The sequence below is a fragment of the Flagellimonas beolgyonensis genome, assembly GCF_003992615.1.
Classification (GTDB): domain Bacteria; phylum Bacteroidota; class Bacteroidia; order Flavobacteriales; family Flavobacteriaceae; genus Flagellimonas; species Flagellimonas beolgyonensis.
The window spans coordinates 226,201-283,871 of sequence record NZ_RZMY01000018.1; the positions used below are offsets into that span (position 1 = coordinate 226,201).

Here is a 57,671-nt window from a genome sequence, read left to right on the forward strand (position 1 = left end):
TCTAGGGGTTAGGACGCCAGGTTTTCATCCTGGTAACAGGGGTTCGATTCCCCTACGGGCTACAAAAAGGAACAAGAAAGAATAATTTAAGATAATGGCAAACCATAAGTCAGCATTAAAGAGAATCAGAAGAAACGAAGCAGTACGTTTGCGTAACAGGTATCAGCACAAAACCGTGCGTAATGCCATTAAAAAATTACGTAACGAGGAGGACAAAAAAGCTGCTGAGGCATTGTTGCCCACTGTGGTTGGTATGATCGATAAGTTGGCCAAGCGCAACATTATCCATACAAACAAGGCATCGAACCTTAAGAGCAAATTGATGAGCAAGGTTGCCGCGATGTAATCTCTTTTCAAACTAAAAACATTGAGACGCCTCCTTTTTAGGGGGCGTTTTTTTTTTCAGAACAATGCTAATTGAAAGCTTTTCTCTTTGAAAGGAGAAATCCGACAAAGAAACTGCCATACATGAACACAATAAAAACCTTCAAAACATTTCTTAACTGAAATTCGGCCCAAATGTGTGGCGCTTCGTAGGCAATTAGAAAAAGAAATGGAAAAACGGCGTGGAATCCGGCCAGGCCAAAACTTATCCAAAACATTAGATTATAACGCCGGGGATATGCCGCCTGGGCTAGCCTCTGTTCCCTAAAGTAAATGGTGATAACGAACAATAGGAGCAGGGATGCCAGTAAATCTGCATAGTACAGGTTCATATGAAAGGGATCTTGGAAAAACAAGCTAACCATATATCCCAATAAACTGGTAGCGGTTACATATTTGATCCAATTTTTATGCTTTTCAATGGTTAAGACCCGCCAATAGATATAATATAAAAATAAGGCAGTCACAACTGAATAGATGTTGTATATGATCACATTGTGCCAGCTGTACTCCTCTTCAGAAAAAAATTGGAACTGGTCATGGTATTTGATGAAATACCCCAACAATTCAGTGAGGAAGGTATACATCAAATAAATAGGGAAATACTTCAAGGGTGTATCAAAATAGCTACGGTATCGTATCACCGCCACCAACCATACCACAAAATAAAGGGGGATATAGAATTGTTCAATTATAAATGTATAGAATCCATCCATAATTACAAGGTGGGGCGGTCTTTTTGGCTTGGTATTATTGGAGTCTAATTTAAGCAATAAAAACACCCCCTCTTAAAGGGGGTGTCAATTACTCTTTTATTTTTTTTTGCTAACGGAATGCTTTTCTTCTGGAGAGAATCAGACCCAGTGTATAGGAACCGTACATAAAGGCAATGAGTACGAACAGTGCTTTTTGTATGGGATACTTGAACCACAATTTATCATCAAAGGAGCCCAATAAAAACATGTAGGGCGTAAATAGATAAAAAATGAAGTTGCCCAAACTTATCCAAAATAGCAAGTTGCGAACAATCGGGTATGCTGATTCTTCTTTGCGTTTTTCCAAGACATAGAGTAGAATACACATTAAGAGTACCCAGGATCCTACCGTTTCGGCAATGTAAAGACCTTTGTAAAACGGATTGTAAAAAAATAAACTGATTGCATAGGTAGTTAGGGTCACGACCAGTCCATAACGTATCATTTTTCTATAACGAACAGATTGTATCACCCTATAGTATACCCAATAAAAGAAAAGATAGGCGACCAACTGGTAAATATTATATATAATGATATTCAGTGAGGAGTAACGATTGTCCGAAAAGAACTGGAAATTATCATTGTACTTGATGAAATAACCCAACAAATCGGTGAAAAAAGTATAGGCGATGAATATGGGAAAGTACTTTAGTGCAGTATCAAAATACTTCCTATACGTCGCAACCGATACAACCCATGTGATGAAATAGGCTATAATAAAAAACTGGTCTTTCAGGTATGTCAAAATCTCTTCAAACACCAAAATCTCTAATAATCGCTGTTAGGTGGCGGTGATGAGTTTCCTTTGTTCATGACCAGGCTTTGATCTTCGGTTTGCATCATAGTTGGGGCAAAACTGGCGTATGACTGATTCTTTTCGCCCGTTGATCCCATTTCTTTGGCTCCAACAGCATCTTTGATCAACTTGGCCTTGCCGTCGGCCCCGATGTAAAAACCGTATTCTTGACCATCCACAATCATGGTGGGAACGATGAACAGGGAATTTTGCCTAGGGTGGACCACTTTTTGGCCATCCGGAAAATCGGGCTTGTCGGGGTAATTGGCAAAATAGATCCGTAAAGAGGAAATGGTCACATTGGCGGCCTTGGCCTCTTGTTCTATAAATGCAATGTATTGTTTGATATCATCAAAAGCGAATGAAGTGAACCGGGCCGGAATAAATTCAACTTCGCTTCTTTCGGCCTCATATTGCTTAATCAAATCCAATCGATGACGGGTATAATTGTCATACAGTGATTTGGATTCCGCCAACGAAATAATTCCAGAGGGTGGTTCTACATTCGTTTCCTGTGTTGTGTTGGGTGTTTCAGAATCTGTGGAACCTTCTTTTTTAGGACCTTGCTGGCAAGACCCCAGCAACAATAGAATTGACCCCAAAAAAGCAATGATTGCTTTACTGTTGTTTTTCATGGTATAAGTATTTAAAGTTCAGTTTGAGGAAACCATTTTAAAGATATGCCTTTTCTGTATTATGGGTCAATAAAAAACCCTCCAATATTTTTTGAAGGGTTTTTAAACTATTGATATGTAGTATTTTAAATTTTTACTCGTTCATGGTGAGCAAAAACTCCTCGTTGTTTCGGGTCTGCTTGATGCGTTGTTCCATAAACTCCATGGCTTCCACCGGATTCATGTCTGCCAAATACTTGCGCAAGATCCACATACGTTGAATGGTATTTTCGTCCAAAAGCAGATCGTCGCGACGGGTAGAAGAAGAAATAAGGTCGATGGCAGGGAATATCCTTCTGTTGGAAATTCTACGATCCAATTGAAGTTCCATGTTACCGGTACCCTTGAATTCCTCAAAGATCACCTCGTCCATTTTAGATCCGGTTTCCGTCAATGCGGTGGCAATAATGGAAAGCGAACCGCCATTCTCAATGTTACGGGCAGCTCCAAAGAAACGTTTCGGTTTGTGCAGAGCATTCGCATCCACACCACCACTCAATACTTTTCCGGATGCAGGCTGTACGGTATTGTAGGCGCGTGCCAATCGGGTAATGGAATCCAAAAGGATCACCACATCATGACCGCATTCCACCAATCTTTTCGCTTTGTCCAGAACAATATTGGCCACGCGAACGTGCTCGGATGCTTCTTTATCAAACGTAGAGGCGACAACCTCTCCGCGAACATTGCGCTGCATATCGGTAACCTCTTCAGGGCGTTCATCAATCAGCAAAATGATTTGGTACACTTCGGGATGGTTGGCAGCAATGGCATTGGCGATATCCTTCAACAACATCGTTTTACCGGTTTTCGGCTGGGAAACGATCATGCCCCGCTGTCCTTTACCAATTGGAGAGAAAAGGTCCATGATCCTTGTGGAAATGGTACTCTGTTTTTCGGCCAATTTGAATTTTTCTTTTGGGAACAATGGGGTCAAATGCTCAAAGGAAACCCTATCGCGAACCACTTGCGGGTCCAAACCATTGATTTTGTTCACCTTGATCAACGGGAAATATTTTTCGCCCTCTTTTGGGGGTCGAATATTCCCAAGGACCGTATCTCCCGATTTCAATCCAAAAAGACGAATCTGGGATTGGGATACATATATATCATCCGGGGACGACAAATAGTTGTAATCCGAAGATCTTAGAAAACCGTAGCCATCCTGCATAATATCCAGGACACCTTCACTTTCAATAATGCTGTCGAACTCAAATTCTGGCTCTTTGTACCTGTTTTTTAGGTCTTTGTCAAAATTGCTGCTCTTTTTGTCGTGGTGCTGGTTGTTTTTCTTGTCGTGGTGTGGATTGTTCCTTCTGTTGGCATTGCTGTTGCCCTGGGTTTTTTGGACGTTGTTGGGTTTGTTCTCCTTTTTGTGCATTGGCTTTTTGCCATCATCTTGGGAGCTGCCCTTGTCTTCCGTTTCCGTACTTTTTTCAGCAGCTTTCTCCACCGGTTTTTGGGTGTCCGCTGGTTTGTTGGTATCCGCGTTTTTGGGACGGGGACTTCTCGCACGTTTCTGTTTTGGGGCGGGTTTTTCTTCGGTGCTGGCGCCAACAGTTTCGGCCACAGCCTTGGGGTTGGAAGCTTGAACATCGAGTATTTGGTAAACCAAGTCCAGTTTTTTCAACGTTTTGAACTTAGGAACGTTGAGGTCCTTAGCAATTTCTTGTAGCTCAGGAAGCTTCTTAGCTTTTAGATCTGAAATCTCGAACATTAAGTAATGAATAAGTTAAACTTGTGTAAATCTGAATATGAAGTAAAGTTATTTGGGTGCTACTGGTGGAAAGAATTCCAAGGTAGGTGCATTTGCAATAACGACACAATGATACGAATAATTTTTGAAGAATTAATCCTTATTTCTCAAAAAGACGCCTATTTTTGCAAATTGAAATCCATTGGTACAATGATTCAAAGAATTCAGACGTTATTTTTGTTGGTAGTTGCCCTGTTGGTGGGCGTACTTCCCTTTTTTCTGAATCTTTGGGTCGAAGTCGGTGGCAAAGAGGTGTATGCCCAGGACCAAGTACTGGTAAGCATTGTTTTTTATGTTTCGGCAGTATTGGCCGTTGCTACGATTTTGATGTACAAAAACAGACAAAATCAATTTGTGATGAACAGATTGAATATGATATTGAATCTTTTTTTACTAGGATTTTTCGTTTATCGATCGCTAAGCTTATCCGGAGAGACGGTCGTCTCAGAGAAGGGTATTGGGATGCTGATTCCTGTATTTTCTATCGTTTTTCTGGTCCTGGCCAACAGGGCTATCAAAAAGGATGAGGATCTTGTAAAATCTGTTGATCGCTTGCGTTGAACCTAACATCTTAGTAGTATTAGTGCGAGAAGGCCCCGATTTAGTTCGGGGCTTTTTTATTGAAACTTTTTTGGACTTCTTATTCCATTATGTTCTCCAACGTAAAATTGTTGTCGAAGGTAATATCCGTTAACGTCTGCACTAGATTCGGTTCCTCGGAATAACCATTTTCACTGGGCATAAAATAAGTACGCTTGGTTGAAATCATCAGACCTTTGACATTCTCATAATAATAATTGGCAATGATCACTGGTTCGTTAACTCCTAAGAATGGCAAGGAAAAGTAGAACCTATCTATCAATTTTGTTTCAGGGTTCACATAAATAATATACATGTCATTTTGCTCTTTTCCGGTAATGGCTGGATCATAAGATACTTCAACCTTGTCATATTGGATACCATTATATTCTTCCTGACCGAGGTATTTGGCAATAACGGCCTTACTGTCCAATTTATAGGGCATGGTAAACCAATAGTAATTGGCCTTGCGTAAAAAATCACTTGCGCCGATAAGGTCTGGCGCGTCCATTTTTTTTCCATCCACTTCAACAATGGTTTCATTTCCATTGAAATACTGGATTACGATGCCTTCTTGGTCCGGCATTACATTGATTTCATGTTTTTGATACTTCCCATAAGAAGCTTCGGAATCAAAAATGTAACGCTCAGTGGAAATGTCCGCTTTTCCATCGGCATAGCGATAATCATAAGTGTATTGTACATCCTTCTTCTTCCATAGATTGTTCCATCCTCCGGAAGCCTTGGCAACGGCCGTCAATATGGTTTTGGGGTGGTTTACATCATACGTGGGATTAGAAGATGGGATTTCCTTTTGTGCACCTGCCGTTTCTTGTTTTTTCTCTCTTTTTTCGGCACATGACATCAAAAGAAATAAACTGGTGGCAAATAGCAAGGTTGAATTGAATACTTTCATAGTTAGATTTTTGGTAATTGTTGTTCGAATGCTTAGACGAAGTCTTTGGAAAATACTTACCAACCCATTTGGTCTTTGGGCAGAACCATCTGTCATCACGTAAAGTATTGTAAATAAATACTATCGTTTTCCCAGTTCAATTACTTCCAAATCGGTGATCTTTTCCCCATGGATCACAAAACGCAACATGGTCCGCACTTGGTGAAACCCCTGTTTTCCACAGGCACCGGGATTCATGTGCAACAAACCCAATTTTTTGTCGTACATCACCTTTAAAATGTGCGAATGTCCGCAGATAAACAATTTGGGTGGATTTCTTTTGATTTCTTCCCGGACCCGCACATTGTAACGATCGGGATAGCCGCCAATGTGTGTGATCCAAACATCCACATCTTCGCATTGGAACCGATTGTGTTCCGGAAACTCCATTTGGATCGTATGGTCGTCAATATTGCCATGCACCCCACGCACCGGTTTCAGTGCATTCAGTTTGTCGGTCACATCAAGATCGCCGATATCGCCGGCATGCCAAATTTCATCGGCTTGGGCAGCATATTTTAAAATGGCTTCGTCCATATGTCCGTGGGTGTCGGAAAGCAACAGAATCTTGGTCATAACGCTAAAAATATGCTAAAAAAATAAGGGCGGATTTTTGTTGGAAGGGATTGAATTATCTTTATCGACTTAAAAGTAAGGGATTCCATTGAGATATTTCATCCAATTTTCTTATTTCGGCAAGGCATACCATGGGTGGCAAAACCAACCCAATGCCATCACGGTACAGGAGGTTTTGGAGGGAGCCCTATCCACTTTGTTGCGCCAAAAAATGGAAGTGGTGGGAGCTGGCAGAACCGACACAGGGGTGCACGCCAAGCAGATGTTTGCCCATTTTGATTTTGATGCCGAGCTTGACAAGGACGAATTGGTTTTTCGATTGAATTCCTTTTTGCCGGAGGACATTGCGGTACAGCATATTTTTAAAATGGTGCCCGATGCCCACGCCCGTTTCCATGCCGTGGAACGGTCCTACGAATATTGGGTGGTGAGGGAAAAGAGCCCTTTTTACTCGGATTTTGCGCATTATGTGCACCAACTCTTGAATTTGGAAGCCATGAACCAAGCGGCCAGCCTGCTCTTGGAACATACCGATTTTGAGTGCTTTTCCAAATCCAATACGGATGTAAATACCTACAACTGTGATGTTCGGAAAGCGATTTGGGAGGTGCGGGACGATAAATGGGTGTTCACCATTTCCGCTGATCGATTTTTACGGAACATGGTCCGCGCGGTGGTCGGCACCCTTCTGGATATAGGAATGGGTAAAATGGAGCCCGAAGACATCCATACCATCATCGAAAGTAAGGATAGGGGAAAAGCAGGCGTATCCGTCCCTGCAAAAGGATTATATTTGACACAGGTTATATACCCAAAAGAACTATTTGATGAGTAAGAGCGACGATTCCGGAAAAGCGTTTGATTATAGACTGTTCAAACGGGTATTTGCACATACCAGGCCCTATCGGAGCATTTTTTGGCTGGTCGCCATTGTGGCCATTTTATCGGCAGCCTTTGCGATAGGAATCCCCATTTTGGTTAAAAACATCATCAATCAATCCTTGGAAAACAAGGATGGGCAACAATTGTTGAATGCTGTGATCTTGATGCTGGTCTTTTTGATGGGCCAGGTGACCACGCAGCTGCTCTTCAACTATTATGCAAACTTGTTGGGTGAATCGGTCATTCGGGATATTCGCATTCGATTGTTCGAAAAGATGACCGGTTTTAAAATGACCTATTTCGACAATTCTTCCATTGGGGTATTGGTCACTCGCTCTGTGGCAGATATGCAGCGTATTGGGGAGATTTTCAGCCAGGGATTTTTTATGATCGTGGCCGATGTGCTCAAAATGATTTCTGCCGCCATCATCATGATCGTGATCAATTGGAAATTGGCCGTGATCGTATTTGCCATTTTGCCGGTAATTTTGATTGCTACCCGATTGTTCCAAAAAGCCATGAAAGTGGCCTTTATAGAGGTGCGTGCCCAAGTGGCCAATCTCAATTCCTTTGTGCAGGAACGTATTGCAGGGATGAAGATCGTACAATTGTTCAATCGGGAGGAAATTGAAAAGGAAAAGTTCCGTGTGATCAATGAAAAACACCAAAATGCCTGGTTGAAAACGGTTTGGTACAACTCCATTTTCTTTCCCGTGGCAGAAATTTCCAATTCCATAGGGATTGGTTTGGTGGTATATTTTGGCGTGATCCAAAATATTGAGAATGTTGGTCTGGACAACAAAGGGGCCATCGTGGCCTTCTTTTTCCTGATGGATCTCCTGTTCCGTCCGTTGCGCCAGATTGCCGATAAGTTCAACACCCTGCAAATGGGTATGGTGGCCGCCAATAGGGTATTTAAAATTTTGGACACCGACAGCCATATTGCCGACGATGGAAATCTTGACAAAGCCGATGTTAAGGGTGATATCGAGTTTAAGGATGTCCATTTTGGCTATGTGAAGGATGAAGAGGTGCTACATGGCATTTCCTTCAATGTTAAGGCTGGGGAAACAGTCGCCATTGTGGGGGCCACAGGGGCAGGAAAATCCACCATCATTAATTTGCTCAACCGTTTTTACGAGATCAATTCCGGGCAAATTTTAGTGGATGGTATCAATATTAAGGATTACACGCTCCGTTCGTTACGATCGCATATTGCCATTGTTTTGCAGGATGTATTCCTCTTCGCGGATACCATTGAACACAATATTTCGCTGAAGGATGACAACATCACCACGGAAGAGATTGAAGCGGCCGCCAAGCAGATAGGCGTGCACGAGTTTATCTCGAGCCTTCCTGGCGGGTATCAATACAATGTAAAGGAAAGGGGTACTATGCTTTCCAGTGGTCAGCGTCAATTGATTGCTTTTCTTCGGGCCTATGTGAGCAATCCGAGCATTTTGATCTTGGACGAGGCCACATCTTCCGTGGACACCTATTCCGAACAATTGATCCAACAAGCGACCGATAAGATCACGGAAGGCCGAACCTCTATCATTATTGCACACCGCTTGGCCACCATTAAAAAGGCCAGTAAGATCATTGTGATGGATGAAGGCAAGATCATTGAAGTGGGCACCCATAAGGAACTGCTGAAAAAAGGTGGGTATTACAACGACTTGTACAATGCCCAGTTTTTGGCTGAAGAAGTGGCCTAAGGCTATTTAGGGGCAAAGTCCTCCAAATTCAACTTACCGGTCATAAGGCCAATGATGGCAAAAAGAATGCCTATGCCGATCATCAGGATGAAAGTCATGATCAAATAGGCCAATCCCCTCAGTATGGTTCCGGAGATTCCTAAATTGAATAACTTTTTGAACACATAAAATTGGTAAATGACCGATGCGATCAAAAAGAACCAATTGAACACATCGTACCGGATATCGAACAAACCAAAAATCGGTAGACTGATGATGAGTTGTAACATCGAAATCTGCCCGAAAATGTAGGCATTGGCCACTAGGTGTTCCGTATAGTTGAGCTGTTTTTTATCCATAAAGAGCAACCAGGTGAACAAGGCATACAATGGAATGATGAGATAGGACAGAATGCCTTGATAGTCAAAAACGAAATCCATATTGGCTGCCACTTGGGTGTTGGTATCAGAAAAACTATTTTCTGTCAAGCTCACTTCGTAAACTTTCCGGAGAATATAGAACATGATTCCGGATAGGGTCACCCCAATGGCAAAATAACTGATCGGGTTCATGTACCTTTTTCGGATTCCGGTAATATAACTGTTGATGACATTCTGCGGTTGCGAAAACATATGCCTGAAGGTCTTCAGCAATGTATTGTCCAAGTTGAAGAGTTGAAAGCTCACATCTTCCCAAACATTTTTCAATGTCAATCTGGTGCGGACCACTTTTGCACCGCAGGTTGGGCAATAACCAAAATCCGATCGCAGGCTGGCTTCGCAATTGGCACAGTTCATAACTCCAGGTCTTTTTTGATGAGCTGGGTCAATTCCTCAGTTCCTTTAAAAGGAACAAATTCCCCATTTTTGATGTAGGAAATGGAACCCGTTTCCTCGCTGACCACCAAGCATACTGCATCAGTTTTTTCAGTGATGCCTACTGCGGCCCTATGCCTCAATCCAAAACGCAGCGGAATATTTCGGTCGTTGGAAACTGGTAAGATCACCCTTGTCGCCGTGATAAAATTATCCTGTATCACAATGGCCCCATCGTGCAATGGACTGTTTTTGAAAAAAATACTTTCCAAAATGGGTTGGGTCACCTGAATGTTCATGGCATCCCCGGTCGATTTTACAAAATCAAGGGAATTGTTGCGCTCAATCACAATGATCGCACCTGTTTTGGTAATGCCCATGCGTTCGCAGGCGCCAATAATGGCATCCACGTCGGTAGTGGCCGAAATAGCATCTTGCTTCAAAAACTTAAAGTGCTTTAAAAAGTTGCGTTTGGTAGCGAAATTGGTGGAACCGATCATCAATAAAAACTTCCGGATCTCTTGTTGGAAGACAATGATTAAGGCGATCAATCCAATGTTCATGAACCCTCCGACCATACTGCTGATCATTTTCATTTGGAGCAGTTCGGTCAATTTCCATAGTGCCCAAACGATAACGATGCCTATAAAAATATTGATGGCCACCGTTCCCTTGACCAATTTGTAGATGTAGTAGAGCAACGCAGCCACGAGGACAATGTCGATGATATCCGTAATCTTGAACTCGAGAAAATTTAGAAAATCCAACGGCAGCGTTTTTGTAAAATTAACAAAATTCGGATAACAAAAAATCAGGAGGCATTGGCTTTCAGCGCCTCCACAAGTTTAACACATTCCATGGCTTCTTTCACATCATGGGCCCGAATTATGTTGGCACCTTTTAAAAGTGCCACGGTATGCATGGCGGTGGTGCCGTTCAAAGCCTCTTGTGGTGTGGTTCCCAGGGTTTTGTAAATCATCGATTTTCGACTCAATCCGATCAACAAAGGCAAACCAAAGGTTTGGAAGAGGTCCAAATGGTTCAACAGGTTAAAATTTTGGCTGACGGTCTTGGCAAAACCAAAACCCGGATCAATGATGATATCGTTGATCTTATAGGTGGTGGCTTCATCAATTTTTTCTGAAAAATAATAACGGAGGTCTTTGATAAGGTCATCATACGTAGCCTCTTTTTGCATGGATTGGGGAGTGCCCTTCATGTGCATCATGATGTACGGCACCTGATATTTAGCAACTGTTGCCATCATGGCATCGTCCAAATTGCCAGCGGCAATGTCGTTGATGATGGCCGCACCATGTTCAATACATTCCGAGGCTACTTTGCTCCGAAACGTGTCAATGGAAATTAAGGTATCGGGAAAATTTTTCAATACCAAATCGATTACCGGCAACATCCGGGCCAGTTCCTCATCCTCTGGCACATGTTCTGCGCCGGGCCGGGAACTGTAGGCTCCCATATCGATGAAGGTGGCACCTTCCTGCAACATAGTCGCAACCCGATGTAGAATGGAGTCAGCATCCTTGTACTTTCCGCCATCGTAAAACGAATCGGGAGTGAGGTTCAAAATGCCCATCACTTTCGGAGTGGTGAGATCTACCAAGGTTCCTTTACAGTTTATGGTCATAAAAAATACCAGCTTTGTTGGGTTTCATTATCTTTGGCATGCTCGGCCTCAAGGGCTGTGCAAGAAGACGAAATTTACGCAAATTAGCAAAACTACATGCAGCAGACTTCCCAACAGTACGATGCAGTGATACAAACCTGCCGGGACTTGTTTTTGAAAAAGGCGAAGGATTATGGTACCGCGTGGCGTATTTTACGGTTACCATCCTTAACGGACCAAATCTTCATTAAGGCCCAACGCATTCGGAGTTTACAGCAAAATGAAGTCCGTAAAGTGGATGAGGGTGAACAATCTGAATTTATTGGAATTATCAACTATGCGATCATGGCTTTGATCCAAATCCAAAAAGGGGTGGTGGAACAGCCAGATCTTACTGCGGAACAAGCGGTGGCCCTTTATGATGAACAAGTGGCCCTCACCAAAAAGTTGATGGAGGACAAAAATCACGATTATGGGGAGGCATGGCGCGATATGCGGGTAAGTTCCCTAACCGATCTGATCTTACAAAAATTACTACGGGTAAAACAGATAGAGGACAACCAGGGCTCGACCTTGGTGAGCGAGGGAGTGGATGCCAATTATCAGGATATTGTCAATTATGCGGTTTTTGCATTGATACATTTAAGTGAAACAGAATGAAATATATCGTTTGGATTTCTAGGATCATCGTTGGGGTACTGTTCATCATCAGTGGTTTGATCAAATTGAACGACCCTTTGGGCTTCTCCTTCAAATTGGAAGAATATTTTAGCCCTGGGGTTTTGGATCTGCCCTTTTTAGTGCCCATGGCCTTGGGTATTTCCATTTTTGTGGTCATTGTTGAGGTGCTATTGGGGGTAATGCTTTTGATGGGGTTTAAACCCAAACTAACCGTTTGGAGCTTGCTGGCAATGATTGTATTTTTCACCTTTCTCACTTTTTATTCGGCCTATTTCAACAAGGTGACGGATTGTGGGTGCTTTGGTGACGCCGTTAAGTTGACACCCTGGGAGTCGTTCACCAAGGACGTGATCCTGTTGGTGTTCATTTTGGTGCTTTTCTATGGTAGAAAATATATCACGCCACTCTTCAAGGACAAGTTAAATTGGATTATTGGGGGGATAGCTTTGGTGGCTTGTGGATGGTTTGCCTACCACGTACTTAACCATTTACCTTCGGTGGATTTCAGACCGTACAAAATTGGAGCGAACATTGAGGAAGGCATGTCCGTTCCAGAGGGTGCGCCACAACCTGTTTACGAATATGCATGGCGATTCAAGGTCAACGGTGCCGATCAAATCGTGGTCACCAATGGCGACTACCCATCGGTGGATGGCGAATTTGTGGATGTGGAAACGACTCTTTTGCAGGAAGGCTACGAACCGCCGATCCACGATTTTACCATTGAGCAAGAAGGACAGGATTATGCAGCCGATTTGTTGGAAGAGGATAAATTGGTGATGGTCATTGCCTATGATTTGACCAAAAGCCATCATAATGCATTTGCAGGAGTTGCCGAAATGGCCAAAAAAGCCATGGCAAAAGGTTATCGGGTGATTGGGATGTCAGCATCCAGCAATCAAATGGCCAATGAACTGAAAAAACAGTACGGTTTGGATTTTGAGTTCTATTTTACGGATGAAACTACCTTAAAGACCATAGTGCGTTCCAATCCTGGGATCCTTGTGCTGCAACGGGGAACCATCCAACAAAAAGTACATTACAACGATATTGATAAGCTAACCTTCTAAACAGAACACATAAGAAAATAAAATAGTATGAGAGCAAAAATAGTGGCCGGTAACTGGAAGATGAACAAGACATTGCAAGAAACCGAAGCTTTATTGGCCGAACTTTCCGCCATGTTGCCCGATAGTCAGGCCGAAGTGATCGTGGCACCGACATTTGTAAATCTACAGGCAGCCCAAGCCGCATTACAGGGATCGACCATTCAAGTGGCGGCACAGAACATGCATTTTGCGGAAAACGGAGCCTACACCGGCGAAATTTCCGCCGATATGTTGTTGAGCCTTGGAGTGGACATTGTTATTTTGGGTCACTCGGAAAGACGCGCTTATTTTGGTGAGGATGATGCCCTGTTGGCCAAAAAAGTAAAGACCGCCATAGCCAAAGGCATGAAAACCATTTTCTGCTTTGGTGAAGAGTTGGAGGAGCGTAAGTCTGACAAGCATTTTGAGGTAGTGGAAAGCCAATTGAAGAACGCTTTGTCCGATTTGGATGCCGATGCATGGAAACAGGTCATTCTTGCCTACGAGCCCGTTTGGGCAATCGGTACTGGGGAGACCGCTTCACCGGAGCAGGCTCAGGAAATGCATGCATTTATCCGAAAAACAATCGCTGGGGCCTATAATTCCACAGTTGCCGACAATGTTTCCATTTTATACGGAGGTAGTGTAAAACCGGGAAATGCGGCCGAAATATTTTCCAAACCCGACGTGGATGGCGGATTGATCGGTGGGGCATCCTTGGTAGCCTCCGATTTTGTGGAAATCATTAAAGGGATCTAAACAGATATGTCCTTAATTTATCTGGAGTTTGATTTTAAAGTGAAGCCTGTGGAACCTGCCTCCGATATTTTGATGGCGGAATTGGGCGAGCTTGGCTTTGAAAGTTTTGTGGAAAACGAAGAAGGCCTGTTGGCCTATATATTGAAATCGGAATGGAAGGAGCAAACCCTTGATGACCTTTTTGTGTTGCAACAACCCGATTTTGAAATCACTTGGACCAGCAAGGAAATTGAGCAACAAAACTGGAATGCCGAATGGGAAAAGAATTTCCATCCGATTCGAGTGGGCGATGGGTGCATGGTCCGTGCGCCGTTCCATGCCAAGGAAGAGGTTACGTTTGACATTGTGATCGAGCCTAAAATGAGTTTTGGTACCGGGCATCATGAAACCACGTATATGATGCTCCAACATATCTTAAACACCGACTTCGAAGGAAAATCGGTTTTGGATATGGGCTGCGGGACCGGCGTTTTGGCTATCTTGGCCAAAATGAAAGGGGCAAGATCTGCAGACGCCATCGATATTGATGAATGGTGCTATTTGAATTCCCTTGAAAATGTGGAACGAAACAATTGCGCCGATATCCAAGTTTTTCAAGGGGACAGTAGTCTGCTTAAAGGCAAGAAGTACGATATCATCTTGGCCAATATCAACCGAAATATTCTGCTGGAGGACATTCCCATTTACGCCAACAGTTTGAACAAGGGAGGTGCTTTATTTTTGAGTGGCTTTTATTTGGAGGACTTGGATGCCATTTCTTCAAAATGTGCTGCCCATGGTTTGGAATTTGAAAAAAATCTGGAGAAGAATCGCTGGGTTTCAGCAAAATATGTAAATTAGAAAAGCATAAACTCCAGAGAATATGGGCACTAGAGAAAAAGAAAGTGAAGATGTCCTTCTTGAGGAAGAGACGGTCAAGCAAAATGAGATTGTACTTTTTAATGATGATGTCAACACGTTCGACCACGTGATAGAAACGTTGATCAGTGTATGTGAGCATACCCCTGAGCAGGCCGAACAGTGTTCATTGATTGTTCACTATAATGGCAAATGCACGGTGAAAACGGGTGAATACGATTTCCTTAAACCTAAGTGTACCCAGTTATTGCAGGCCGGGTTGAGTGCCGAAATCGTGTAGTGCTCTCTAATAAGTCAATTACTGAAATTTTTTGGATTCAATAAGGAATCATTCCTTATTTGCCCCATATCCTTAAACATAAAATTTCCGGCACCTCCACACCTGAGGTTTGAAAATTTGTAGAATCAAAAAGAATAAAACGACCAACAACAACCCATACCAACCAATCTTTTATCATACGCTATGAGCGAGTTTTTTAAGGCAGAACTAAAAGATCGTTTTCTGGAATATGCCTTGGAACGAAGCGATTACTTTGAGATCCAAACCCTTTACGATGAGTTTTTAAGACCCAATTATAGTCTTCAGTTTGTTGAAAAATTGGTAAAGGAAATCCAGGAGTACGATCCTGAGCTGCTGGATGTGATGAGTGGGAATGGTATGGAAATTTTTATGGTGGCCTCCACTACCAGCACGGAAGATTTTTTGGAAGAGGGCGGTTTTATGGACATGTATGTCAAAGAGGAGGAGAAATGGGATGTTTTTTTGGATCAATTATCTGGCAATAAGAAACTGACCAAGGATGAGCAAAATCTCTTGAAACGAACTCCGGCCCACAAAAGGGAAAAAAATCTATTGCTCCTATTGATTTCTGCGATCAGCATCAGTTTTTTGTTCACTTTGGTAAGTATTATCAAGGAGGCTTGGTTGGAACCCGATTATGTTCCCGCCGATGAGTTTAAGCGAAAAATGGAACAGTTACAGGAGCAGTACCTTCAAGAAAATCAATTACTTCGAAATCAATTGCAGGCAGCCCAAAAGCAATTGGATTCCCTAAAAAATTAGCCTTCCAATTTAAACCAAAAAAAGCAGCAATCATTTGATTGCTGCCGTGTTTACATAAGGTAGAAATGTTATTCTCCTTTCATGCCAGGTTGCACTATTTCATAATTTGCATCCGCTTTTGCCTTTTCCACAATGCGTTTTACATCTTCCAATAATTTTTTGGCATCGTAGATGATACCGTCCTTTATGGTATACTTAACACCACCAACTCTGGCCACAGTGTTGTCTTCCATCAATTTAATGGCTCCTGTGCCATAAAGTACTTTCAGATTGACCAAGGGATTCTCCTCGACGATTACAAAATCGGCGAATTTGCCCACTTTTACGGTCCCAATTTCATCGGCCATGCCCAAAGCTTCAGCGCCGTTCAACGTGGCTGCTTTGATCACTTCCAACGGATGAAATCCAGCTTCTCGCAACAATTCCATCTCGCGGGGATAGGCAAAACCATAAAGTTGATAAATAAACCCGGCATCGGTGCCCACAGTAACCCTTCCACCGCGGTTTTTGTATTCGTTCAAGAAGGTCATCCAAAGTTGGTAGTTCTGTTTCCAATCGATTTCCTGTTCCGTGCCCCAAAAATGCCAGTAGGAACCATGGGATTGCTTGCTTGGCGCATAGAAATCCCACAAGGAGGGCAAGGTATAGGATTCGTGCCATTCGGCTCGACGTGCCCTTTGCAGATCCCGGTTGGCCTCATAGATTACCATGGTAGGCGAAATGGAAAAATCGAGGGACAGGAGTTCATTCATTACTGAATTCCATTTTTCGGAATAGGGTTTTGCTGCCTGTGCCCATAATTGGCCGGCTTCCCCAAAACGATCTTGTTCGTTCTGGTAGTTATAGTCAAGGGAATAGTTCTGAACTGTTCTGTCGTCGAATAGGGCCTCAGGTAGTCCGTACCAGTGTTCCATGGAAGTCAGTCCGGCCCTAGCACTGTTCAGAACGTTCCAGCGCCCCACATACAGCTGGGCGTGATGGGTTTTGGAGCGAAGCCCCAATTTTTTGTTTTCATCGAGTGCAGCTGTCATTACTTCGGGTAAACCACCGCCAAATTTAATGCCGTCGGCACCTTTTTTTGCATTGGCACGAACCCATTCGCGAGCTGCTTCGGGTGTGGTGATGTCACCTCGACCACGTTCCCCGTTCAAGCTGTTGCCGAACCAATTATAGGCTTTGATTCTTGGCGCTGTAATCTCATTGTTGGCACTCTTTTTCTTTTGGTCCACCACCCAATCGATACCATTGCCACAGCCAGGATCGCAAATGGTGGTAATGCCATGTGCCATCCAAAGTTTAAAAACGTATTCTGCGGTTGTGCCTTGCGAAGTACCGCCAATATGGGCGTGGGTATCCACAAAACCGGGCAAAAGATACATGCCTTCGGCATTGAGCTCCTTGCCGCCGGGTTTTAGTTTGGGTCTTCGGTTCGGATTGATGTCCAAACCGGGGAAGCCAACTACTTCCACCGAGGCTATACGATTGTTTTCCACCACAATGTCCACGGGGCCAATAGGAGGCGAAAGTGTTCCATCAATAACGGTGACCCCCCGAATGATCAGTTGTGACCATGGTCCTTCGCCTTCCTCACGAGGTGGGGCTTTTTCGATTTGTGCATGTCCAAGATGAATGCCGATGAAACAAATTAGGAGTGTAGCTTTAAAATGGAGAGTTTTCATTTGGGTTGGTTATAGTTGGTGTTAGTTTATAATTATTATGTGTAGTTAGTGAAAATCATCCAATTATAAAAGAAATCTTGTTTTTTCTTCCCTTTAATACGATTTGATTTAGAAAAAAATAAAGGATATTTGTTGGGTATGCCTACCAAAGGCAGGTAACCAACAAATTTTATCCTTATGAAAACAATGATCCGAACACTAATTTTTATTGGCTTTTTTGTAGGGGTGACCTATGATACTTTTGGACAAGATCAATTGGATGCCGAAATTGTTTCCGATCTTCAAGCAACCAAACAGTATGCCTTTGGGGTTAGCCAAGAACTCCATTTTAGAGGCGTGTTGGGAATGTATGATAGACTTGTGGACAGTGGAGTTGAGGTAACCGATTACGAAATCGTGGTTAAGGGTAAAGTAGTAAAACAACTGGTTAAAGGGTCGGAGTTGGAAACTTTATTTAAAAAATACAAAGGTAATGTACGGGTGAGTGTATGCAGTGTGGCCATGGGCAAATTGGGCGTTACCGAAGACCAATTGATAGATGGTATGAATCCTGTGGTAACGTACTCCATTAGATTGCTGCAACTTCAGGCCAATGGGTACAATACACTTACGTATTGATGAGTTGTTGACCTTTGCCATTACAACTAAAAAAACCTGTGAGAAATCGCAGGTTTTTTATGTGACTTCAATTGGATCCTCCGAAATTTTCAAAGGAGCTGCGGCTACAATTGGAAAGGATTCTTACATTCTAGACACACGCTTTTCAAAATGGAAAAGTCTCTTAAAAAAAGGTGTTTGTGTTAGGTATTTCATCAAAATGATACTAAGCAATCAATAAGAATTGCTAAAATCGGAATCACTTATGGGAGATGAATTTACCTCGGATATTGCTTTTTCTCCGGCAGTAAAGGAACTGCAGCGGAAATATGGGTCTAGAAAGAGTTATGAGAGCATGGAGCGCCAAAGAGGCTGGCTCAATGAACTAACCCCTCCCTTAACAGCTTTTATTGAAGGTAGGGATTCCTTTTACATGGGGACGGCCAATACACAGGGGCAACCATACATCCAACACCGGGGTGGAGCCCCAGGCTTTTTAAAGGTAATCGACAACAAGACCTTGGCATTCGCCGATTTTTCCGGAAACCGCCAATATATCAGTATGGGGAATCTTTCTGAGAACCCGAGTATTTTTTTGTTCTTGATGGATTACCCCTCAAGGACACGGGTAAAGATATGGGGCGAGGCAAAAGTGGAGTATGATGACAAACAGTTGATGCAATCCTTGGCCATAAGGGGGTACACGGCCGAAGTGGAACGTGCGGTTATCTTTTCGATCAAGGCATTGGATGTCAATTGTCCACAACATATAGTACAACGCTTTACATCGGAAGAAATGAACCAAATTGTTCAGCCTTTGAAGGCTCGTATAACCGAATTGGAAAATGAATTAAAAAAGAAATAAAAATGAAAAAAATTGCAATAAATGGAATGGGCCGTATTGGACGTGCCTCGCTTAAACTGATTTTGGAAACAGAGGATTTGACCCTTGTTGCGGTCAATGATATTTTGCCGATTGAAAACTTGGCCTACCTACTGAAGTATGATTCCACCTATGGGAAATTTGGTAAGGAAGTGTCGGTGGTGGATAATGCTTTGCACGTGGATGGGAAGATGATTCCCTATTTCAGTGAAAGAGATCCGGAAAACCTTCCCTGGAAAACGCTCGATGTTGATGTGGTTATTGAAAGCACAGGTATTTTTACCCAATTGGAAGATGCCAACAAACATATTAAGGCTGGAGCGAAAACCGTTGTGATTTCGGCTCCGACCAAAAGTGAAAATGTCCCTACAGTGGTGCATGGTGTGAATACGCCACATGGCCAGACTTCTGTTTTTTCATGCGCCAGCTGTACCACAAATAACATTAGTCCTATCGTTGAAATTCTTGGTCGTACAGTAGGTATTCATAAAGCCATCATGACCACCATTCACGCCTATACCGCATCCCAAAGTTTAATGGACAGCGCATCTCCAAAGAATCTGCGCATGGGTAGGGCAGCTGCAGATAATTTGGTGCCCACCAGCACAGGGGCAGCAATCGCCACAACAAAGGCCCTCCCCGAGTTCATGGGTAAGTTCGATGGTGTGGCTGTTAGGGTCCCGGTCAAAGTAGGATCCATTTCAGACATGACCTTCGTGACCAAAAAAGAGGTGACCGCCGAAGAAATAAACGAAATTTTGGAGCAAGAGGCTTTATCGGAACGGTACATTGAAGTATTGTCGACCACCAGGGAGGCTCTGGTATCGTCCGATATCGTTGGCAGTCCTTATGCTTCCATTGTGGATTTGAATATGACAAGGGTCGTGGATGGTGATCTTTTAAAGATCATGGCCTGGTACGATAACGAGTGGGGGTTTACCAATCAAATGATTCGACTGATTAAAGGCCTGTGATCACAGGCTTTTTTTATGCGTTACATATTAAAATTAGCTATGAATTTTTGATGTCGTTTTAATGGAAACATCTTTTGACGTTTCCGACCTTTGGAACTTTCCTGCTTTGAAATATAGGACAGGTATGATGGCTTTCAGGTAAATCATTAAAAATAAATAAGCCGCTAACACCAACCCATGGCATGAAGAGTGTGGTTTGTCGGTGCAGCGGCTTTTGCAGCATTTTTGTGAATAGGAAACTATCCTTGCATACGGTTAAAAGGTTTTGAATTTCCCCATACTTTTCCAATTCTGGTCGGCCTGTGCAATATGTTTATCCTTTCCTTCCTTTTCCCAAGCTTTTACAAAATCACCTTCCAAATTGACAGTGAACAGATACAATTTGCCATCCACTACGCGGAAACTTTTTGGATTTGGCCGGAATTTTCCACCAAGGGAAACTGCATAGGCGCACCAGCCACCATATTGGGGTTGGTATTTTTTCGGGTTGGACTGAAACTGTTTTTGTTGTTCAGGATTCACAAAATAATAGGTGATGCCATCATAGGTTGTTTTAAAGGCTTTTTTCCCCATTTGCGCCTTACCTTGTTCGATATAGGATACAGGACTATAGCCTTCAAGGGCAATCATGCTATCGTCTGTGCTATAGCTGTGGGATTGGGCCAAAATTGAGCCCGTGCCGATCAAGAGTAGGCCCAAAGCAAGGGCTAACCATTTTTTGGGATTGGAAGTCTTCATTGTTTTCATATTGTTTTTGTTTTAAAGTTTGATGCCAAATTAGGTGGCATGTAGTCGTGAAACTTTTGGGATTTGGGCATTGTATTCCATTATTGCTTTTTAGTTGCCTTTTGATTTGTATGATGTCTAGGGCCAATTTGGAAATGGTCCGGCCGGTTTATAAAATTCGACGTTCATGCTCTTCAATGAAGGCATCGTTGATGCTTGCATAGCGTTTACGCATAAGTCCGTTTTCATCAAATTCCCAGTTTTCGTTGCCGTAAGCGCGATACCATTGTCCGTTCCGGTCCCGATATTCGTACTCAAATCGCACAGCAATGCGATTATCGGTATGGGCCCAATAGGTTTTTTTGAGTTTGTAATCCAATTCGTTTTTCCATTTGTCAGCCAAAAACTCTTGAATTTCAGCACGCCCATTGATGAACTGTGATCGATTGCGCCATTCGCTGTCCAAGGTATAGGCCATTGAAACTTTTACGGGATCTTGGCTGTTCCAAGCATCTTCGGCCAATTGAATTTTCGTTTTTGCCGAGGCCTCCGTAAAAGGGGGCAGGGGTAATTTCTTTTCCATTATTTCTTCTTATTTTGTTTTTTCTGATTTCTAGATCTATGTTGGTGGTACGCATCGACCAGACTTATCCCCAATCGAAAAAGTGCCAGTTGTATGTTGAACCATAGATTTTGCATACATGAATTTTAAGCGGATTACCAGTTTTCGGCTAAGTAACTCTTCATTTTTTTACGTGCGCGACTCAGGGCAACCCAGGCATTCACCTTGTTGATATCCAGTGTCTGACAGATGGCCTCTGTGCTATAGCCCTTTATTTTCATTCGCAGCACTTGTTGTTCCCTAGTGCCCAATTGATCTATTCCCGAATCGAGAACCATGTGCAATTCGTTGGCACTTAAATAATCGGTGACGTCTGCATGGTTGAGTCCGTTGGAAGGGTTTTCCCATTCGTGCCAGGTAGGATATTCCGATACCCGGATCGCCGTATGTAGGACCTTGCCTTTTTTGGAATAGGCCATGCGGTAATGGTCCATGATCTTGTGGTTTAAAATAGAGGTAAGCCAAACTCGTTCACTGGAATGGCCTCTAAAACCCGAAGCAGAATTTAAGGCCGCAAGAAAGGTGTCCTGAACAATGTCTTCCACCTTATCCTCGGGAAGCTTTCTTCTGGCCATGGCGAACAGGTAATCTTTGTGCCGGATCAACCATAGATCCGGATTGAGTTCAATTTTGTTTTCAGTTATGGTCTCCATTAGTATGTTTTTTTTAATTGGTAGTAACTTTTTTTATAGGTTGGGTTGAGGTGTTTTTTGTGGCAAGGGAATAGCTGCCGTAGCAACTAATTTTTGGTATTCTGGTCGTTTTTTTAGAAATGATTGCACCTCCAAGCTTGTATCTATCACCTTAAAATCAGCTCTTTCGGCATATTCCATGACCCGTTCCATGAGGGCATTGCCAACCTCTGTCCGATTAAGGTATTTGTCTATTTCAAGTGCTAACAGTTCGATGTGTTGGTCCCAACCATGGTGTATTGCAACGAAGCCAATTGTCCATTGATATGGAACTCGAAGTAGTTTTTGCCGCAATTGGTTTTAAAAACCAATGGAAGGCGGTTAATGTTGGTATCTAGGTACATGGCTGTTTTTATTTCTTTCAGGTGTTATTGGCTTCCATCTATTGTTCTTCGTAGGATCGTTTTTTAAAAGAGGAGGCGAATGGATTTCACCTCCTCTTCCCCTTAACTAAATCAAACACTACTCAGATAACATTTTTTAATGGGATTCAATTTTTTATTCCTCGGCGAGAATTTGTCGTGCTTCCAAAATCTCCTCCAACTCATTGGTGGTATAGACCTCACTTGCCATCATTGCATAGTTGGTCTGTGCTGCTTGGTCCCCATCGAGGTGTGGTAGCTTCGCGGATGCCGTGGCATCCCCAACAACGGCAACCTCAAACCCACATTCCAAAAGTTCGCGCATGTGGGATTCCACACAAAGATTTCCGGACATGCCACCCAAGATCACCTTGTCAATTTTCTGTTTGCGCAGTTGGAGGACCAAATCATTGTTCTCGGGTCCAAAAACTTTATGGGGGCTGCAGATGGTCACTTTATCGGTGTTCATGATGTAGGGCTTATATTGGTTGAGCCAATCGGCCCCCGATCCTTCAAAACCATCTAGGTTCAACTGATCTTCCCTGTCGAACATGTTGATGTTGTGCATCAGTTTTTCCAAAGTGCCCTCAAACTGCCAACTATGATCATGTTTATAGTAATAATGGGCGATACGAATACGTGAATGCCGTTTTCGGAGCCCAAACGGAATAAGGTCTCTATATTGTTTATGGTGTTGTTTTCCATGACGCTTTGACCCACCGCGCCCCAAGCAACCCCGTCAGGACTCAGAAAATCATTTTGGGGGTCCACGATTACAATGGCTGTGTGTCGATCGATCTCAAAACCCGTTATCGGAAGTTGGGCGGATTTCTTTCCTTGTTTTGCGTGAGTTGTCGAATTCATAGTGGTGATTTTTTCTAAATTTTAAATACACCCTAAAATTCCTTTAAAGCATCAACCTGTTTTATCCAAAATTTGCCGAAATGTTGTGAGGTTGCGGTTTTGTTTTCAAATGCATTAAAATTGAAGGTTACCACTTTTGGATGACTGAAATGGAGTATGCTCGTTTGTTCGGCTGGTGGAGAGTGAACAAAACCATATAGAAAATACAGGTCGATTGCCCATTATTGGACAACAAGTAATGCCTAGTTAGGCCACAAATCCAAACTTATAAAACCTTTTGGTTGATGGAAAGCAACTATTATTTGGAGGGATCTTTTGAAAATTGAAGGTAAGGTGCCCCTTGAACGCGACGATCAGGAAATTTGTGATCGGCCTGATCTTTGGGCATTTGGGGATCTACAATAACATCTTCCTGTGGTTTCCAATTGGCGGGGGTCAGAACCTGATGGTTGGCATGTAATTGCAATGCATCAATGGCACGTAAGATCTCATCAAAATTTCTTCCAATGGATGTAGGGTAGGTAAGAAGGAGCTGTATGGTTTTGTTGGAATCGATGATGAAGACGGAACGAACCGTTTTTTTGTCCGTGGTCCCTTTTTGGATCATGCCGTACAACTGGGCAATCTCCCCATCAGTATCGGCAATGATTGGAAACCGCACATCAACGTCCATCGATTTTTCGATATCTGTTTTCCAATCCATATGGGCATCCAGCGAATCTACGCTCAGGGCAATGGCTTTTACGTTGCGTTTGGAAAATTCTTGCTCCAATTGCGCTACCATCCCTAGCTCCGTCGTACAAACGGGAGTATAGTCTTCGGGATGCGAAAAAAGAAGGCCCCAAGAGTCCCCAAGCCAATGATGGAAACTTAATTTTCCTTCAGTGGTTGTAGCCATAAAGTCCGGTGCAATACTACCTATTCCCAATATCATTTACAATTCCTTGATTATGAATACAAAATAGAAATATTTCTATAAATTCCGCTATATTTAAGCGGTTTATTCAAACATTGCCAGCCATGACCCTCCAAATTCGTTCGATTCTGGTTGATGACGAACAAAGGCACCACGATATCTTGGGGAAAATGCTCTCGACCTTCTGTCCAGAAATCGAATTGATCGGTCATGCATATTCCGTAAGCGAGGCCGTTTCTTTGATAAAAACCGAACAACCACAATTGGTCTTTTTGGATATCGAAATGCCGGATGGCAATGGTTTCAATGTGTTCGATCATTTCGAGGAACCGCCATTTGAGGTAATCTTTACCACGGCCCATGATCTTTATGCCATAAACGCTATCAAATACGCAGCTTTGGATTATCTTTTAAAACCCATCAATATCCAAGAGCTTAAGCAAGCGGTTGCTAGGGCGGCAAAAATATTGACAAAGCAGGCCCCCTCAAGGGAAGAGGAATATCAGGTACTTCGGGAGAACATCCATCTTCAGGACAAGAACCAGACCAAGATTGCACTTCGGTCTTCGGAAGGTATCGACTTTGTGGAAGCGAATCGGTTGATACGTGTGGAGGCGAACCATGTATATTCCAACTTTTACCTGGACAATGGAAAGATGATCATGGTATCCAAGCCACTTGGTGATTTTGAACCTATATTGGAATCCTTTAATTTTTTTCGGGTGCACAAGTCACATATGGTCAATCTCGGCCATGTAGAAAAATATGTGAAAGGAAAGGGGGGCTACCTTATTCTTAAGGATGGCTCACATGTTGATGTTTCGGTCAGGAAAAAGGAAGCACTGCTGAAAAAGTTAATGTAAGTCGTTGGGCAAACAAAGGGTGACCAGCGTGCCCGTGGGTTCGTTGCCCTGCTTCAGATCTTCAATGGCCACACTGAATACATCCACACCAAACTCCATGTTCAACAATTCCATCCGAGCTTCAATATTCGACATGGCCATAGATCGGTGTCCGTTTTTTGGAATGGCCAATGACGCTTCGCGCCCCACACCATTATCCATGATCGAACACTTAAGGGACTCCTCCGTTTCCTGGATTTCCAAAACCAATTTACCCGGGCGTGGCGACTTGCGCAAACCATGAATAATCGCGTTTTCCAGAAAGGGCTGAATGAGCATGGGGGGAATCATAATGGTTTCAGGTGCAGCTACCCTAATGCGAAGTTCATAATCGAATACATTGTTGAAGCGTGTACGTTCCAATGTTAGGTAGGTCCTCAAAAATTGGATTTCATTGGAAAGTGTGATGTGGGGCAGCATCGAATTCTCCAAATTTTGACGCATGAGCCCAGCGAATTCCGAAAGGTAGTCCAAGACTTTGTCCGTTTCGTTCGCCAGCACAAACTCTTGTATGGAGGACAGGGAATTAAAAATGAAATGTGGGTTCATTTGGGACGAAAGCATTTTCATGCGTGCACGTAATGCTTCTTGTTTTTGTGCTTGTATTGCACTTTGATGAAATCGGGAGGCCGAGATTACCGATCGCACCCTCGCCTTGAGGATTTCATGATGGATTGGCTTTTTTATGTAATCGCTGGCACCCAGGTCAAAGCATTTGGCCAAGGTTTCGTCCTCTTCTTCCGCACTGATGATGATCACCGGGAGCATTTTATAGGTGGGGTCGGATTTCATCGCTGCCAACAGTTCAAACCCGCTGATGCCCGGAAGGTTTATATCCAAAAGTACCAGATCGAAATGCTGCGCTGCCAACCGTTTAAAAAGGAATTGCCCCTTTGGGATAAAGGAAATATCATACCCCTCCTCACCCAAAACATGTTTGACCAATTCAAGGATTTGCCGGTTGTCGTCAACAATGAGAATGGAGGTGCCTCTAAGCATGCAAGGAAGTACTTAAAAATTCGTTCAATGCCTTTTCATCCCCAGTATAAATGGCATCTTCCAATCTGCTCAAGGATTCCGGTGGAAGAACTTCGTTGAGCGATGCTGCCACTTCCGCCAATTTTTCGGTCTCAAAAATGGGAAGGTTCCGAATGGTTTCCAATGCCCGTAGTTTGTGGTTTAATTGCACTTCATCCAAAGCTGGGTTATTTTTTGGCAGCTTCTCGTTCTGGTCGGGTAAAAACGACCTCAACAAGCCCACAATTTTGGCAATTTGTATCGGTTTGGTCAGGTAGGCTGAAAATCCGGCCTGCAATGCAGCATCTTGATGTTCCTTAAAGGCATCGGCCGACAATCCGATCACAGGGGTTTCCGAATTGAATTTCCGTATTAATTTCAAGGTTTCAAAACCGTCCATTTCCGGCATGTGGATGTCCATAAAAATGATGTCGGGACCAAATTTTTTCGTCATGGAAATACTTTCTTTTCCATTGCTGGCCAGTAAGATTTCCGATCCCAGTTCAGCGAACAGGGCGCGGATCATTTCTTGGTTCATGGGATTGTCCTCCACCACCAAAATTTTACTGTGCTTTGGAATCTTATAATTGGCGAGCAGTGTTTCTGGAAAATCGGATTGTAAGGGAGCTGCCAGTTCATATGGAATTTGAATGGTGAAACAGGTGCCCGATCCCTCTTCGCTTTCTACTGTAAGTTGACCGCCCAGAATATCGACCAGGCTTTTCGTGATGGTCAGTCCGAGTCCGGTGCCGCCATATTTTCGGTCCATGCCTGCATCCGATTGTGTAAAAGGCTCAAAAATGCGCTCCAGATCCGATGCTGGAATGCCAATGCCTTCATCGGCAACCGTAAAGATCAAACAGGTATCGGTGCTGCTTAGCCCAAGCTTCACATTGTTTTGGGCAGGGGTGAACTTTACGGCATTGCCAATAATGTTCATCAAGATCTGTTTTATTTTACCCCGGTCCGATCGAATATAACGAGGGGTGCCAGGGGCAAGATTGTACACCACTTTTACCCCTTTGGATTTGGCCAGACTGTTTTGAATTCGATAGACCGAAAAGAACAGTTGCCGCAAATCCATATCCTCAACAACAAGCGCGGTTTTTCCCGCCTCAATTTTGGAAAGGTCCAAAATGTCCCTAATAATTTCCGAAAGCGATTCCGCACTCTGGTAAATATTGCTCAAATATCTTCGGAAGGAGTTGGTAAGGTCCAAGGACTTGCTCTGATTGGAAAGAATTTGGGAGAACCCAACAATGGCGTTCAGGGGCGTACGGATTTCGTGGCTCATATTTGCCAAAAATTGCGATTTTGCCCTATTGGCACTGTCCGCATCGTTCTTTGCGAAAATAAGATCTCTTTCCGCCTCTTTTCTCATCTCAATTTCTTGGCGAAGGTGTTGGGTTCGATCCTTTATTTTTTCTTCCAGGGCCTGGTTGAGCTTGGCAAGTTTTTTTTCTGAGGAAGCCAGTTCCTGGTTCAATGTTATCGCTTTTTCATAAAGGATCGAATTGGTTATGGAAATGGCAGCCTGGGACGCAATGATCCTAAGGACTTCCAGTCCGCCCTCGGTGAACATGCCCGTAATTTGGCTGTTGGCAACATAAAGTACACCCACAAGATCTCCCTGCTTGATCAGTGGCATGAGCAGCATGGAACCCGAATTGTCCGTGGTATCGTTTTCTACTTTGTGGCCGTAATCGGAAAGATTTTCAATGCACAACTCTTTTTTGTTTATCACAACGTGCTCAATCAAACCAGTGGGCAAGGAATAGCACTCATCCAGAGGGCATTCGGTGAAAGGTTGGGGTGTTGGCCTGGTCAGATCAATGAAGGCGGCAACAGATAGGCTTGCATTGTCCGATAAGATCAATGCGCCCTTATCGGCTCCTGCATTTTCCATCACAATCTTGAGCAGGTTTTGAACCAGTCGATCCTTATTGACCTCGGCCGAAATGGTTTGGGTGGCTTTGATCAGACTTTGAAAGTCAAAACTGGATTTTTTGGGATTATTCTCAACCGTTGACCTTTGGATTTCCAGTACGGAAGATTGTCCATCCCGGTAAACACCCCAAAAGGCAAAGGTTCGATCGGCTTCATCTTTAAGGGCCTGTTTCAAGAAGGTAAAATTGTTCTTGGGCAAGGCTGAATGCAATACGCTGGTCAAAAGGGCCCTTACAGCTATCAAATTTCCCTTCTCGGTCTGTTTTAGGGTTGCTTCAACCGTATCGACCAAGTTTTTAAATTTACCCGATTTACAAGCGAGCAAAAGTTCGATTGTTTGAAATTCAGCTTTAAAATTGTCTGGCATGATTTCAGCCCACTCCAATAAACGCTCCTGTCTTGAAGTTACCCGATCCAGAATATTTTTATCGGGTTTTTCCATTGACATTAGATCGCAAACAGACAATACAATTTGATAGCGGAAATATTGTGGTTCCGAGGTGGCATATTGTAAAATAGGCTCATGAAGTTTATAATATTGCAAAGCTTTATCAAATTTCCCATTAAGGCAATGTGCCCAGCCCATGAGGATATGAAAGGTAGCCTCTGCCGACTTGCAATGACACTTTGCCAACAATTCCATGGTTTTTGCATAGGCTTTGGCCGCTGCTTTTGAGTCAAAACCTTTCAACGTGAGCGCAATTGTCTTGAAAAGTTGCAATTGTGCGGTGTAGACATCGCTATTGTATATATTTCCTGATTCCAGTGATCCATTGCAAAATTGAAGGATGTCTCCAAGATTATCTCCCCTTAATAGTTGATTACGGATTTTGGCATATTGAAGATGCTGCGCGCCATGAATATCGCCCCGGTCAATACAATAAGCAATTTCAGGCTCCAAACGTTGATCAAGCGATGCATAGTCAAATTGCAAGGGTCCCAAAGCGCTATGATGTACAGCAAGGGTTTTTGAATAATATTTGTCCGAATCGCCTTTGTACAAAAGTTGTAATCCAAGACTTCCCAGTTGTACGCCCATGCGATTGGGACCAAATCGGTAACAAAACAAAGACCCAAGGTGGGATAGCACGAAGGGAGTTGCTTCATCGCAGCCAAACTCGAGCAATCGATTACCCAATTGAAGAAGAATCAGGGAATAGCTATTTTGATCGTTGCGTTGGGCAGAGGTGCACATGTTTACCAGTACATCGGTAACATATCGGTTTCTTGTGGTTGAAGTAAAACGTTCACCTATAATTTTTTGGACATTGTTAGGCAATGCCGCTGAGAATCTCCGGTATTCCTCTTCAATATCAGTAACACTGGGTGAAGTTTTTAAAGGCGCACCCAAAGCTTTGAGGGCCTTAACACCTTCTAAATAATTCTCTTTATATAAGGAATAGGCTTCCTGGAACTTAAGGTTTAGCAGATATACTTCGGCCCGTTGTTCCAAATTGGATGCGTTCTTAAGTGCAATGTCTGCAAAAGATTGGGCATCATCCAATTTTTTCAACAAATAGGAGGCTTTGGCCAGCCCAAAATGGAGTTCGTAAGTGTAGGTCTGCACGTTGAACCGGTTCTGTAGTTTGTTTGCAAATCCCAAATATTGAATTGCGGCAGTGGGGGAGTTCGAATCATTCGCGAGTTGGCCGGCTTGAAGAATGTAACCAAGCGCTTTGTTCACCGTTTCAAGGTCCAACAGTTTTTGTGAATGCATCAAATGCTCCACCAGTTGATTTAAGTGAATGGCACTTTGCAAGTTCCCATGTTCAAGATGGTATTGGGCCACAGCAAGATGTAAGCCTTCATTGGAAACATCAAAACCGGGGATTTTCAGTTGGAACGCCGCTTGCTGAATACGATTATGGCCAAACGTATAGGAAGTTTGTTCGGAATCCACCCTCATAAGTTGCCCTGCTTCGGTCAACAACTCCAAAAGAAGAAGAACAATTTCTTTTGGAAAATCGCAAACTGAAGCTAATAACGGGATATTGAATTTCCCATCATCATAGGCTGCAACCTTTAGCAAAACTTGGGCCTGATAGGATTGAAGCAGCAATTGTTTTTCATGGATGGCCAAAACATTGTCCGCCATTTCCTGAATTTGTACCCTTTTGAGGTCAAATTGCCATTGGTGTGCGGCCATGTCGTAAGTAAGCACATCATCCTCTTGGAGTGATTTTAAAAAGTGCTTGATGTAATGTGGGTTTCCATGTGTTTTATTAAACACCAAACGAGAAAGATTCCGAATGGTCTGTCCTTGCTCCGATAGCGCTTCGGCGACCATTTGGTAGGTAGCCTCTTCTCCCAAAGCGTTCAATTTGATCACAGGTGCCACTTTGTTGGCCCGTACCAACGATTGTTGGAAATGAATTAATGGATGGTCCGGTGCCAGGCCTTCAGGATTGTAGGATAGTACAAACATAACCCTGGAGATGGGCGCCCAAGCCATATATTCTATCAGCTTTAGGGAAGAAAGATCGCACCATTGCACATCATCAATGAAAACCACTCGTTTCAAACCTATGCCATCAAGCGTACGACAGTATCTTGCAAAAAGGTTGACGAAACGATCGCCGGTCTCCAGTGGATCCAGTGGTTCTGGCTGTGGCAGGTTTCCCGTTAGTTCCTTTAGATCTGGAATGACTTGGAAAAGTGCTGATAGGTCTGGGCCAAGACCCGACATGAAAATGTTTCGAACCTCCGCATGACTTTTCCCCGACTTCAACAAAATACGTTGCGCAATATTTTGAAATGCCTGTTGAAAGGCTTTGTAGGGAGTTGATTGCCCTTCATCGAATCCACCAAGTGAAAAAAGGGTATTTGCATCGGCTATTTTCGATTCGAAAGCCCTTCCCAAAGCGGTTTTTCCCATTCCCGATGCCCCTTCCAAAAAAACAACTGCCGACGCCCCATTACATACTTCATTGAATGTATTGGCCAATGTATTAAGGGCATCGGCCCTTTCGAAGAGGGTTTCCGTAAAACGGATTGTTCCTGGATTGAATTGTAGGCTCAATTGGTCGAACAAGAGTGGTTCGCTAAAGTCCAATTGTGATTTTAACTGCTGTAGGTCTTTTAAAACGCCATGGGCGGACTGGTATCGTTCATCTGGATTTTTTTCAACCAATCCCTTTATGATGTTATAGATGCCAGTAGCTCTCCAAGGGTATTCAAAATCATCAATGTTATAGGTTTCCGTAAGGTGTTTGTGCAGAACCTCCTGTTTGTCGAAAGCCTTGATAAAATGTGATCCGGTGAGCCAAAAATGAAGTAGGGAGCCCAAGCCATAAAGGTCCGATCTTTTATCTGGTAATTTGTTGCTTCGTCTACTGAATTCGGGAGCAAGAAAATAGAAATCACTTTCTTGGTAAAGGGTCAGGTCGCTTTTTGAATAGGACTGTTGCAACAGGGCAAGACCCAATATGATCAGCTCGTTGTTGGGGCCGATCAAAATGCGATCGTTTCGCAGTATGCCGAAGCAACAATTGGCCTGGTGCACCTCCATGATGGCCTCCGTTAGTTTTATGGATCGATCGATAAATGCTTCAAATTCAATATCGGTAGTGGGTGGGCTTGGAAAATCAGTATGTGGGCAGGGCACTTCGTAAAGTGTTTTTTTGGGGCCCAAGGAATTTACGATTTGGATCGACATGCTTTTCAAAAAGGGGGACTTTATGAAATTGGGCCAATGATCCAAATCAATTTTTCCTCCGGTTGCTTCTTCGACAATGCCCTTGTTTTTGTGTATTTGGATCCTTAGGTCCACATCTTTGATTCGTAGCTGTGTCATGAGGTGCGTATTGGATTACAATTTACTCATTTATACGTGATTGACCGGCACGTTAAGAAACGAAACAGGTACGTTAAGAAGATTCTTTTGTTCCCTTTGATCACTTAATGGATTCATTTTGGGGTGTATTTGGTCAAAATGGTGCATTGGTAAGAAAACTGCCCCCCTTAAGAAATTCTGACTGGTCGGCGACCGATTCGACAACTACTTTTGGCTTGAGTCTGATGGGGAAATCTGCAGGTCAATCATCAAGAATCAATTGAACCAATGACATTTACGGCAATCATCAAGCTAATTAAAAGTATAGTCTGCCATTAATGAAGAATAGGGATTTCCAAAGGGAATCATTCCAATGACTAACCACAAAAAAAGTGAGCAATGAAATACGTGACCCAAATAGAACAATGCAATATTAAAAGACACCAGGTTAAGGGCCATCTTAATAAAAGTTCTATCCTTTTATTTTTAATGCGCGACAATGAAGGTGCCAATGAAAAGAACGTGATGCACCAAGAATATGAGTTCATCTTTTCCCTACGTCCAACTCCGGATCTTAAAATGAAAAAACCGTTGATATTGGGTATTTACAACGGTGCATTTGGCACTTTGGAACCAAGTATGCGAAGTGCAACCTTTCGTGCCAAACCAATTTTGGATACCCCACTGAGCAATCAATTGGCACTTTATGTAATTCAGGAACTGTTGCTTTGTGGAGAGGGGGACATGGCATATCTCGGAAATATGATTGTATCCATGGGAGACTATCTGGTTAAAAGGCACAACATGCAACAGGAAATCGACACCAAATTGAAAATGGGCTTGAGTCCGTTTCAGGTGCAAAGGATCCAAAGGTATATACTTCAGCATATCGATCGTCCTGTCCAAACATCTGAGTTGGCCATGGTGGTCGACTTGAGTGTGCACCATTTTATAAGGGTCTTCAAAAAAACCACTGGTGAGACACCGCATCAATTTGTAACCAGGCTAAAATTGGAGGAAGCCAAGAAGTTGCTGTTATCAACGGATGAAAGTGTGATTCAAGTGGGAATGGGCGTCGGATGTGACAATCCAAGCCACTTCTCCCAACTGTTCAAGTCCAATTTTGGCATCCCGCCATTGCAGTTTAGAAAGGCCTTTCAAGCCAGTTTGCAGTTTGCTTCCTAATTCCTAAAAAACCATCAATGAAACTAATGAACAAGTACATAGGTGCTTTGGCACATTTACAGGTATTTGCCTGGTTCACCACTGGGAGGCGACACCTTTTAAACACATCAGAAGTTGAAGATTCAGAGTATTTGGATTTCACCAATGACGATAAGGGTCTGTTTATTTAGATTTTAGGCAAAAGCACCTTCATTCAGAATGTAATGGGTTGGTTGCCAAACCTTTTCCAGTTTCATTGACCAAAAGTAAAATCAATTCATCAGTAATCCATTCATCTAATTCTTTTATATTATGAAAACCACATCTTTCAAATTTTTCTCTTTAATGGCGTTGTTGTGCTTAGGAGCACCTAGCCTTCATGCCCAAATACCGGACCCTGGATTTCAGGTCGATGGTACCACGGCAATCGTTATTACCGACCCCCAAAATGATTTCTTGAGCCCCGATGGGGTTACTTGGGGTGTTATTGGAGAGAGCGTTATCAAAAACAAAACGGTTGAAAACTTGGAAACACTCTTCAAATTGGCAGAGGCCAACGGAATAAAAGTATTTATTTCACCCCATTATTATTATGAGCACGACCATCGCTGGAAATTTGAGGGAGCCCTCGAAAAATTGATGCACGATATCGGCATGTTCGATCGCCGTGATCAGCTCAATAAAAAAGGTTTTGAGGGATCTGGCGCTGATTGGTTGCCCAGGTACAAAAAATACATTGAAAAGGATTTTGTCACCGTTGTTGGCCCACATAAAGTATACGGTCCTGAGCAGAATGATCTTAGCCTTCAATTGAGAAAGCAAAAAATCGATAAGGTTGTTTTGGCAGGGATGTCCGGAAACCTATGTGTGGAATCCCATTTAAGGGAACTGCTTGAGGACGGTTTTGAGGTTGCCGTGGTGGTCGATGCCACAGCTTCCGCAGTAGTGCCGGGTTATGATGGAAACGTGGCGGCTGAGATCAACTATCGTTTTGTTGCCAGCCATGTGTACACCACTCAGGAGTTTAAGCAATCCCTACAAGAATAATGGCTCTTTAGGTTTGCACACAGATTAAAATAATCTGATGGCAGGGCTCTATCCCTGCCATTTTTTTTGGCCGGATCATGGAGTACGGATTAAAAAAATGCCGACCAATTTTTTGATCGACATTTTTTAATGGGCATACAATTGACCTGTCTTTGGATCAATTTAAAAGGGAATCCAATTTTTCCCTTAAAACAGTTTCGGGCTGCACGCCAATGGCTTTATCCACTATTTCAGCGTCTTTGATAAAAAATAGGGCAGGAATATTTCTTACCCCAAATTTTGAGGCCAGTTCCTGATTATTGTCCACGTTCACCTTTTGGATCTCGATGTTGCCCTCATACTCTTTGGATAATTTTTCCACCGTTGGCAATAATGCCTGACATGGACCACACCAGTCTGCATAAAAATCCAATAGTATGGGCTTTCCTTGGGCTATCAAAGCTTCGTAATCCTTGTTGTTTTCAACTGTTTTCATCATCTTCTATTTAACTGTTATTTGATGGTACAAAGTTCCGTCAAGAAGGATGATGCCATATAGGTTAGCTTTCCTAGATCCTTGAAAGGATTTCCCGAGCCGTTGTCATGAAATTATTTGGTATAGAATGAAGTTTTATTGCAATTATCAATCCTCCAAAAAGCGGTTTGCACATAGGATAAGTCATGGTCGTTAGTTATTCGCCGGAATTTAGAAAAATTTCCCTTTTAGCTACAAACCAAACATTTCAAAAAACAAAAAAGCAAGCGCTATACAAACGCTTGCTTTTTGATTTATTCGTGACCGCGGCAGGATTCAAACCTGCAACCTTCTGAGCCGTAATCAGATGCGCTATTCAGTTGCGCCACGCGGCCATGTTTTAAGGGCTGCAAATATATTTCTTTTTACCTTTATCACAAAACCTTAGTGTACAAAAAAATGGATTTTACCTCCTACATTCGTGACATCAACGACTTTCCCAAGCCAGGGGTGGTCTTCAAAGACATCACACCGTTGCTCAGCGACCCCTATGCCCTGCAAAAAGCCTCGGAAGCACTCTTGGGATTTACCGCCCAAATGCAGATAGACAAAGTGGTAGGTGTAGATAGTAGGGGATTCATTTTTGCACCCATGTTGGCAGCCAAAATGGGTGCCGGTTTCGTCCCTGTGCGCAAAAGGGGAAAATTGCCCTATGAGACCATTTCTGCCGCATATGCCTTGGAGTATGGGGAAGCTATCGTGGAAATCCATAAGGATGCCATCAGCAAGGGCGAAAGGGTCCTTATACATGATGATGTGCTTGCTACCGGAGGTACGGCCAGTGCCGTTTGTAAATTGGTGGAGGAGTTGGGCGGACAGGTAGTCCAGTGCAACTTTTTGATCGAACTTACCTTTTTAAAGGGTGCGGAAAAACTGAATGGGTATCCAATTGAGGCTTTGTTGCGCTACTGATTAGCGTCCAGTGCCTTTGTGGTAACGAAATACCGCCAGCCAATAATGGCCAATTGTAACTTGGACGCCTTGGAAAGGTCCAAGCCCTTTTTGGTGTAGGAGGGAAGTACAGCCTTGTTGATCTTTGCCAGAATCCTATAAAACATGTTGGGTAGTTGTGTCCGACAAATATACTCATGTAATTCCTAAATGCAGCTAACCGGTTCCAAGTTCCAAAAAGGGCAGGGTATTTTTCCGATGAAGTCCATTACTTTCCTTAAAGAAAAATAGTAGCTATCAAGTGTACCAAAAGCATAACGAAAAACTTAACTATTGCGATCATTGTGTGATTGATTTTAGGTTCAAAAAACTGTTGTAAAACCGGTTATGGATTTGAATATAGAATGATAAAAGTCATGCTTCCAAACTTTTAGGGAAGAATCTATACAATTGAATACAAGATTGTAGTTAAAAAAACGAGATGCTCCTAGAGTAGTAATTGAGTGCCTAGAAAAAAGTTATAAAATGTAATTATAAAACAACGTTATGATTAATTAATGTAAGATTTGTAGGGGTATTTTTGGCTTGATTTTGAAAACCAAGGGGCGTTTCGTTTAAAAATAGGCCTTTTTTGACCTTTTCGTTTATTTGGATCCATAAAAAAAGGCCGTAAAATGGTTTTACGGCCTTCGGATAAAATATATAGTCTTTGGTTTAGTTCCCACTTTTTTTGATGGTGATTTCTACCACGCCGTCCTTGCCTTTTTTGCCGTATTTTTTGATGGCTTGATCCCCTTTTAGGACTTGCATGCTTTCGATAGAGCTTGGATCTAATTTTTTAATGTCTTCCTTTTTCACTTTTTTGCCATCCACATAAAACAATGGCTCTTTATTACCATCGGTATCGATATAGAAAAAACTATCATCGTCACCAATAACCTCAATGTCTTTATCATTGTCAGAGTCTTTAATGATCATAACGTGCCCGTCATCTTTGTGAACACGTTTTACCTTGATTTTTTTTGTAATCTTATCTTCATCATCATCGTCACCGGAACTGATGAAGATGGTTGAACCTTTTTCCATTTCCATTTCCTCTACTTCTTCATCGGTTAACCTTTTGCCATTAACGATCACTACTTTATTGGCATTTTCCTTTCGAATAACGATTTCGGTTTCATCATCGGTCTCCCAATGGATTTTATCTCCATCTGTCTTATGGATTCGATACTTAAATTGTTTTGCATTTCCAAAAGACACCGTATTGGCTTCGTCATCATAGAAAACTTGGATGGGATCGATGGGTCCTTCAGAATTGGAGCTGTAATTGCCGCTGAATTTAGCACCGGTTGAACTTTTTCCACTTAGGTTTAGGGAGATGTCGATAATTTCCCTGGCATCATTACGGATCGTGGTGTAGCTAAAATCGATGCCATCCTTGACCAAATCTTTTTTGATTTTGTCCAGTTCGGTATCCGTGGTATTCTTGTCAATGGTGAATTCCACGGTCTTGTCTGCAAGGGTATCCAAAGCGTCTTCGGACTTTTTGTATAGGTACACATTTTCCACACTGAAACTGACAAGAAATAGGCCCAATAAGGGCAATACCAGCAGCGTTTTAAACACACTTGTTCTTTTGGATTGATTTTGATTTAACATGACTATTCGTTTTTTGATTAATGAATTATAAAATGAATTTGTAACTGCATATTCGGGTTTGTTCACTACCTGCTTGAGCATTAGGTACTGATAACTTTTAATGTTCTCCATACCCTCCACAGCATACCTATCGGCTAAATATTCCAAATTTTGTTTGATCGCCGTCTTGTAGAACCAAAGTATGGGGTTAAACCAGAACACGATTCTAATGAGCTCCAATAAGACAATATCGAGCGTATGTAACTGCCGTGCATGTACTTTTTCGTGTGCCAGCATAATGCCCAGTTCTTTTGAGTTAAAAAGGGAAGGGTTGTAAAAAATATGGTTGAAAAAGGAAAAGGGAGCTATCCTTTTAGCTGTCTCCACATGCAGATAGGGGTGTTCTTTCCAAGTTTTGGCGTCTCTTTCCAATCGTTTTAAGGCGGACAATTGTAAAATAAAGCGAACCAGGAAAAATAGGGTCACCAATACATAAATGGTAATCAATATGTTTTCCAGGGTGAAAAGGTTGGGACTTGCTACAGCTACAACTGTTGTTGCTGTGTTGCCTCGGGTTGCAACAACCATCGGCTGGTCCACAATAATGGTATTTTGGAATTTGATCAACGGGAAAACTAAAGAGAGCAATAAACCGGCCACAAGGAACAAGCGGTTCTCGGTGAAAAAGGTGTCGCGTTTTAAAAATAGATGGTAAACCGCCAGAAATCCCCCTAAAATAAGGGCCGATTTAAATAGGTATGCTAAAATAGGTTCCATTATTTTTTCTTTTCAATTAGGTTGATGATTTCCTTGAGTTCATCGATGGAAATTTTCTCCTCTTGTGCAAAATGGGATACCAAACTCTTAAAAGAATCCTCATAGTAATCCGCAATGGCAGCATTTACATACTTTTTACGGTATTGGTCCTTGCTGATGGTAGGAAAGTATCTGTGGGTATTGCCAAAGGCTTCATGATCCACAAACCCTTTTTCCTGTAAATTCCGTACAATGGTGGAAAGGGTATTGTAATGGGGCTTTTCACCTTCCATTTCTTCCAGGATCTCCTTTACAAAGGCTTTTTTCAGTTTCCAGAGGATTTTCATCACTTCCTCTTCCTTATTGGTCAATTTTTGCATGGCATATTACTTATGGAACAAACATAGTACGAAAAAAATAGTTAAACAACTATATTTGTAGTTTATTAACTATTTTTTTAGTTTTTTCTTTTTGGTTTTGGAAGCGCTATCCGTAAATCTTCCGTTATCTTTACCCGAAATTCTTCGAATTGGGAAATCTGCTTTTTATTGTCTTGGGGCTTGTACTGTTAATCGCAGGAGGTAATTGGTTGTTGAAATCCGCAGTAGCCCTTTCTTTGCGTTTGTTCATTCCCAAAATAATCGTGGGAATGACAGTGGTATCCTTTGCCACTTCGGCACCGGAGCTTATCGTTAGCATAAACGCTGCATTGGAAGGTTTTCCCGATTTGGCACTGGGCAATGTGATCGGTTCCAATATTGCGAATTTGGGATTGGTACTCGCCATTACCGTGATCATGGGGAGTATCGATGTGCGTAAAAGTTTTTATACCACCGATTGGCCGGTTATGATGATCGCGTCCCTGTTGTTTTGTGGTTTTATCTATTTTGATGGTGTGCTCCAGCGTTACGAAGGCATCATTCTGGTGTCCATGTTATTTGTGTTTTTGGTGTATTTACTTCGTTTTCAGAAGACCGCCGTAGTGGATGAAATGCCAGAGGATGACGTGCCATTGCCTTGGCATATGATCGTTTTGTTTTTGGGTCTGGGAGGTACAGCGCTCTGGGGCGGTTCCGAACTGTTGATCAAAGGTGCTGTAGGTATGGCCACTTCATTGGGGGTCAGTGAACGGGTCATCGGTATTACCATAGTTTCGGTAGGCACCAGTATTCCCGAATTGGCAGCTTCGGTGATCGCTGTTTTGAAAAAGGAAAAGGCCATATCGCTGGGGAACCTGATCGGATCTAACATTTTTAATTTATTGGCGGTGCTGGGAATAACTTCCATCATAAAACCCATTACGGTTGTAGATCCTGGGCTGTTGTCCAATGATATTTTCTGGATGTTGGGAATTGCTTTTTTGATTTTTCCTTTGGTGTTTTTCCCAAAAGGGCTCCGATTGGGGTGGAGGGACGGTCTGGTGCTATTGGCCTTTTACACCGTGTTCGTGTATCTGACCATCAAATAAAAAAAACCGCCCCCAAAAATAGGGACGGTTCTTATCTATAATCAACAACTAATTTATTGGCTTCCTAAACGTCTGCGGATTTAACCGTTTTGATAATTCTGGACGCTACTTTGTATGGATCGGCATTGGAGGCAGGTCTCCTGTCTTCCAACCAACCTTTCCATCCTTTTTCAACGGTCATGATAGGAATCCTAATGGAAGCACCCCTATCGGATACACCGTAGCTAAAGTCATGGATGGAAGCTGTTTCGTGCTTACCGGTCAAACGTTGGTCGTTGAACTCACCGTAAACGGCAATGTGCTCATCAGTAACTGGACGGAAAGCTTCACAGATTTTCTCGTATACTTCTTTGGAACCACAGGTTCTCAATGTGGTGTTGGAGAAGTTGGCGTGCATACCGGAACCATTCCAATCCCCTTTGATGGGTTTTGGGTGGTATTCAATATAATAACCGTAATCCTCGGTCAAACGATCCAAAAGGTAACGGGCCACCCAAACTTGGTCACCGGCCGTTTTACCACCTTTCGCGAAGATTTGGAATTCCCACTGGCCACAAGCCACTTCTTGGTTGATTCCTTCAAAATTGATGCCTGCTTCAAGACAAAGGTCGGCATGGCGTTCCACCAATTCCCTGCCGTGGGTGTTTTTACCACCAACAGAGCAATAGTATAGACCTTGAGGGCCTGGATATCCGTTTATTGGGAAACCAAGAGGCAATTGCGTTCTGGTGTCCATAATGAAATATTCTTGTTCAAACCCGAACCAGAAATCATCATTTTCATCGTCGATTGTTGCCCTAGAGTTGGTTTCGTGAGGTGTTCCATCTGGATTCAAAACCTCGGACATTACCAAATACCCGTTGATTCGTGCAGGATCTGGAAAAATGGCCACTGGTTTCAACAGACAATCCGAAGAACCGCCTTCTGCTTGTTGTGTAGAACTTCCATCAAAAGACCAAATGGGGCAATCTTCCAATTTCCCGCTAAAATTGTCTTCGATCTTTGTTTTACTCCTCATATTGGCGGTAGGTGAATAACCGTCCAACCAGATATACTCTAATTTAGCTTTGCTCATAATGCTGGTAGTTAATTGTTCTCAATAATTTGAAGGACAAAAATAACTTTTTCATTTAATTGCCTATGTTTTGAGGGGGTAAAATCACAAAATATCCGACAAAATTTATATTACCCCTGTTTTAATTGGGGAGGAATGAAAAAAAAGTAATTTTTTCAGCTTATATTATTAAATTGTTAATCGTAGATTTGAAAATTAAATTCGATTGAAATGCCAAAAATGAGATTCCAGGCCTTGGCCGAAAGCCGTAAAAGGAAGCCCACCCCGATCAGTGAAACAGGAAAGCGCTCCGAACTCTTTGCCAAGAATGTCTTCGATGAAGAAAAGATGCTGCAATTTTTAACCAGGGAGGCTTTTGACAATGTAAAATCCGCCATTTTTCAAGGCAGTAAGATCGATCGCAAAATAGCAGATCAGGTTGCCGAAGGAATGAAGGCATGGGCCCTCTCCATGGGCGCGACACACTATACCCACTGGTTTCAGCCCCTAACCGGTGCCACGGCCGAAAAGCACGATGCTTTTTTCGACATCCTTTCCGATGGCAGGGCCATGGAAAAATTCGGCGGTGCCCAATTGGTACAACAGGAACCGGATGCTTCCAGTTTTCCAAGTGGGGGTATACGAAATACTTTTGAGGCACGTGGCTATACCGCTTGGGATCCCACTTCGCCGGCATTCATCTATAAAACTACCTTGTGTATCCCCACCATATTTGTGGCGTACACGGGAGAGGCCTTGGACAATAAAGCCCCATTGCTGAGAGCACTCAATGCAGTGGACCAAGCCGCTACCGATGTGGCCCAATATTTCGATAAAAATGTGCGAAAAGTACATGCAACTCTGGGGTGGGAGCAGGAATACTTTTTGGTGGACAAAGCCTTGGCCAAATCCCGATTTGACCTTACTACCACGGGAAGGACCTTGGTCGGTAGTTTTTCCGCCAAAGGCCAACAGTTGGACGACCATTATTTTGGTGTGATTCCCCCCAGGGTGCTTAGTTTTATGAGCGACCTGGAAAAGGAATGTACCAAACTGGGCATTCCGGTAAAGACCCGACATAACGAGGTGGCCCCCAACCAATTTGAATTGGCGCCTGTTTTTGAGGAAGCCAATCTATCCGTGGACCATAATTTGTTGTTGATGGATGTAATGGAAGAAATTGCCGACCGTCACCAATTTTCCGTGTTGTTTCACGAAAAACCCTTTGCGGGCATCAACGGGTCGGGTAAGCACAACAACTGGTCCTTGGCTACCGATACAGGGGTCAATCTGCTCAGTCCGGGAACAACACCCATGAAAAACCTACAGTTCCTTGCCTTTTTTGTGAATACGATCAAAGCGGTGGATACCTATGAGGAACTCTTGAGGTCTTCCATTGCATCGGCAAGCAACGACCATCGCTTGGGCGCCAATGAGGCCCCGCCGCCCATCATTTCCATTTTCATCGGTAAACAATTGAACAATGTATTGGATGAGTTGGAAGGCGTTTCCAAAGGAAAATTGTCTCCCGAGGAAAAAACAGAATTGAAGTTGAACGTGGTCGGCAAGATACCCGAGATCTTGTTGGACAATACAGACCGTAACCGTACTTCGCCATTTGCCTTCACGGGGAATAAATTTGAGATGCGGGGCGTAGGTTCCAAAATGAACTGCGCCAAACCCATGACCATCCTCAACACCATTGTGGCCAAACAGCTCACCGACTTTAAGAAGGAGGTGGATGCGTTGATCGATAAGAAAAAATTGAAGAAGGACGAGGCCGTGTTCAACGTGTTACGGGAATACATCAAAACCTCCAAGCGCATCCGTTTTGAAGGAGATGGTTATGGCATGGAATGGCAAGAAGAGGCCCGAAGACGCAAGTTGAGTATCAATAAAAACACCCCTGAAGCCTTGCAGGTGCTTACCAATAAGGAAAGTATCGATTTGTTCAAGGAGATGGGCGTTATGAGTGAAGTAGAGCTCAAGGCACACCAAGAAGTGGAATTGGGAGCCTATATCTTCCATATCCAGATTGAAGGCAGGGTGTTGGGCGAAATGGTCTACAACCACATCATACCTGCTGCACTACAATACCAAAATATGTTATTGACCAACATAAATGGACTTAAAGAGGTGTACGGAGCGGCCCATAAGAAAGTAGCCGACCCTCAGTTGACTATTTTGGAGCAGATAGCTGAGCATGTGTTGCAGCTCAAAAAACTCACCGATGAGATGACTGATGCCCGGCAAAGGGCCAACGGTATGTCCAATTCAAATAAAAAGGCGCAGGCCTACTGCAACAATGTGAAACCCTTTTTCGAAAGTATTCGGGAACATTCCGATGCCTTGGAAAAATTGATAGCCGATGAGCTTTGGCCTTTCACCAAATATCGGGAAATGTTGTTCTCCAAGTAACCCCTTGGGTGTAAAAGGATAAAACCATGCCTGTAAATTGAAGGCTTTCCTTTATTTTTGCGCAAACCAATTTTATGTCATCCGACGCAAGTAAACGTTACGCCCAACGCGGGGTCTCGGCCTCCAAGGAAGATGTGCACAATGCCATCAGGAATATTGATAAGGGACTTTTTCCGAAGGCTTTTTGCAAGATTGTTCCAGATTATCTCACCGGTAGTGAAGACCATTGCTTGGTCATGCATGCCGATGGTGCCGGTACCAAATCCTCCCTGGCCTACATGTATTGGAAGGAAACCGGTGATATTTCCGTTTGGAAGGGCATCGCACAAGATGCGTTGATCATGAACGTGGATGACCTTATTTGCGTGGGGGCAACCGATAATATCATGTTGTCCTCAACCATTGGAAGAAACAAGAACCTGATTCCCGGAGAAGTCATTTCAGCCATTATTAACGGAACAGAGGAACTGATCAACGATCTTGGAAAACATGGCATTACCATTCATTCCACAGGTGGGGAAACAGCCGATGTGGGTGATTTGGTCCGTACCATCATCGTGGATTCGACGGTTACGGCCCGTATGGAGCGCAAAAATGTGATTGACAACGCCAACATCAAAGCAGGTGATGTGATTGTTGGTTTAGCTTCCTATGGACAGGCCACCTACGAATCCGAGTATAACGGAGGTATGGGCAGCAATGGCCTAACCTCGGCCCGCCACGACGTGTTTGCCAAATACTTGGCTGAAAAATATCCGGAAAGTTTTGACGCTGCGGTACCAGACGAATTGGTCTATTCCGGGGGCACCAAATTGACCGATAAAGTGCCTGGTGCGCCATTGGATGCTGGAAAACTGGTTTTGTCCCCAACTCGTACCTATGCGCCGATCATCAAAAGGATATTGTCAAAATACACCACCGATACCCTACACGGTATGGTGCATTGCAGCGGTGGGGCGCAGACCAAGATTTTGCATTTTGTGGATGACCTTCACATCATTAAGGATAACATGTTGCCCGTGCCACCCTTGTTCAAACTGATCCAGGAACAGTCCGGTACCGATTGGAAGGAAATGTACCAGGTTTTCAATTGTGGACACCGCATGGAGCTTTATGTAAATGAGGAAATTGCAGAAGACCTGATTGCCATATCCAAAAGTTTTGGTGTAGAAGCCCAGATCATAGGTCGGGTGGAGGCTTCAGAAAGTAAACAATTGACCATCCAAAGCGAGTACGGCACTTTTCAATACTAGCATACGATTCGCTGCCGAAATTCGTTCTTACTAATAAACCTCATGCTATGGAAAGAAAGGAATTTCTGCGAAGTTTGGGAGCAGGTGCTGCCTTTGCCCTAACATTTCCCTGTTTGCAAGGCTGTTCAAAAGACGAGCCGGCAGGTAACATTGTCGAGGAGCCGACCGGCGTGGATTTTACAGTGGACCTTACTTCACAAGAAGCGCAGCCTCTAGCTACAAACGGCGGTTTTATTCTTAAAAATTTGGTGGTCATTGTCAAAAACCTGGAAGGGGAATACATTGCTGCCAGTCAGGTATGCAGCCATCAAGCCTATGATCAAGTACGGTTCGTGAACCAAAATGGTGGTATTTTTTATTGTGATGTGCACGGTTCCCGATTTGCCCAGAATGGGTCTCCCTTAAACCAAGTGGATAACTCTCCGGCAAAACCTATTAAAGTGTACAATACGGAACTCAATGGTTCCATACTTCGAATTTTCGAATAGTTTAAGCAACACAACATGAAGAAATTAGTTACCCTTATTTTACTCGTTTTAGCCGTATCGATGCACGCTCAAGAGTGGCAGAACAGTTTTTCGGAAGCCATTGCCAAAGCGAATACAGAAGATAAACCAATTGTATTGGTGTTTTCCGGTTCCGATTGGTGTGCACCTTGCATTAAATTGAAGAAACACATATTCGATAGCGCTGAGTTCAAGGACTATGCCAACGACCATTACGTATTGTACAATGCGGATTTTCCACGGAAAAAACAAAATCAATTGCCCAAGGATAAAATGTCCGTGAACAAATTACTCATTGAAAAATACAATCCGAAGGGCTATTTTCCCATGGTTGTGGTGTTGGATAAAAATGAACATGTGTTGGGCGAGACCGGTTTTGTTGCCCGAACAACCCCTGAAAAATACCTGAAAAAGCTGAACAGTTTCCTCAAATGAAATCATTCGTTGCCCTCTTATTCAGCTTATTTTTTTTGATGGCAAATGGGCAAATGCGTCAAAAGGACATTACCGTTCAAAAGGTGCTCAAATTGATGGGTACAAGGTTCGAGATCACGGTGGTGGCCCCAAATGAGGAAATTGGCTATATCAATATCGATGAGGCGGTTTCGGAAATCCAGCGCATCGAAAAAATTATTTCCTCTTGGGACGAGTCGTCCGAAACATCCCTGATCAATAAAAATGCCGGTATTAAGCCAGTTAAGGTAAGTCCCGAGCTTTTTGGGTTGATTGAAAGAAGTATCAGGATTTCAGCACTTACCGATGGTGCTTTCGATATTACCTATGCTTCCATGGACCAGATCTGGAAATTTGATGGCAGCATGAAAGCAATGCCCAACGAATCCGACATAAAAAAATCAATTGCAAAGATTGGGTATCAAAAAATAATCCTTGATGCAGAAAAAAGTACAGTTTATTTACCTGAACCAGGCATGAAGATCGGATTTGGAGCCATAGGGAAAGGGTATGCCGCTGACAGGGCAAAAAAATTGTTGGTGTCCAAAGGCGTGAAAGGAGGAATCATCAATGCCTCTGGAGATTTGACTACGTGGGGGACCAAGGTCACTGGTGAAAAATGGCTGGTGGGCATAACCAACCCCCTCAACAAGGAAAGGGTCTTTGGTTGGCTTCCCATTGTGGAATCCGCTGTGGCCACATCGGGCAATTATGAAAAATACATTACTCTGAACGATAAAAAGTATTCTCATATCATCGACCCCAGAACGGGCTACCCAACATCGGGAATTAGCAGTGTGTCCATTTTTGCCAAACAGGCCGAAGTGTGTGATGCATTGGCAACTGCCGTTTTCATATTGGGAAGGGATGTGGGTCTGCACTTGATCAACCAAATCAATGGGGTGGAAGCGATCATTGTGGATGCTGAAAATAAAATTCACAAAAGCTCAGGTATTATGTTCAATACGAATCCTTAACTTTAAACTATGGCCAAACCAATTTTCTTTTTGTTGCTGTTGATTTTCAGCAGTTCGTGTGTCGCAGTTCGGGAGTACGATAAGGTCTACCTGAACGATGTGGAAATGCAATTGGGGGCGAGGGCCAGTGAACGTTTCGAGACCAATTTCCATATTTATCGGGAAGCATCGTCCGGGGCCAATGGTGGAAAGACCGGAGGCGGTTGTGGTTGTAATTGATATGGGAACAGTGACGACAAAAAGAAAAAACAACGTAACCCTCTCCATGAACAAAAAACTGCCTATTCTATTGTTTATTTTTGGTTTGACCTTAAGTACGGCTTGGGCCCAACAAGATGATACCTCCTACAAAAGACGCGTTTTGGAGACCAGTGAGGTCGATTTATTGTTCAGTTACTACAATCAAGATGGGGTACATGCGGCCGTTACCGGTGGCGAGGGTACGGAGGAACTCACCGATGCTACCTCCACCATTGTATTGCGTATGCCCATGAACGAGGATGATGTGTTGACCGTTGATGTTGGACTTTCGGCTTATACTTCTGCATCTTCCAGTAATGTGAACCCATTGGATGGGGGTATTACCGTTTCGCCCTTTGATGCCTCATCTGGGGAATCACGAAAAGATTTGTTGGCGTACATCAACCCTACATATACCCATAACTCAGAGGACCGAAACAAAATTTGGAGCGCCAATGCCTATCTATCTTCGGAATACGATTATTTCTCCATTGGATTTGGGGGCAGTTACACGCGCTTGTTCAATGAAAAAAATACCGAGATTACCCTGAGTGGACGGGTTTTCTTGGATAAATGGAACCCGGTTTACCCCATTGAGCTCCGAGATGGATTTTTTGATGATCGAATTACGGGAACGGGTACCTACAATCCCATTTTCACGGAATTTGATACCGAAACCCGAAATTCCTATTCCCTTTCCTTGAGCTTCTCACAAGTGTTGACCAAAAAGCTACAGGGAGCACTATTTCTGGACCTGGTATCCCAAAACGGTTTGTTGAGTACACCATTTCAACGGGTCTATTTTTCGGATTTTGCCGATTTTTTCATTGACGATTTTCAGTTGGCCGACAACGTGGAGCAATTGCCCAATAATCGGTTCAAAGTCCCATTTGGTGGTCGATTGAACTATTACCTAAACGATTTGATAGTGCTGCGGAGCTATTATCGCTATTACTGGGACGATTGGGGTATTACCTCACACACGGCAAGTCTGGAGGCTCCTTTTAAGTTATCGGACAAGTTTACGTTATATCCCACTTACCGCTATTATACCCAAACAGCGGCCGATTACTTTTATCCCAAGGAACAGTCACTTTCCACCAACGAGTTCTACACTTCGGATTACGACCTCTCCAATTATAATGCCCATCAATATGGCATGGGAGTACAGTACCGGGATATCTTCACGTCTGCAAGCATCTTGAACTTTGGTCTAAAGACCATCGACCTGCGATTTAGCAAATACGATCGGAGCGATGGCCTCAATGCATACATCATTACTTTAGGGACTACTTTTATTGGGAATTGAACTGTACAAGTTCAAAAATAATCCAAGTAAAAAATCGTAAATTCGCAATCCTAAGGAGGATAGGTATATGCTAGATAAACTGAATATCGTAAAACAACGTTTTGATGAGGTTTCCGACCTGATCATTCAGCCGGATGTAATTGCCGATCAACAGCGGTACATCAAGTTGAACAAGGAGTACAAAGACCTGAAGGTGCTGGCCGAAAAACGTGATGAATACATTGGCTTGACCAACAACATAAAAGAAGCAGAGGAAATTATTTCTGATGGCAGTGATGCCGAGATGCTCGAAATGGCCAAAATGCAACTGGATGAGGCCAAGAGTGCCTTGCCCAAGTTGGAAGAGGAAATCAAGTTCTTGTTGATTCCAAAAGACCCCGAAGATGCCAAGGATGTGGTGATGGAAATCCGGGCCGGAACAGGAGGGGACGAGGCCAGTATTTTTGCCGGCGACCTTTTTCGAATGTACACCAAATACTGTGAGTCCAAAGGTTGGCGGACCAATGTGATAGATTTGAGTGAAGGCACCAGCGGGGGCTACAAGGAAATCCATTTTGAAGTTTCGGGGGAAGATGTTTATGGCACCCTCAAGTTTGAAGCAGGGGTGCACCGTGTACAACGTGTGCCGCAGACAGAGACCCAAGGTAGGGTCCACACCAGTGCTGCCACCGTTATGGTAATTCCGGAAGCTGAGGAATTTGACGTACAGATCGATCCCAAGGATGTCCGTATCGATTATTTCTGTTCATCCGGACCGGGAGGACAGTCGGTGAACACCACCTATTCCGCAGTCCGATTGACGCACGTTCCCACTGGAATTGTGGCTCAGTGCCAAGACGAAAAATCACAGCACAAGAACAAGGATAAGGCCTTTAGAGTGTTACGTGCCCGTTTGTACGATATGGAATTGGCCAAAAAACAAGCCGAGGATGCGGCAAAACGGAATTCCCAGGTTAGCAGCGGGGACCGTTCGGCCAAAATCCGTACCTACAACTATCCCCAGGGAAGGGTTACCGATCACCGAATCGGACTAACGCTCTACGATTTGCAGAACATAATGAACGGCGATATCCAGAAAATCATCGATGAGCTTATGTTGGTCGAGAATACCGAAAAACTGAAAGAGGCTTCGGAAATTTTCTAAGTGCTCGAAATTCAATTGTTGTCAGTTCGAGCGCAGTCGAGAACCACTTGATATGAAAATAGAACAGTTAATAGCTCAGATCCAAAAGAAAAAATCATTTCTCTGTGTGGGTCTGGATACCGATCTGGAAAAGATTCCTCAACATCTTTTAGCCGAGGAAGATCCCATTTTCGCATTCAACAAGGCTATTATCGATGCCACCCACTACTATTGTGTGGCCTACAAACCCAATATTGCCTTTTATGAGGCGTATGGATTGAAGGGTTGGCAGTCTCTTGAGCGTACTATGGCCTATTTGAACACCCATCATCCGGAAATGTTTACCATTGCCGATGCCAAAAGGGGAGACATTGGGAATACCTCCACACGGTATGCCAAGGCGTTTTTCGAGACCATGGATTTTGATTCCATTACCATTGCGCCGTATATGGGAAAAGACTCCGTAGAACCTTTTTTAGAATTTGAGGACAGGCACACCATCTTATTGGCATTGACCTCCAACCAGGGGGCGTTCGATTTTCAAACCAAAAAAGTAGGGGAAACGGAACTGTACAAAGAAGTGCTTAAAACTTCCAAAACCTATAAAGGAGCGGAACGGTTAATGTATGTGGTAGGGGCAACAAAGGCCACCTATTTACAGGAAATTCGTGAAATTGTACCGGAAAGCTTTTTATTGGTCCCTGGCGTTGGGGCACAAGGGGGTAGTTTGCAAGAAGTTTGCAAATACGGTATCACCAAAAATGTGGGGCTACTGGTAAATTCATCAAGAGGAATACTCTATGCTTCCAATGGACTGGATTTTGCAGAAATGGCAGCGATGCAGGCAAAGGAAATACAAGAGGAAATGGCAGTGGAGCTTAGTAAGTTATAAACTACTTACCCCAAACTTTCCAAAACCTTTTTAATATTTTGGGCCTTTCTTTTAAAGAATTCCGCCAATCGTGTGTCGGCATGGGAAACATCCGCAGCTTTTTCGATAAAATTCCTGTACATGACCTCCAAAACGGAAATGGCCTCACTTCCACTGGTGATTGGGGTCACTGTTCCTACTCTACAATTTTGACTGTTCATGATGACAAGATTTGTTATTATCAAAGATACGTTGAAAACCTGCTGATGGACTATGGGTGTATGGGGTATACGTCTAGAAATCAGGTGTTTTTATCTAAAATTTAACGATTGGCCCCCTATTCGGCACATTCGTTCACATTGGGTTGGCATAAAATTAACTTACCTTTAAAACAACAGGTTCTAAAATTCAAAAGCCATGAAGAGAATTGTTTTTCTGTTGTTCATTTTGATAACGACGGTCACATTCGCGCAAAAATCCGATTGCAATTGTTGTTCAGCAAATCAGACCGCTTTTGATTTTTGGGTAGGCAATTGGACAGTGACCCACTACAACAATGGTAGCCCTGCAGGCAGTAGCGTTATCCGAAAGGAGGAAAATGGCTGCGTAATCCATGAAAATTGGACCAGTACCCAAACAGGGTATACGGGTACCAGTCTTAATTTCTTTAATGCTACCACCCAACAATGGGAACAATTATGGGTGGACAATGCAGGGGCACATCTTAAACTGAAAGGCAACAGGATTGGAAACCAAATGATATTGACTTCGGATGAATTTGCCAAAAAGGATGGGAAAATGTACCAAAACAGGATAACATGGACCCATTTGGAGGATGGAAAGGTGCGGCAATTATGGGAGGTGCTGTCTGACGGAGAAGTGGTATCTGTTGCGTTCGACGGGCTCTATTCCCCCATGGAACAATAAAAAAAGCCGGTGTGAAGACCGGCTTTTAAACTAACTAACTCAAAAAAATGCTAACTCAGATAACTCGTTGCAAAAATCATTTTTAACCTTCAGCTCAAGGTTAATTTAACTTTAGGATTTTGTTATAATAATTTCATTTTATTGAGTTAATAACGGAAATTTTTTTGACTTATTGCGTTATTCTGAAAAAATTAAACTTAATCTTGCAAAGCAAACACCTTTTTTAACAAATCTGTTGTGCGGGACGAAACTTTTGTCCTAATTTCCTTTTCTTCCAGGGCAATCATGGTATAAACCCCTTTCAAGGCTTCATTGGTGGTGTAATCGGTAAGGTCGGGGTTTACATCATTGGTCAACGGCAAACTATTGTATTTGGTAATGATGTTCGTCCAAATCTTATCCGCACCCACTTTTTGGAAAGAATTTTGGATAATGGGGTTGAACTTATTGTACAATTGGGTCTGGGTGGTTCTTTCCAGATATTGCGTCGCCGCATTGTCGGCCCCCAACAGAATCTGTCTGGCATCATTAAAGGTAATGCCCTTTACGGCATCCACAAATATGGGAGTTGCCTCGCCAATCGCGTCTTCTGCCGCACGGTTCAATATTCTAAGACCTTCATCCGCCAAACTGGAAAGTCCAATGTCGCGCAAGGTTTTGTCAACCTTCTGTAATTCTTGCGGCAATAAGATTTTGACCAGTTCATTTTTGAAAAAACCATTCTCCAAGGCCAGTTTGTTCACTTGTTTTTCGATGCCCATGTTCAAGGCCTCTCGCAGTCCCTGTGCAATTTCGGCGTTTCCGATTCCCGTTCCTTGGGGCAATTGGTTCACTACTTGTTGCAATTCGGCACAACCAACAAGTTGAAATACCAATACGCATAGCAAAATTCGTTTCATGTTTATTTTTTTATAGTTGCTGTTAAAGTACGGCGAAACCACCAAATGTATTGCCCAACCTTTGGTTTTTGGACCAAATGCAAATTATGGTCATAGCGATTTATAAGTCCAATTCGATCACCATCGCAGTTTTAGGTGCAATTTGCAACGGCTGGGTTAAATCCACCTTCCGTTCTGAAATGACCTCTGTTCCCGAGGTATGTTCCTTCAAACCTTCAGCAAATCGGTCTAATGAAACCGACTGCATTTCCCGTGAATTGTTCAATACCACCATCACAAGTTCATTTGGATTTTCCGGTAGGTAGCGGAAGTACACATACATATTATTTTGGGGAGCAAAATGTAATGTTTTGCCCCTGTGTATGGCTGGTTGGTCCCTGCGCCAATTGAGCAATTTTTTGGTGTAATCAAAATAGGCCTTTTGGGATTCGGTCCGGTTATCGGCATTAAAGGCGTTTTGCGGATCTCCGGGCCAGCCTCCTGGAAAATCACGACGGATATCACCATCGCCCTTGCTTTTCTCGCCCATCATACCAATTTCATCCCCGTAATAAATTTGTGGAATGCCCCTTAAAGTTGCCAAAAGGGTAATGGCCAATTTGTATTTGTCCACATCGCCACCAAATTCCTGGTTGATACGGTTGACATCGTGGTTGGCCATCATGATCAACAGGTTATTGATGTTGGGATACAGAAAATCCTTGGTCAAATGATCGTACACCTTGAACAATCCATCGCCCCAGTTTTGTTGGTCCTCATTGAAAACTTGCGGGATAATATCGTGCAAAGGAAAATCCATAACTGAAGGCAAATTGGAATTGAACCCTTGAATGGCTCCGATGGCACTGTCTTTTTGCCAATAGGCAATATGGGCGGTGTCGTGCATAAAAATCTCCCCGACTATATTGAGCTGTGGATATTCCTGTAACACCCGGGTAACCCATTCGGTGATCCCAGCTTTGTCGTTATACGGATAGGTGTCCACACGCATGCCGTCCAAATCGGCACTCTCGATCCACCAAATGGCATTTTGGACCAAATAATTGATGACCATGGGATTATTCTCGTTCATATCGGGCATGGTATAATCGAACCACCCGTCCATGCAGCCTTTTGCATCATAGTTGGATGCATAAGGATCCATTTGACTAGTTTGGATGTAATTACTTCGTTTAAAACCATATTCCCCACCTTCCCAGTAATGGATCCAATCCTGAGCTGGAAGATCTTGGATGATCCAATTGCTCAATCCCCAGTGGTTGGGCACATAATCCATAATGTGTTTCATGTTTCGATCATGCAATGCATTGGAAAGTCTCGCAAAGTCGGCATTGCTACCATAGCGTGGATCTATTTGGTAGAGATCGCTACAGGCATACCCATGATAGGAATAGGTTTTTTCGTTGTCCAGTGTCATGGGGGTGCTCCACAAGGTAGTAGCGCCCAATTCATCAATATAGTCCAAATGGTCGATTATGCCCTGAATATCCCCGCCATGTCTGCCTCCTTGAATACTTCGGTCGGCCTGCTCAATGGTTTCGGGTCGACTATCGTTGGTGGTGTCGCCATTGGCAAATCGGTCGGGCATTAATAGATAGATCACATCGGAGGCATCGAACCCTTTGCGTTCAGCCGAGCCGGGTCTTCGCTCCTTGAACTCGTAGTCCATTTTTGAAACCGTTTTTTTCCCCTTTTTAAATTTGAAGGTAATCGGGCCAGGTTCTACATTTTTGGTATCGATGGTAATGAACAAATAATTTGGATTGCTTACCTGTTCCACCTTTTTAACAATGATATTTTCTGGAAACTCGGGCTGTAGCTCGTTAATGGCATTCCCGTAGACCAATAATTGCAGTTCGGAATCCTTCATGCCGCTCCACCAATAAGGTGGTTCCAATTTTTGAACTTGCGCCATAATTGGCCCTACACATAAAAGAAAGAGTAAAAGTGTTATTTTTTTCATGATGGTATAATGTTTTTGAACATCCCTTAAAAGGCACGTTATCCAAAAATTAGGATGAAATCATTGAATTTGGAAGTGATATTTGTATTTGAACAACCGGAAAACCGAATCCATGTCTTTGGTTGTTGCAAATCTTCGCCTATATTTTTTAACATTGTGATTCTTTTTTTTGAATCGACATTGCAGAAGGCTTTTCGCCAACCTGCGCTACTTTTGGGAAGTAAAATATAAGCGTTAACAATTCTTCAAATATATATTTTTTTGAAGAGTGGGACAATTTTCTGGATAGTATGTTCAGCTGGTTTTGATTCTTGACCGTGTAGATCTAGTTCAAATTGATTTTGGAATTATTGGTTGAATCACGAATGATCAATTCGGTTTTGACCAATTGGGTAATGAAAGGGGTATCTTCATCTCTCTCCAAACGCTCGATCAATGTTTTGGCTGCCAGTTTGCCGATTACCTTTCCATGTTGACTTACAGTTGTTAAATGTGGACGGGCATATTTGGACAATATCCCATCCGAAAATCCAATTACGGACAGTTCTTGAGGTACCTTTAGGCCTCGTAGCCGTGCTGCATTCAAAGCGGTCACTGCATAGATTTCGTTTACGCCGAAAATGCCATCAATATCTGGGTGTTTTTCAAAAACAAGATTGATTCGGTGCTCCAAATTGCGTTGCTCTTCATCCGAATCGCCGAGTTCACCGATTTTAACCACCAACTCTTCATCATACGCCATACCATTGGATAATAGTGCATCCCTATACCCTTCGGTGCGCATCCTACCGATATGCAGGTAATCCATGGTGGTGAGCAATAGGATTTTTTTGCAACCAATATCGATGAGTTTTTGGACCGCCATCCGTCCAGCTTCGCGATCATTAATGATAATCTTGTCGCAATCGATATCATCGACAACACGGTCGAACATTACAATGGGAATATTCCTGTTCTGTGTTGCTTCGAGGTGATGGTAGTCCTGTTTCAACAACGTTTCTTTGGAAAGGGATACGATGAAACCGTCTATGCTACCATCGATCAACATCTCCATATTGATGGCTTCCTTGGCGAGGGATTCATTGGAAACCCCTATGATCACATTGTATTCCTTGGAATTCGCTACTTCCTCTATTCCTGAAATTACTTTGGCGAAAAAGTGATGTACGATTTCCGGGATGATGACCCCGATGGTCTTTGTCTTCTTTTGCTTCAGGCTAAGGGCGATACTGTTGGGTCGATAATTGTAGTATTTGGCAAATGCCTGCACTTTCTCCCTATTTTCCTTACTGATGTCCTTATCGTTTTTTAGTGCTTTGGAAACCGTGGATATGGAAAGCCCTAGTTCAGTTGCAATCTTTTTAAGCGTCATTTTTGGTTTCATTCGACTACAGCGTTTCTGGAGGGGTCGTCCATTGGTTCAAGAATTATGACTTAAATATAGTGCGTTTGTAGGTTAACTTAAAAATTTGTCAACCTGAAAACGTTGTAAGTGACCAAACATGACAATTGTCAAAAAAACTCAGGGGTCAATTTACATATTTTAGCCAAAGGGAAGTAAAATATAACATAATCTTAAAAATTAACTCAAACTAACTAGAATATGAAAATTAGACGTATGTACCTTCTTTGGTGCATGTTTCTGGTTCCGTTGGTACAGTTTGCCCAAATCACTGTAGAGGGAATGGTTTCGGATGAGGCCACCCAGGAACCATTGCCCGGGGTAAGTGTAGTTATTAAAGGAACTGCCCAGGGAACAGCCACAGATTTTGATGGGAATTATGTGCTTCAGGCAAATGTTGGGGACATTTTGGTGTTTTCTTACATTGGGTTTCAACCGAAGGAAGTGGTTGTTTCTGGGAGTACGCTAAATGTGACCTTGACCGAGGATACCACTTTATTGGATGAAGTCGTTGTTATTGGTTATGGTACCACAACTGTAAAAGATGCCACGGGTTCCGTATCATCGGTGACCACGGAGGACTTTAACAAAGGTGCCATTGTAAGTACGGATCAATTGTTAACGGGTAAGACCGCAGGGGTTCGGATCACCAATAACGGTGGACAGCCCGATTCCGCACCGAATATTAGGATTCGGGGTGGGTCGTCACTTACAGCCAACAACAATCCGTTGATCGTAATTGACGGAATTCCGGTGGACAACACGAACCCGGCAGGTGTCAGTAACCCTTTAACGCTGATCAACCCGAACGATGTGGAAAGTTTTTCCATTTTGAAAGATGCATCGGCAACGGCCATTTATGGATCAAGGGCATCCAATGGGGTTATAATCATTACCACCAAAAAAGGACTTACCGGAGAATTTAAGTTCAATTTCTCTTCCAATACAACGGTAAGTAGGGTCGGTAAGGAAATCGATGTAATGGGAGGAGAGTCCTTCACAAGGTTCATTCGGGAATATCACCCTGATTTTACCAATTTATTGGGTGTGGATGACCCATCAACCGATGCGGTCGATAATCCGAACACCGAAGCTATTGAAGGCAGAATTCTTTACAATACCGATTGGCAGGATGCTATTTATCGTACTGCCATTTCTTTTGACCACAACCTAAGTGCAAGAGGAAGTGTTTTCAAAACAGTGCCAATACGTTTGTCATTGGGCTATACGGAAAGTCAAGGTTTAGTAAAAACGAGCAATTATGAGCGTATCACCAGTTCCATGAAATTGACGCCAAGATTTTTGGACGATCACCTAAAGGTGGATCTTAATGCCAAAGGCATCATGTCCAGAAAAAATGCCATTGATGAAGGAGGTGCTTTGGGCGGAGCTGTGAACATGGACCCTACAAAACCCATCTTTGATGATTCGCCCGATAATCGATTTGGCGGATACTATCAAAATACGGTTTTGGATGGTGATTTTGTGCGTTTGGACGGCCAGTGGAACCCGGTTGCCATTTTGATGCAACGCTATCGACCAGAAGAGGTGCAAAAAATATTGGCTAATGTGGAGCTGGACTATAAAATGCATTTCTTGCCAGAACTTCGTGCAGTGGCCAATGTGGGTATTGAAGCATCCAAAGCTAAAGTAAGGGAAACCTACTTGGACAATTCCTTGGCAACATACAAGCAGGACGATACTGCCACAGACCCAGCCAACAACTATAGATTCAACCCTGGTGTAAACTACAGGGAAAACCAAGATATTGTAAACAGAACGTTGGAAACCTATTTGGCCTACGAAAAGGATTTTGATGGACCCATCCGCAGTTTTGATGTGCAGGCGGGCTATTCCTATCAAAACTTTAAGAATGATGGCAACAAAGAGGAATATCGCTATAATGATGCTACGGGGATCCGGGAATTGATCATTGATCCCCAAAACCCGACCAACAGGTATTACAACGAACTGAACTTACAGTCTTATTTTGGAAGGACCAATGTGAATTTCTTCGACAAATATTTGCTGACGGTGTCTTTCCGGGCCGATGCTTCATCGTTGTTCTCCAAAGAGAACCGATGGGGATATTTCCCTGCTGCGGCATTGGCATGGAAGGTTAAGGAAGAAAGTTTCTTGAAAGATGTGGATGTCGTAAACAATTTAAAACTAAGACTCGGCTGGGGTAGAACCGGCCAACAGGATATAACAGGTGCCGTTGGATTTTACCCTTCAATTCCCTTGTTCGAAGCGGGCTCTGCCACTAGCCAGTATTTGGCGGGCTATGCCTTGTTTTCGGCCAGGCCTTATAACTCGGACCTTACCTGGGAAAAGGCAGAAACCTATAACGCGGGTCTGGATTTTGGATTATTGCAAGGCAATAGGATCAGTGGTTCGTTTGATGTATTCTATCGCACGACCAAAGACCTTTTGGCCACAGTTCCCGTGGCACCCGGTCAAGCACTAACCTCTTCCTTTGTGAAGAACGTTGGGGAAACTGAAAGTAAAGGTTTTGAGGTAAACCTGAACGTTAGGGCTATTGATCAGGAAAAAATGCAGTTGGAGTTTTATGGAAACACTTCGTACAGTAGGGCCGAGGTTACCGATCTTAAGGATGTAAGCCGTATCACTGCAAGTGAATCGGGTCTTCCAACCGGAACAGGGGTTCGTTTGGCCTATCATGCTGTTGGTTACCAACCGTATTCCGCATGGGTCTTCAGACAATTGTATGATGCCCAGGGCAACCCGATTCATGGTGCATTTGCCGATTTTAATGGGGATGGGGTTGTTGATAACGACGACCGGTACTACAAGACCTTGCGTCCGAACTGGACCTTCGGTTTTGGTTTTAACTTTAATTATGGCAAATTTGATTTGAGCTCCAGTTTTAGAGGACAATTCGG

58 protein-coding genes and 2 tRNA genes (1 of these 60 running past the window's edge) are annotated in these 57,671 nt (G+C 43.2%); 31 read left to right on the forward strand and 29 right to left on the reverse strand.

The genetic code is table 11. The features are described 5' to 3' along the window. Together EO131_RS15470 and rpsT are read left to right on the forward strand one after the other, a co-directional pair. Positions 1–59: transfer RNA gene (locus EO131_RS15470), tRNA-Glu, on the forward strand. Positions 60–94: 35 nt separating this feature from the next. Then, positions 95–346, forward strand: a complete 252-nt coding sequence (gene rpsT, locus EO131_RS15475) for a 30S ribosomal protein S20 (RefSeq protein WP_127024276.1) — start codon at positions 95–97, stop codon at positions 344–346. A 67-nt stretch (positions 347–413) separates the two neighbouring features. Here rpsT and EO131_RS15480 read toward each other — a convergent pair whose 3' ends face one another. The 4 genes from EO131_RS15480 to rho form a co-directional block, all read right to left on the reverse strand. Continuing rightward, a complete protein-coding gene (locus EO131_RS15480) occupies positions 414–1,100 on the reverse strand; it encodes a hypothetical protein (protein WP_127024278.1) in 687 nt (228 codons plus the stop codon). Between the two features lie 109 nt (positions 1,101–1,209). Next, positions 1,210–1,899: a hypothetical protein gene (locus EO131_RS15485; RefSeq protein WP_127024281.1), complete on the reverse strand. Its 690-nt coding sequence runs from the start codon at positions 1,897–1,899 to the stop codon at positions 1,210–1,212. Positions 1,900–1,907: 8 nt separating this feature from the next. Then, complete coding sequence (locus tag EO131_RS15490) at positions 1,908–2,570, reverse strand: hypothetical protein (protein WP_127024284.1); 663 nt, start codon at positions 2,568–2,570, stop codon at positions 1,908–1,910. 133 nt (positions 2,571–2,703) lie between these two features. Then, positions 2,704–4,326, reverse strand: a complete 1,623-nt coding sequence (gene rho, locus EO131_RS15495; protein ID WP_127024287.1) for a transcription termination factor Rho — start codon at positions 4,324–4,326, stop codon at positions 2,704–2,706. Between the two features lie 189 nt (positions 4,327–4,515). Here rho and EO131_RS15500 point away from each other — a divergent pair, with 189 nt between their 5' ends. Further along, the gene (locus tag EO131_RS15500) at positions 4,516–4,926 is read left to right on the forward strand and encodes a DUF4293 domain-containing protein (protein ID WP_127025174.1); all 411 of its coding nucleotides are present in this window, start codon (positions 4,516–4,518) and stop codon (positions 4,924–4,926) included. 79 nt (positions 4,927–5,005) lie between these two features. Here EO131_RS15500 and EO131_RS15505 read toward each other — a convergent pair whose 3' ends face one another. Next, positions 5,006–5,860 (reverse strand): DUF6503 family protein, encoded by an 855-nt coding sequence (locus EO131_RS15505; RefSeq protein WP_127024289.1) that lies wholly within the window; start codon positions 5,858–5,860, stop codon positions 5,006–5,008. A gap of 120 nt (positions 5,861–5,980) precedes the next feature. Beyond that, positions 5,981–6,475 (reverse strand): metallophosphoesterase family protein, encoded by a 495-nt coding sequence (locus tag EO131_RS15510; RefSeq protein ID WP_127024292.1) that lies wholly within the window; start codon positions 6,473–6,475, stop codon positions 5,981–5,983. 88 nt (positions 6,476–6,563) lie between these two features. Here EO131_RS15510 and truA point away from each other — a divergent pair, with 88 nt between their 5' ends. Then, entirely contained in the window at positions 6,564–7,310 is a 747-nt protein-coding gene (truA, locus tag EO131_RS15515) for a tRNA pseudouridine(38-40) synthase TruA (RefSeq protein ID WP_127024295.1), read from the forward strand. Beyond that, a complete protein-coding gene (locus EO131_RS15520; RefSeq protein ID WP_127024298.1) occupies positions 7,303–9,075 on the forward strand; it encodes an ABC transporter ATP-binding protein in 1,773 nt (590 codons plus the stop codon). Before truA ends, EO131_RS15520 begins: the two co-directional genes overlap by 8 nt. Before the next feature lie 2 nt (positions 9,076–9,077). On the opposite strand, the gene EO131_RS15525 is transcribed toward EO131_RS15520, so the two are convergent. The 3 genes from EO131_RS15525 to folP are packed head-to-tail and all read right to left on the reverse strand — an operon-like array spanning position 9,078 to position 11,514. After that, positions 9,078–9,851, reverse strand: a complete 774-nt coding sequence (locus EO131_RS15525; protein WP_127024301.1) for a DUF3667 domain-containing protein — start codon at positions 9,849–9,851, stop codon at positions 9,078–9,080. Beyond that, positions 9,848–10,636, reverse strand: coding sequence for a diadenylate cyclase CdaA (cdaA, locus tag EO131_RS15530; protein ID WP_127024304.1), 789 nt, complete (start codon positions 10,634–10,636; stop codon positions 9,848–9,850). Before cdaA ends, EO131_RS15525 begins: the two co-directional genes overlap by 4 nt. A 44-nt stretch (positions 10,637–10,680) precedes the next feature. Continuing rightward, positions 10,681–11,514 carry a dihydropteroate synthase gene (folP, locus tag EO131_RS15535; protein WP_127024307.1) on the reverse strand — a complete coding sequence of 278 codons (834 nt, stop codon included), beginning with the start codon at positions 11,512–11,514 and terminating at the stop codon, positions 10,681–10,683. A gap of 96 nt (positions 11,515–11,610) precedes the next feature. On the opposite strand from folP, the gene EO131_RS15540 reads away from it, so the two are divergent. From EO131_RS15540 to EO131_RS15565, 6 genes are all read left to right on the forward strand, one after another. Continuing rightward, positions 11,611–12,153: a DUF1599 domain-containing protein gene (locus EO131_RS15540; RefSeq protein ID WP_127024310.1), complete on the forward strand. Its 543-nt coding sequence runs from the start codon at positions 11,611–11,613 to the stop codon at positions 12,151–12,153. Then, positions 12,150–13,244 carry a BT_3928 family protein gene (locus EO131_RS15545; protein WP_127024313.1) on the forward strand — a complete coding sequence of 365 codons (1,095 nt, stop codon included), beginning with the start codon at positions 12,150–12,152 and terminating at the stop codon, positions 13,242–13,244. Before EO131_RS15540 ends, EO131_RS15545 begins: the two co-directional genes overlap by 4 nt. A 27-nt stretch (positions 13,245–13,271) precedes the next feature. Beyond that, the gene (gene tpiA / locus EO131_RS15550) at positions 13,272–14,021 is read left to right on the forward strand and encodes a triose-phosphate isomerase (protein WP_127024316.1); all 750 of its coding nucleotides are present in this window, start codon (positions 13,272–13,274) and stop codon (positions 14,019–14,021) included. 6 nt (positions 14,022–14,027) lie between these two features. Beyond that, positions 14,028–14,861 (forward strand): 50S ribosomal protein L11 methyltransferase, encoded by an 834-nt coding sequence (prmA, locus tag EO131_RS15555; protein WP_127024319.1) that lies wholly within the window; start codon positions 14,028–14,030, stop codon positions 14,859–14,861. Positions 14,862–14,883: 22 nt separating this feature from the next. Then, a complete protein-coding gene (locus tag EO131_RS15560; RefSeq protein ID WP_127024322.1) occupies positions 14,884–15,159 on the forward strand; it encodes an ATP-dependent Clp protease adaptor ClpS in 276 nt (91 codons plus the stop codon). 183 nt (positions 15,160–15,342) lie between these two features. Next, positions 15,343–15,942: a hypothetical protein gene (locus EO131_RS15565; protein WP_127024325.1), complete on the forward strand. Its 600-nt coding sequence runs from the start codon at positions 15,343–15,345 to the stop codon at positions 15,940–15,942. A 68-nt stretch (positions 15,943–16,010) separates the two neighbouring features. On the opposite strand, the gene EO131_RS15570 is transcribed toward EO131_RS15565, so the two are convergent. Then, entirely contained in the window at positions 16,011–17,621 is a 1,611-nt protein-coding gene (locus tag EO131_RS15570; RefSeq protein WP_127024328.1) for an amidohydrolase family protein, read from the reverse strand. Positions 17,622–17,798: 177 nt separating this feature from the next. On the opposite strand from EO131_RS15570, the gene EO131_RS15575 reads away from it, so the two are divergent. The 3 genes from EO131_RS15575 (at position 17,799) to gap (ending at position 20,075) form a co-directional block, all read left to right on the forward strand. After that, positions 17,799–18,239 (forward strand): DsrE family protein, encoded by a 441-nt coding sequence (locus tag EO131_RS15575; protein ID WP_127024330.1) that lies wholly within the window; start codon positions 17,799–17,801, stop codon positions 18,237–18,239. Positions 18,240–18,483: 244 nt separating this feature from the next. After that, entirely contained in the window at positions 18,484–19,083 is a 600-nt protein-coding gene (locus EO131_RS15580; protein WP_127024333.1) for a pyridoxamine 5'-phosphate oxidase family protein, read from the forward strand. Positions 19,084–19,085: 2 nt separating this feature from the next. Next, entirely contained in the window at positions 19,086–20,075 is a 990-nt protein-coding gene (gene gap, locus EO131_RS15585) for a type I glyceraldehyde-3-phosphate dehydrogenase (protein WP_127024336.1), read from the forward strand. A gap of 255 nt (positions 20,076–20,330) precedes the next feature. Here gap and EO131_RS15590 read toward each other — a convergent pair whose 3' ends face one another. The 7 genes from EO131_RS15590 to EO131_RS15615 all read right to left on the reverse strand — a co-directional run bounded on the left by EO131_RS15590 (position 20,331) and on the right by EO131_RS15615 (position 24,275). Continuing rightward, positions 20,331–20,822 carry a YHS domain-containing (seleno)protein gene (locus tag EO131_RS15590; RefSeq protein WP_127024340.1) on the reverse strand — a complete coding sequence of 164 codons (492 nt, stop codon included), beginning with the start codon at positions 20,820–20,822 and terminating at the stop codon, positions 20,331–20,333. A 148-nt stretch (positions 20,823–20,970) separates the two neighbouring features. Then, complete coding sequence (locus tag EO131_RS15595) at positions 20,971–21,384, reverse strand: nuclear transport factor 2 family protein (protein WP_206512907.1); 414 nt, start codon at positions 21,382–21,384, stop codon at positions 20,971–20,973. Positions 21,385–21,518: 134 nt separating this feature from the next. Then, on the reverse strand, positions 21,519–22,076 hold the full coding sequence (locus EO131_RS15600) for an RNA polymerase sigma factor (RefSeq protein ID WP_127024346.1): 558 nt from the start codon (positions 22,074–22,076) through the stop codon (positions 21,519–21,521). A gap of 33 nt (positions 22,077–22,109) precedes the next feature. After that, positions 22,110–22,409: an N-acetyltransferase gene (locus tag EO131_RS17495; protein WP_127024349.1), complete on the reverse strand. Its 300-nt coding sequence runs from the start codon at positions 22,407–22,409 to the stop codon at positions 22,110–22,112. Between the two features lie 204 nt (positions 22,410–22,613). Next, positions 22,614–23,057, reverse strand: a complete 444-nt coding sequence (locus EO131_RS15610) for an isochorismatase family protein (protein WP_335340975.1) — start codon at positions 23,055–23,057, stop codon at positions 22,614–22,616. Next, on the reverse strand, positions 23,045–23,341 hold the full coding sequence (locus EO131_RS17365) for an isochorismatase family protein (protein ID WP_241243894.1): 297 nt from the start codon (positions 23,339–23,341) through the stop codon (positions 23,045–23,047). Before EO131_RS17365 ends, EO131_RS15610 begins: the two co-directional genes overlap by 13 nt. A gap of 298 nt (positions 23,342–23,639) precedes the next feature. Continuing rightward, the gene (locus EO131_RS15615) at positions 23,640–24,275 is read right to left on the reverse strand and encodes a peroxiredoxin (protein ID WP_127024352.1); all 636 of its coding nucleotides are present in this window, start codon (positions 24,273–24,275) and stop codon (positions 23,640–23,642) included. Positions 24,276–24,361: 86 nt separating this feature from the next. On the opposite strand from EO131_RS15615, the gene EO131_RS15620 reads away from it, so the two are divergent. Next, positions 24,362–25,120, forward strand: a complete 759-nt coding sequence (locus tag EO131_RS15620) for a LytR/AlgR family response regulator transcription factor (protein WP_127024355.1) — start codon at positions 24,362–24,364, stop codon at positions 25,118–25,120. On the opposite strand, the gene EO131_RS15625 is transcribed toward EO131_RS15620, so the two are convergent. Together EO131_RS15625 and EO131_RS15630 are read right to left on the reverse strand one after the other, a co-directional pair. Further along, a complete protein-coding gene (locus EO131_RS15625) occupies positions 25,112–26,158 on the reverse strand; it encodes a response regulator (protein WP_127024358.1) in 1,047 nt (348 codons plus the stop codon). The genes EO131_RS15620 and EO131_RS15625 overlap by 9 nt on opposite strands. Beyond that, positions 26,151–31,916: an ATP-binding protein gene (locus EO131_RS15630; protein WP_127024361.1), complete on the reverse strand. Its 5,766-nt coding sequence runs from the start codon at positions 31,914–31,916 to the stop codon at positions 26,151–26,153. The genes EO131_RS15625 and EO131_RS15630 overlap by 8 nt, the downstream gene beginning before the upstream one ends. 378 nt (positions 31,917–32,294) lie before the next feature. Here EO131_RS15630 and EO131_RS15635 point away from each other — a divergent pair, with 378 nt between their 5' ends. From EO131_RS15635 to EO131_RS15640, 3 genes are all read left to right on the forward strand, one after another. Continuing rightward, positions 32,295–33,080, forward strand: coding sequence for a helix-turn-helix domain-containing protein (locus tag EO131_RS15635; protein ID WP_127024364.1), 786 nt, complete (start codon positions 32,295–32,297; stop codon positions 33,078–33,080). A 26-nt stretch (positions 33,081–33,106) separates the two neighbouring features. Next, a complete protein-coding gene (locus EO131_RS17225; RefSeq protein ID WP_164731717.1) occupies positions 33,107–33,250 on the forward strand; it encodes a hypothetical protein in 144 nt (47 codons plus the stop codon). A gap of 121 nt (positions 33,251–33,371) precedes the next feature. Next, on the forward strand, positions 33,372–34,106 hold the full coding sequence (locus EO131_RS15640; protein ID WP_241243875.1) for an isochorismatase family protein: 735 nt from the start codon (positions 33,372–33,374) through the stop codon (positions 34,104–34,106). Positions 34,107–34,263: 157 nt separating this feature from the next. On the opposite strand, the gene trxA is transcribed toward EO131_RS15640, so the two are convergent. Next, positions 34,264–34,581 (reverse strand): thioredoxin, encoded by a 318-nt coding sequence (gene trxA / locus EO131_RS15645; protein WP_127024367.1) that lies wholly within the window; start codon positions 34,579–34,581, stop codon positions 34,264–34,266. A 300-nt stretch (positions 34,582–34,881) separates the two neighbouring features. Further along, positions 34,882–34,955, reverse strand: a tRNA-Arg gene (locus EO131_RS15650). 64 nt (positions 34,956–35,019) lie between these two features. Between EO131_RS15650 and EO131_RS15655 the strand changes: the two genes are divergently transcribed. Continuing rightward, the gene (locus EO131_RS15655) at positions 35,020–35,532 is read left to right on the forward strand and encodes an adenine phosphoribosyltransferase (RefSeq protein WP_127024370.1); all 513 of its coding nucleotides are present in this window, start codon (positions 35,020–35,022) and stop codon (positions 35,530–35,532) included. Here EO131_RS15655 and EO131_RS15660 read toward each other — a convergent pair. The 3 genes from EO131_RS15660 to EO131_RS15670 all read right to left on the reverse strand — a co-directional run bounded on the left by EO131_RS15660 (position 35,526) and on the right by EO131_RS15670 (position 38,285). Next, the gene (locus EO131_RS15660) at positions 35,526–35,678 is read right to left on the reverse strand and encodes an SsrA-binding protein (RefSeq protein ID WP_127024373.1); all 153 of its coding nucleotides are present in this window, start codon (positions 35,676–35,678) and stop codon (positions 35,526–35,528) included. The two genes, EO131_RS15655 and EO131_RS15660, sit on opposite strands and share 7 nt — an antisense overlap. Before the next feature lie 547 nt (positions 35,679–36,225). Continuing rightward, positions 36,226–37,926, reverse strand: coding sequence for a M56 family metallopeptidase (locus EO131_RS15665; protein ID WP_127024376.1), 1,701 nt, complete (start codon positions 37,924–37,926; stop codon positions 36,226–36,228). Continuing rightward, a complete protein-coding gene (locus tag EO131_RS15670) occupies positions 37,926–38,285 on the reverse strand; it encodes a BlaI/MecI/CopY family transcriptional regulator (protein ID WP_127024379.1) in 360 nt (119 codons plus the stop codon). Before EO131_RS15670 ends, EO131_RS15665 begins: the two co-directional genes overlap by 1 nt. Positions 38,286–38,434: 149 nt before the next feature. Here EO131_RS15670 and EO131_RS15675 point away from each other — a divergent pair, with 149 nt between their 5' ends. Further along, the gene (locus EO131_RS15675; protein WP_127024382.1) at positions 38,435–39,373 is read left to right on the forward strand and encodes a calcium/sodium antiporter; all 939 of its coding nucleotides are present in this window, start codon (positions 38,435–38,437) and stop codon (positions 39,371–39,373) included. Positions 39,374–39,437: 64 nt separating this feature from the next. Here the strand turns inward: EO131_RS15675 and EO131_RS15680 are convergent, their stop codons facing one another. Further along, complete coding sequence (locus EO131_RS15680; RefSeq protein ID WP_127024385.1) at positions 39,438–40,448, reverse strand: glutamine synthetase beta-grasp domain-containing protein; 1,011 nt, start codon at positions 40,446–40,448, stop codon at positions 39,438–39,440. A 210-nt stretch (positions 40,449–40,658) separates the two neighbouring features. On the opposite strand from EO131_RS15680, the gene EO131_RS15685 reads away from it, so the two are divergent. The 9 genes from EO131_RS15685 to pyrF all read left to right on the forward strand — a co-directional run bounded on the left by EO131_RS15685 (position 40,659) and on the right by pyrF (position 49,598). Next, positions 40,659–42,845 (forward strand): glutamine synthetase III family protein, encoded by a 2,187-nt coding sequence (locus EO131_RS15685; protein ID WP_127024387.1) that lies wholly within the window; start codon positions 40,659–40,661, stop codon positions 42,843–42,845. 74 nt (positions 42,846–42,919) lie between these two features. Further along, positions 42,920–44,098, forward strand: coding sequence for an AIR synthase related protein (locus tag EO131_RS15690; protein ID WP_127024390.1), 1,179 nt, complete (start codon positions 42,920–42,922; stop codon positions 44,096–44,098). Positions 44,099–44,145: 47 nt separating this feature from the next. Beyond that, positions 44,146–44,586, forward strand: a complete 441-nt coding sequence (locus tag EO131_RS15695; protein WP_127024393.1) for a QcrA and Rieske domain-containing protein — start codon at positions 44,146–44,148, stop codon at positions 44,584–44,586. Positions 44,587–44,601: 15 nt separating this feature from the next. Then, a complete protein-coding gene (locus EO131_RS15700) occupies positions 44,602–45,039 on the forward strand; it encodes a thioredoxin family protein (RefSeq protein WP_127024396.1) in 438 nt (145 codons plus the stop codon). Further along, complete coding sequence (locus EO131_RS15705; protein WP_127024399.1) at positions 45,036–46,034, forward strand: FAD:protein FMN transferase; 999 nt, start codon at positions 45,036–45,038, stop codon at positions 46,032–46,034. The genes EO131_RS15700 and EO131_RS15705 overlap by 4 nt, the downstream gene beginning before the upstream one ends. 9 nt (positions 46,035–46,043) lie before the next feature. Then, positions 46,044–46,253: a DUF4266 domain-containing protein gene (locus EO131_RS15710; protein WP_127024402.1), complete on the forward strand. Its 210-nt coding sequence runs from the start codon at positions 46,044–46,046 to the stop codon at positions 46,251–46,253. Between the two features lie 46 nt (positions 46,254–46,299). Next, entirely contained in the window at positions 46,300–47,583 is a 1,284-nt protein-coding gene (locus EO131_RS15715) for a DUF3570 domain-containing protein (RefSeq protein ID WP_127024405.1), read from the forward strand. A gap of 67 nt (positions 47,584–47,650) precedes the next feature. Next, the gene (prfA, locus tag EO131_RS15720; RefSeq protein ID WP_127024408.1) at positions 47,651–48,727 is read left to right on the forward strand and encodes a peptide chain release factor 1; all 1,077 of its coding nucleotides are present in this window, start codon (positions 47,651–47,653) and stop codon (positions 48,725–48,727) included. A 52-nt stretch (positions 48,728–48,779) separates the two neighbouring features. Further along, positions 48,780–49,598, forward strand: a complete 819-nt coding sequence (gene pyrF / locus EO131_RS15725; protein ID WP_127024411.1) for an orotidine-5'-phosphate decarboxylase — start codon at positions 48,780–48,782, stop codon at positions 49,596–49,598. Positions 49,599–49,603: 5 nt separating this feature from the next. Here pyrF and EO131_RS15730 read toward each other — a convergent pair whose 3' ends face one another. Beyond that, positions 49,604–49,798 (reverse strand): hypothetical protein, encoded by a 195-nt coding sequence (locus EO131_RS15730; RefSeq protein WP_127024414.1) that lies wholly within the window; start codon positions 49,796–49,798, stop codon positions 49,604–49,606. Positions 49,799–49,994: 196 nt separating this feature from the next. Here EO131_RS15730 and EO131_RS15735 point away from each other — a divergent pair, with 196 nt between their 5' ends. Further along, a complete protein-coding gene (locus EO131_RS15735; RefSeq protein ID WP_127024417.1) occupies positions 49,995–50,504 on the forward strand; it encodes a hypothetical protein in 510 nt (169 codons plus the stop codon). Positions 50,505–50,701: 197 nt separating this feature from the next. On the opposite strand, the gene EO131_RS15740 is transcribed toward EO131_RS15735, so the two are convergent. The 3 genes from EO131_RS15740 to EO131_RS15750 all read right to left on the reverse strand — a co-directional run bounded on the left by EO131_RS15740 (position 50,702) and on the right by EO131_RS15750 (position 54,750). Next, complete coding sequence (locus tag EO131_RS15740) at positions 50,702–51,403, reverse strand: DUF4197 domain-containing protein (protein WP_127024421.1); 702 nt, start codon at positions 51,401–51,403, stop codon at positions 50,702–50,704. A 100-nt stretch (positions 51,404–51,503) separates the two neighbouring features. Beyond that, positions 51,504–53,366, reverse strand: coding sequence for an alpha-amylase family glycosyl hydrolase (locus EO131_RS15745; protein ID WP_127024424.1), 1,863 nt, complete (start codon positions 53,364–53,366; stop codon positions 51,504–51,506). A gap of 325 nt (positions 53,367–53,691) precedes the next feature. Next, on the reverse strand, positions 53,692–54,750 hold the full coding sequence (locus EO131_RS15750; protein ID WP_127024427.1) for a LacI family DNA-binding transcriptional regulator: 1,059 nt from the start codon (positions 54,748–54,750) through the stop codon (positions 53,692–53,694). Between the two features lie 219 nt (positions 54,751–54,969). Here EO131_RS15750 and EO131_RS15755 point away from each other — a divergent pair, with 219 nt between their 5' ends. Next, positions 54,970–57,671, forward strand: the 5' portion of a protein-coding gene (locus tag EO131_RS15755) for a SusC/RagA family TonB-linked outer membrane protein (RefSeq protein WP_127024430.1). Its footprint extends 379 nt past the window's final position; the window shows 2,702 of its 3,081 coding nt (coding positions 1–2,702); the start codon lies at positions 54,970–54,972; the stop codon falls past the right edge of the window.

Bases quoted from the DNA above. Each gene is read 5' to 3' on its own strand.
- rpsT (WP_127024276.1), top strand. From the start codon at position 95: ATGGCAAACCATAAGTCAGCATTAAAGAGAATCAGAAGAAACGAAGCA.
- EO131_RS15480 (WP_127024278.1), bottom strand. From the start codon at position 1,100: ATGGATGGATTCTATACATTTATAATTGAACAATTCTATATCCCCCTT.
- EO131_RS15490 (WP_127024284.1), bottom strand. From the start codon at position 2,570: ATGAAAAACAACAGTAAAGCAATCATTGCTTTTTTGGGGTCAATTCTA.
- rho (WP_127024287.1), bottom strand. From the start codon at position 4,326: ATGTTCGAGATTTCAGATCTAAAAGCTAAGAAGCTTCCTGAGCTACAA.
- EO131_RS15500 (WP_127025174.1), top strand. From the start codon at position 4,516: ATGATTCAAAGAATTCAGACGTTATTTTTGTTGGTAGTTGCCCTGTTG.
- EO131_RS15505 (WP_127024289.1), bottom strand. From the start codon at position 5,860: ATGAAAGTATTCAATTCAACCTTGCTATTTGCCACCAGTTTATTTCTT.
- EO131_RS15510 (WP_127024292.1), bottom strand. From the start codon at position 6,475: ATGACCAAGATTCTGTTGCTTTCCGACACCCACGGACATATGGACGAA.
- EO131_RS15520 (WP_127024298.1), top strand. From the start codon at position 7,303: ATGAGTAAGAGCGACGATTCCGGAAAAGCGTTTGATTATAGACTGTTC.
- EO131_RS15525 (WP_127024301.1), bottom strand. From the start codon at position 9,851: ATGAACTGTGCCAATTGCGAAGCCAGCCTGCGATCGGATTTTGGTTAT.
- folP (WP_127024307.1), bottom strand. From the start codon at position 11,514: ATGACCATAAACTGTAAAGGAACCTTGGTAGATCTCACCACTCCGAAA.
- EO131_RS15540 (WP_127024310.1), top strand. From the start codon at position 11,611: ATGCAGCAGACTTCCCAACAGTACGATGCAGTGATACAAACCTGCCGG.
- EO131_RS15545 (WP_127024313.1), top strand. From the start codon at position 12,150: ATGAAATATATCGTTTGGATTTCTAGGATCATCGTTGGGGTACTGTTC.
- tpiA (WP_127024316.1), top strand. From the start codon at position 13,272: ATGAGAGCAAAAATAGTGGCCGGTAACTGGAAGATGAACAAGACATTG.
- prmA (WP_127024319.1), top strand. From the start codon at position 14,028: ATGTCCTTAATTTATCTGGAGTTTGATTTTAAAGTGAAGCCTGTGGAA.
- EO131_RS15560 (WP_127024322.1), top strand. From the start codon at position 14,884: ATGGGCACTAGAGAAAAAGAAAGTGAAGATGTCCTTCTTGAGGAAGAG.
- EO131_RS15565 (WP_127024325.1), top strand. From the start codon at position 15,343: ATGAGCGAGTTTTTTAAGGCAGAACTAAAAGATCGTTTTCTGGAATAT.
- EO131_RS15570 (WP_127024328.1), bottom strand. From the start codon at position 17,621: ATGAAAACTCTCCATTTTAAAGCTACACTCCTAATTTGTTTCATCGGC.
- EO131_RS15575 (WP_127024330.1), top strand. From the start codon at position 17,799: ATGAAAACAATGATCCGAACACTAATTTTTATTGGCTTTTTTGTAGGG.
- EO131_RS15580 (WP_127024333.1), top strand. From the start codon at position 18,484: ATGGGAGATGAATTTACCTCGGATATTGCTTTTTCTCCGGCAGTAAAG.
- gap (WP_127024336.1), top strand. From the start codon at position 19,086: ATGAAAAAAATTGCAATAAATGGAATGGGCCGTATTGGACGTGCCTCG.
- EO131_RS15590 (WP_127024340.1), bottom strand. From the start codon at position 20,822: ATGAAAACAATGAAGACTTCCAATCCCAAAAAATGGTTAGCCCTTGCT.
- EO131_RS15595 (WP_206512907.1), bottom strand. From the start codon at position 21,384: ATGGAAAAGAAATTACCCCTGCCCCCTTTTACGGAGGCCTCGGCAAAA.
- EO131_RS15600 (WP_127024346.1), bottom strand. From the start codon at position 22,076: ATGGAGACCATAACTGAAAACAAAATTGAACTCAATCCGGATCTATGG.
- EO131_RS17365 (WP_241243894.1), bottom strand. From the start codon at position 23,341: ATGAATTCGACAACTCACGCAAAACAAGGAAAGAAATCCGCCCAACTT.
- EO131_RS15615 (WP_127024352.1), bottom strand. From the start codon at position 24,275: ATGATATTGGGAATAGGTAGTATTGCACCGGACTTTATGGCTACAACC.
- EO131_RS15620 (WP_127024355.1), top strand. From the start codon at position 24,362: ATGACCCTCCAAATTCGTTCGATTCTGGTTGATGACGAACAAAGGCAC.
- EO131_RS15625 (WP_127024358.1), bottom strand. From the start codon at position 26,158: ATGCTTAGAGGCACCTCCATTCTCATTGTTGACGACAACCGGCAAATC.
- EO131_RS15630 (WP_127024361.1), bottom strand. From the start codon at position 31,916: ATGACACAGCTACGAATCAAAGATGTGGACCTAAGGATCCAAATACAC.
- EO131_RS15635 (WP_127024364.1), top strand. From the start codon at position 32,295: ATGAAATACGTGACCCAAATAGAACAATGCAATATTAAAAGACACCAG.
- EO131_RS17225 (WP_164731717.1), top strand. From the start codon at position 33,107: ATGAACAAGTACATAGGTGCTTTGGCACATTTACAGGTATTTGCCTGG.
- EO131_RS15640 (WP_241243875.1), top strand. From the start codon at position 33,372: ATGAAAACCACATCTTTCAAATTTTTCTCTTTAATGGCGTTGTTGTGC.
- trxA (WP_127024367.1), bottom strand. From the start codon at position 34,581: ATGAAAACAGTTGAAAACAACAAGGATTACGAAGCTTTGATAGCCCAA.
- EO131_RS15655 (WP_127024370.1), top strand. From the start codon at position 35,020: ATGGATTTTACCTCCTACATTCGTGACATCAACGACTTTCCCAAGCCA.
- EO131_RS15660 (WP_127024373.1), bottom strand. From the start codon at position 35,678: ATGTTTTATAGGATTCTGGCAAAGATCAACAAGGCTGTACTTCCCTCC.
- EO131_RS15665 (WP_127024376.1), bottom strand. From the start codon at position 37,926: ATGGAACCTATTTTAGCATACCTATTTAAATCGGCCCTTATTTTAGGG.
- EO131_RS15670 (WP_127024379.1), bottom strand. From the start codon at position 38,285: ATGCAAAAATTGACCAATAAGGAAGAGGAAGTGATGAAAATCCTCTGG.
- EO131_RS15680 (WP_127024385.1), bottom strand. From the start codon at position 40,448: ATGAGCAAAGCTAAATTAGAGTATATCTGGTTGGACGGTTATTCACCT.
- EO131_RS15685 (WP_127024387.1), top strand. From the start codon at position 40,659: ATGCCAAAAATGAGATTCCAGGCCTTGGCCGAAAGCCGTAAAAGGAAG.
- EO131_RS15690 (WP_127024390.1), top strand. From the start codon at position 42,920: ATGTCATCCGACGCAAGTAAACGTTACGCCCAACGCGGGGTCTCGGCC.
- EO131_RS15695 (WP_127024393.1), top strand. From the start codon at position 44,146: ATGGAAAGAAAGGAATTTCTGCGAAGTTTGGGAGCAGGTGCTGCCTTT.
- EO131_RS15700 (WP_127024396.1), top strand. From the start codon at position 44,602: ATGAAGAAATTAGTTACCCTTATTTTACTCGTTTTAGCCGTATCGATG.
- EO131_RS15705 (WP_127024399.1), top strand. From the start codon at position 45,036: ATGAAATCATTCGTTGCCCTCTTATTCAGCTTATTTTTTTTGATGGCA.
- EO131_RS15710 (WP_127024402.1), top strand. From the start codon at position 46,044: ATGGCCAAACCAATTTTCTTTTTGTTGCTGTTGATTTTCAGCAGTTCG.
- EO131_RS15715 (WP_127024405.1), top strand. From the start codon at position 46,300: ATGAACAAAAAACTGCCTATTCTATTGTTTATTTTTGGTTTGACCTTA.
- prfA (WP_127024408.1), top strand. From the start codon at position 47,651: ATGCTAGATAAACTGAATATCGTAAAACAACGTTTTGATGAGGTTTCC.
- pyrF (WP_127024411.1), top strand. From the start codon at position 48,780: ATGAAAATAGAACAGTTAATAGCTCAGATCCAAAAGAAAAAATCATTT.
- EO131_RS15730 (WP_127024414.1), bottom strand. From the start codon at position 49,798: ATGAACAGTCAAAATTGTAGAGTAGGAACAGTGACCCCAATCACCAGT.
- EO131_RS15735 (WP_127024417.1), top strand. From the start codon at position 49,995: ATGAAGAGAATTGTTTTTCTGTTGTTCATTTTGATAACGACGGTCACA.
- EO131_RS15740 (WP_127024421.1), bottom strand. From the start codon at position 51,403: ATGAAACGAATTTTGCTATGCGTATTGGTATTTCAACTTGTTGGTTGT.
- EO131_RS15745 (WP_127024424.1), bottom strand. From the start codon at position 53,366: ATGAAAAAAATAACACTTTTACTCTTTCTTTTATGTGTAGGGCCAATT.
- EO131_RS15750 (WP_127024427.1), bottom strand. From the start codon at position 54,750: ATGAAACCAAAAATGACGCTTAAAAAGATTGCAACTGAACTAGGGCTT.